Origin of the sequence: Chryseobacterium sp., from assembly GCF_008014695.1 — a bacterium.
Lineage (GTDB): Bacteria > Bacteroidota > Bacteroidia > Flavobacteriales > Weeksellaceae > Kaistella.
Genome location: NZ_VOXE01000003.1, coordinates 402,133 through 459,803, shown reverse-complemented (window position 1 = coordinate 459,803; position 57,671 = coordinate 402,133). Strand labels below are relative to the sequence as shown.

Here is a 57,671-nt window from a genome sequence, read left to right as displayed (position 1 = left end):
ACCTCACTTTAAACGACTGTGTTACCAGACAGACGGTAACTGTTTCTGCATCATCAAGTCCTATTGTTTCAGGAATTGAAATCACAAACAATACCATTACAATCAGCGTTACAGGAGGTACCCCACCGTACAAATACTCTATGGACAATATACTGTGGCAGGATTCAAACTCCTTCACAAATGTACCGAGAGGAATGAACACGATCTATGTCAAGGATTCTTACGACTGTGAGCCAATCGCGATCGAAGTTACCGTACCGAATCTTGTAAATGTGATTACCCCGAATAACGACGGAGTAAATGATGTGATTGATTATTCAGCTCTTGCTTACAAACAGAACCTGGTATTCAACATCTTTGACCGTTACGGAAATAAAGTTCACCAGGCAGACAAATCAAACGGATATAAATGGGACGGAAGATTTGGCGACAGAAAAATCTATACCGGCACCTATTGGTATTCGGTAACCTGGAATGAGTCGGATCCGGCAAAAACTCCGGTGAAATTCTCAGGATGGGTTCTTGTTAAAAACAGAGAATAAAATCCATAAATAATAAGAAAAGCCCGAAAATTATTTTTTCGGGCTTTTTTATTATATTTGTTAGTAAAATATAGTGACATTATGAAAAAACTTATTCTTACTTTAATGGTAATTGCCTTTGGCTTTTATTCTTCTGCTCAGTCAGTGCTTCAGACAGAAATCGATAAAAACATTCCGGCAATGATTAATGCACAAACTACTACAGATTTTGATATTATTTTTAATAATATTTCTAAACTGAGAGGAAACAACCGTGAAATTTACTACTATTCAGCTTTAGCATTGATGAAAAAAATACAGATTTTGCAAGCCGAAAATAAACTTTCTTTAGGTGAAGGAGATAATTATATTGCAGAAAAATACGCATTATCCAGTTACAATATTGGGAGTACTGCTATCGAAACTGAAATACTTCTGGGTTTTATTCACTTGGAAAGATTGCTCCTCAATCCTAAAAACGCTGCAGCTGAAAAAGCAATTATTGACAGCTATATTGAGAAAGCAAAAAAACTGGATCGAAACCATCCCAGATTGTTGCTGCTTCAGGGAGAAGTGGCCTATTTCATACCTGAAAATCTAGGCGGAGACAAACAAAAAGCTATAGAATTTTTTCAGGCTTCTGTAAAATCTTTTAAAGCCAACAAAAAACAGGCTTTAGGTTGGAACTGGGGACAAAGCGATGCTGAAAACTACCTCAACAGACATTTAAATGCAATTACCTCTAACCAAATCCATTAGTCATGAAAAAATTTCTATTCTTATTTTTGATATTGCTGACTCAATTTTCTTTTGCTCAGTCGGATTGTGCTGATGTTGGAGGAGCAGGAGGAGCACTTGCGGTTTGTGGAAACTCACCTGTTTCATATACTCCAATTAATGACGGTAATGTAGATGAAGATTTAGGAGGCTGCCTGAGTGGTGATGAACATTTTTCCGTTTGGTACAGTTTTACAATTGCTACCTCCGGAACCCTGACCTTCAGTATAAACCCGGTAAATTTTTCTGATGATTATGACTTTGGAGTCTACGGTCCCAATGTTACTTGTTCAACGTTAGGAGGCCCAATACGATGTAATTATTCTGCTGCTGATGGACCTACCGGTTTAAGTGCGACAGCTACAAACCCTTCAGAAGGAGCCGGGGGGCCGCCTTTCAGTTCGCAGCTGAATGTAACCGCTGGACAAACCTATTTTTTGGTGGTTGATAATTTTTCTTCCTCTGCCAATGGGTTCAGTCTTACCTGGGGAGGTACCGCTACTTTAGCATCGCCTTTCAATGATCCTGCGCTGACTCCTAACCCTTTTATTGCGCCAGGTCCTAATCACAATGGTGTTATTACCATCTGTACCAATCCTGCTACTTTTGATTTCTCTACACTCTCAACCGGAATCATCAATGGAAATCCAAACTTTTCGGTAAGTTATCATAATAACTCAAATGATGCGTTAACCAATAGTAATCCTATTACTACGCCGGTTACGGTTAATACAGCAAATACCTACTATTATGCGCTTCACTATACCGATCCGGCAAATCCCCTCAATCCAATAAATGAGTGTACCCAGACGGGTACCATTACATTTATACAGGGCGCCATAACCGTAAACAATGCAATAGTCCGGGCGTGTAACAATAACAATGCGGGAACTGGGATCTTTGATCTTACTTCCGTTTCAAATGCCATGTTCGCAGATCCAACGGCGACACGGGTATATTACCGTACAATAGCTGACATGAGTGCGGGTGTAAATCCAATTACAAACCCTGCAGCATTTGTTTCGGCAACTCCCGCAACGGTTTATATGAAAGTCACTACGACTCAAAACTGTACAAATTTCGGAGCCATTACCCTGCAGTTCTATCCGGTGGTGGTGATGAACGATGCATCACTTACGACCTGTTTTATTGAAGCGAATCCATCTACAGGATTGTTTAATCTAAATTTAGCCACTGTTGGCGGCGGAGCGGTAACTAAACTGTATTATCCTTCGTATACCGATGCGGTGAACGGAACCAATGCAATCCCTGATCCATCGATATTTATTTCACCAAACACGATCGTTTATGTGAAAGGCACGAATGCAAACGGCTGTACCGGGATTTCAAAAATAACCCTTAATGTAACTCCTCCTAAATACTCGACAGTTTTAAAGGATAAAATCATCTGTGCCGAAGACACCACCACGCTTGATGCCGGTGATGGATTTACCGCCTATGAATGGAGTACAGGCGCAACTACGCAGTCCATTTCAAATGTAAGCATAGGCACTTATTGGGTAGACCTCACTTTAAACGACTGTGTTACCAGACAGACGGTAACTGTTTCTGCATCATCAAGTCCTATTGTTTCAGGAATTGAAATCACAAACAATACCATTACAATCAGCGTTACAGGAGGTACCCCACCGTACAAATACTCTATGGACAATATACTGTGGCAGGATTCAAACTCCTTCACAAATGTACCGAGAGGAATGAACACGATCTATGTCAAGGATTCTTACGACTGTGAGCCAATCGCGATCGAAGTTACCGTACCGAATCTTGTAAATGTGATTACCCCGAATAACGACGGAGTAAATGATGTGATTGATTATTCAGCTCTTGCTTACAAACAGAACCTGGTATTCAACATCTTTGACCGTTACGGAAATAAAGTTCACCAGGCAGACAAATCAAACGGATATAAATGGGACGGAAGATTTGGCGACAGAAAAATCTATACCGGCACCTATTGGTATTCGGTAACCTGGAATGAGTCGGATCCGGCAAAAACTCCGGTGAAATTCTCAGGATGGGTTCTTGTTAAAAACAGAGAATAAAATCCATTTTCAATAATAATAAGCCCGAAATGAATTTTTCGGGCTTTTTTATTTACCAACAATGAATTCGAGTTTAAAACTTTTAAAATCAGTTCTTTAAAAAAAATTGACTGAATTTTGAACATTAAGCACTATTATTTTTTTTTAATTTTATCTTTGTTGAATGACACAGAAGGAAACTTTATCGTCCCTTATTCATGGTAATTTTGCGAAGGAACTATCCATTTCAGACGGCAAAATGCCGCCGAATGCCATAGATTTTGAGAAATTAGTGATTGGGACTTTTCTTATTGACAAAAAAGGACTTGATTATTCTATAGACCTTCTATCCCCCGAAGTATTTTACGATCCACGCCATCAGGTTATTTTCTCGGCAATTGTAAAACTTTTCGAAGGAAATCATCCTGTGGATTTAATGACGGTGATTCAGGAACTTAAAAAAGAGGAAAAACTCGGTTTTGCCGGCGGCGACCATTATATTATTGACCTTACGATGGGTGTTTCTTCAAGTGCCCATATCGAATACCATGTGCGCGTAATTCTTGAGAAATTTATTTTAAGAAGCTTAATCAACGTATCTGCAAACGTCATCGACAGTTCATACAAAGAATCAACCGATGTATTTGAGCTGCTCGACAAGGCTGAACAGTCCTTCTTCGAAATTACCAACGGAACGATCAAAAAAGGTTTTGATACAGCCAATACTTTGGTTAAACAGGCCATTGAAACCATAAAATCACTAAAGGACAAAGAAGGAATTTCCGGTATTCCTTCCGGTTTTAAGGACATCGACAAAGAAACCGGGGGCTGGCAGAATTCTGACCTCATCATTATTGCAGCAAGGCCTGCGATGGGTAAAACCGCTTTTCTACTTTCAATGGCCCGTAACATTGCCGTGGAACATCAGATTCCGCTCGCTTTATTTTCCCTCGAAATGGCATCGGTACAGCTCATCACCAGGATGATTGCTTCCGAAACAGGAATTTCTTCAGAAAAACTCAGAAAAGGACAGATGAGTGACGAAGAATGGCAAAGACTCTTCTCCAATGTTTCTTCACTCGAAAATGCTCCTTTATATATCGATGAAACGCCATCGCTTTCTGTATTTGATTTCCGGGCAAAATGCCGGAGACTCGTGATGCAGCACGGCGTAAAGATCATCATGGTGGATTATTTACAATTGATGACTGCTAACGCCGGAAAAGGAGGTGCCGGAAACCGTGAACAGGAAATCGCAATGATTTCCCGCTCCTTAAAAGCCATTGCGAAAGAACTGAATGTTCCGGTTATTGCACTTTCTCAGCTCTCCAGAAGTGTGGAAACCAGACCAGGCAAAAGACCGATGCTGTCGGATCTGCGGGAATCCGGAGCGATTGAGCAGGATGCCGACATTGTGTCCTTCATTTTCCGTCCCGAATATTATAAAATCACGACATGGGATAATGATGAAGACGGTGGCGAATCTTCTACAGAAAATCAGGCGGAACTCATCATTGCAAAACACCGGAACGGTGCAACTGCCGATGTAAGGATGTCTTTCCATAAAAATATTGCAAAATTTGCCGATCTGGATCTTTTCGGAAGCGGCCACGGTTATCAGCCTTCCAATTTCGGGCAGCAGGATGCACCGAGTGGTTTCGAAAAAATCAAAACGACCATTGATCCCGGTGCAGCTTTCGATTTGCCGAAAAACCAAAATCTTTCCGGCTCGTCTATGAATGATCTGGAGGATGATGACGAATTCCAGTACTAGAATGAGTCTTCGCATTGAGATTTTTACCGACGGGGCCTGCAGCGGAAACCCCGGAAAAGGCGGTTACGGAATCGTCATGAAAGTGCCCGAAAAAAATTACGAAAAACACTTTTCTAAGGGGTTCAGGCTTACTACGAATAACCGAATGGAGCTTCTGGCAGTAATTGTTGCGCTCGAAAAACTGAAATCTCCCGACAACGACATCCATATTTATACCGACAGTAAATATGTTTCTGATGCCATCAACCAGAAATGGATTTTTGGATGGATAAAAAAAGGATTTAAAAATGTGAAAAATCCCGATCTTTGGCGCAGGATGGTACCCTTACTGAAAACCCACCAAACCACTTTTCACTGGATTAAAGGTCACGCCGGACATCCCGAAAACGAAATCTGCGACCAACTTGCTGTGAAAGCAGCCCAGTCCGCTGATCTTGAAATAGATGAGTATTTTGAAAATCAAAAGGACGGCGGACTTTTTTAGAGAACCGGTGTTTTGGAATTTCAAAAATTCACTTGTAAAAATTACTCCACAACTTACCTTACTTCGCTCAATTTCCTCCAACTTCAGGATGTCGTTTTGCGACTTTTGCTATCTTTGTTCAATGGATTACTTAGAAGCGCTTCAAAAAAGATATTCGGTCAAAAAATTTGACAAAGGGAAAAAAGTTCCTCCTGAAATTCTTGAAAATATTTTGGAAGCGGGCAGACTTTCTGCCAGTTCAATGGGTTTACAGCCCTATGAAATTTATGTAGTGGAAAGTGACGAAGTGAAACAGCAGCTTATATCCTCATTCCACAATCCGTCCCAAATTTCAACCTGTTCCCACTTGTTGGTTATGGTTTCTAAAAACGGGCTTGGTGACGAGTATGTCGACAATTATTTCAAACACATTTCCGACACCAGAGAAATCCCGGTTGAAAATCTTGATCTTTTCCGTAAAAACATCAATCTTCAAATGGATGCTTTAACGAACGAACAGATCATGGACTGGGCCGAAAAACAGAGTTATATTGTCCTCGGAAATCTGATGTTTGCTGCAGCCCTAGAAAATGTTGATACCTGCCCCATGGAAGGCTTTAACGGAAAATCAATGGGTGAAATCCTGAATATTGACCCGGAAAAAGAAAAAGTCAGCGTTGCTTTGGCCCTGGGGTACCGCTCGGAAGAAGACCATTTCCAGAATCTTAAAAAAGTAAGAAAACCGGAAGGCAAGTTGTTTAAATTTATATAAAATCTATGATCAAAGCAGATGTACTCGTCATCGGTTCAGGAATTTCCGGCCTTTCTTACGCGATAAAAATTTCTGAAAAAATGCCCGATGCCAAAATCATCATCGTTACCAAAGCCGATGAAGACGAAAGCAACACCAAATATGCACAGGGCGGCCTTGCCGTGGTAACCGATTTCGACAAAGATAATTTCCAGAAACACATCGATGACACGATGAGAGCCGGCGACGGCGAAAACAAAAGAGATGTAGTGGAAATGGTCATTAAAGAAGGCCCTGCAAGATTCCAGGAACTGGTGGATTGGGGAACGCATTTTGACATGGAAAAAGACGGTGATTTCAAGCTGGGACGTGAAGGAGGACATACCGAAAACCGGATTGTGCACCATAAAGACATCACCGGAGCTGAAATCGAACGGGCCTTACTCGCTACCGTCAACAGATCCCCGAATATTGAAATTCTCGCGCATCATTATGTTATTGATCTCATTACACAGCACCATGTACCCGGAAAAGAACTCAATGCCGAAGATATTTCTTGTTATGGCGCCTACATTCTGGATGAAAAAAATAAAAAAATAAAAAAAATTACGGCAAAAATAACACTTGTTGCCACCGGTGGAGCCGGCCATGTCTATAAAAACACCACCAATCCTGTTATTGCAACAGGAGACGGTATTGCATTCGTGCACCGGGCACGCGGAAAAGTGTCGAATATGCAGTATTACCAGTTCCATCCCACTGCACTCTACTCCAAACGGGACGGCATGCTTTTTCTGATTTCTGAAGCCGTTCGTGGCGACGGCGCCAAACTCCGCACGAAAGACGGGGAGAAATTCATGCACAAATACGATGAGCGTGAGGAACTTGCCTCGCGAGATATAGTTGCCCGTGCTATCGACAACGAACTTAAAATATCGGGCGACGATTATGTTGGCCTGGACTGCCGTGCAATGGACAAGGATAAATTCACCGAACATTTCCCGAATATTTATCAGAAATGCATCAGCGAAGGCATTGATCCTTTTAAACAGCTTATTCCCGTTGTTCCGGCCTGTCATTATCTGATGGGTGGAATTGAAGTGGATATGGAAGGCCAAAGTTCCATTAAAAATCTGTTTGCAGTAGGTGAGTGCACCAATTCCGGACTTCACGGAGCAAACCGTTTGGCTTCAAATTCATTGCTCGAAGGACTTGTTTTCGGTCATGAAGCCGCCATGAAAACAGTGGAACTTCTGCGTCAGAACAGTTTCAATTTCAAGGACCTGAAAGCTGTTCCGGAGTGGAACGAAGAAGGCATGAGGATGATTGATGAAATGGTGATGGTCACTTACCTTCGGCGCCAACTTCAGGAAATGATGAGCGATCTCGTAAGTATTGTAAGGAGCAACGAAAGGCTTGAGCTCGCAAAGAGAAAGCAGCAGGAAATCTTTGATGCGGTTACAGCACTCTACAACTACTCTATTTTATCCCCGAAGCTTTTGGAACTGCGCAACCTGGTGAATATTTCTTATCTCATCATCAAGCATTCGCTTCAGATGAAGGAAAACAAAGGCTCATTTTACAATAAAGATCTGGCAAAAAACATCAATTAATCAACACAACATGAAAAAACCACCATATGTAACCAAAGATGCCCTGAAAACATTCATTAAAAATGCTTTGGAAGAGGACATTCAGGAAGGTGACCATTCTACCCTTTCCACCATTCCCAAAGACCTGCAGCAGAAGGCAAAGCTCCTTGTAAAGGAAAACTGCATTCTGGCCGGCGTGGAAATGGCGGAACTTATATTTAAACATTTCGACAAAAACCTGAAGGTTGAAGTGTTGATTAAAGACGGCGAATCTTCAAAAGCCGGTGATATTGCCTTTTTCGTAACAGGGAGCGCGCGTTCCATCCTTTCCACCGAAAGACTGGTGTTAAACTGCATGCAGCGAATGAGCGGCATTGCGACTTTAACCCACGACTGGGATTCCAGACTTTTGGGAACAAAAACCAAACTGCTCGACACCAGAAAAACGACTCCGAATTTCAGGATGTGCGAAAAATGGGCGGTCGCGATTGGCGGCGGAACCAATCACCGGTTTGGTCTCTACGATATGATTATGCTGAAAGACAATCATATTGATTACAACGGAAGCATTACAACCGCCGTACAAATGGCGAAAGAATATATTAAAAAAACAAAAAAACCTTTACTGATCGAGGTGGAAACCAGAAACCTTGAAGAGGTTGAGGAAGCCATAAATTCAGGTGCAGACCGAATTATGCTCGACAATATGGAAGTAGCAGTAATGAAAAAAGCGGTTAAACTCATCAGCGGAAAATGTGAAAGTGAAGCTTCCGGTGGGATCACCCGCGAGATGCTGAAAGAAATCGCAAATACAGGCGTCGACTTTATTTCTGCCGGCGCATTAACCCACTCCGCAAAAAACATCGATTTAAGCCTGAAAGCAGTGCGCTGATTATCAATAAATTGATTTTAATGCAATTTTTTAGCAATACCGTAATGAATTATTTCATCATATTACGAATTTTTGAGCTTTAAGTAACTGTAAACGCAATAATTAGCACGGAATTTAACAAAATTTTAAAATTTAACATATAATTAATAATAGTTTCGATTATTTTAGCGAAGTTTGCAAAAATTTTTAATACTTACTTCAAGTTCTAAAATCTATTTATGAAAAGCAATTCTATTAAAAAGTCGATGCTTACTGTTGTGGTAACGCTATCAACGGCAAGTTTTTATTTTGCGCAAACAACGCAGGACACCCTTCAGAAATCTTCGGATATTGAGCAGGTAGTTCTTAGCGGTGTTGCCGACATTGCCAAAGACCGGAAAACTCCGGTAGCTGTTTCTACCATAAAAGAGGCTCAGATTGTGGACAAATTAGGAAACCAGGAATTTCCTGAGATCCTTAACACCACTCCATCTGTATATGCTACCAAAAGTGGTGGTGGCTTCGGAGATTCCAGAATCAACGTTCGAGGCTTCGACCAAAGAAACACTGCGGTGATGATTAATGGAGTGCCGGTAAATGATATGGAAACCGGGGCAGTCTATTGGTCAAACTGGGCAGGATTATCGGATGTCACTTCTGCAATGCAGGTTCAAAGAGGTTTAGGTTCTTCTAAATTGGCAATAGCTTCTGTTGGAGGTACAATTAACGTTCTTACCAGAGCTGCGGATAAAAAAAGACAAGGTAACGTAACTGGTAGCATCGGTAACGATGGTTACAATAAAGCTTTATTTTCATACAATACAGGAAAAAGCGAATCAGGTTGGGCGACTTCATTTTTGATGAGCAGAACTGCAGGTTCTATGTATGCCGACGGAACTGAATTTGAAGGGTACAACTATTACATTGCATTAGGATTTAATCCATCTGCAAAACACGATTTTCAGTTTACCATGACAGGTGCTCCACAATGGCATAACCAAAGATCTTTTCAATCTACAATTTCTGATCATATAAAATATGGTGGATCTGAGGATGAACCGAATAGAAAATACAACCAAAACTGGGGGTTGTTAAATGGTGAGGAATATTCGATGACCAGAAATTATTACCACAAACCGGTAATGTCTTTGAACTGGGATTGGAAAATTAACGATGCTACCAAATTAAGCTCTGTAGTTTATGCTTCTTTCGGTAGAGGTGGTGGAACTGGTGATGCAGGAAAAATCAACGGTAAATACTACAACAATTTGCCAAGAACTGCTGACGGCCTTGTGAGATTTGATGATATTGTTACTTGGAATCAAGGTGGTGTTGTTGCAGATTTTGGAGCAGTGAACAAAACACCTTATCTTGCAAACAGCAATAATGGTATTATCAGAAGATCATCGATCAATTCACATAACTGGTTAGGTATTATTTCAAGCTTAAATCATAAATTCAGTGATAACTTAAATGCTACGATTGGTCTTGACGCAAGATCTTATAAAGGTATCCATTACAGAATTGCAAGTGATTTTCTAGGCAACAACTCTTATACAGACACCAGTAACATCAACAACACCCCAAATGTGATTACCAACACTTTTGCTTCTAATGCAGACTGGAATCCGTTTGGTGGTAAAACCAACGACATTAAAGACCAATTAGCGTACAGTAACGATGGATTAGTAAAATGGTTAGGAGGGTTCGGACAAGTGGAATATACGAAAGACGCCCTTTCTGCTTTCGTTCAGGGATCAATTTCAAACCAAAATTTCCAAAGAGTTGATTACATGTTGTATGCGCCTGATCAGCAGAAAAGTGAAAAAGTTGACTTAGTTGGTTTCAATGTAAAAGGTGGAGCGAATTATAACATCAATGCACATCACAATGTTTTTGTTAACGGTGGTTACTATGAGAGACAACCTTTCTTTGGTGCAGTTTACTTAAACAACAGAAACGATGTTAACCCATCTTTAACAAATGAAAAAATTGCTTCATTTGAATTAGGATATGGTTTTAGATCGGCAATATTCAACGCTAATCTAAACGTTTACCACACTTCATGGGATGATATTTACAAAAGACTTACCACAAGAGCTACAATCAACGGTGTTTCTGTAACTGGTGTTGCAAACGTTCTAGGAATCAATGAAATTCATAAAGGTATCGAACTAGACTTCAATGTGAAGCCAGTTCAAATGCTTACTATTAACGGTATGCTTTCCGTTGGTGATTGGTATTTCAAAGGAAGTCCAACCGCGTCTTTCGTTGAAGATCAAACAAATACGGTAATACAGGAAGGAACTTTAGCACTTGACGGCCTTAAAGTAGGCGATGCAGCCCAAATTACTGCTGCCTTAGGAGCTGATGTTAAAATAACAGACTGGTTAAACTTTGATGCACAATACCGATATGCTGACAAACTATACTCAGCTTTCGAACCATCATCACGTCTAGTAACTGTTGCACAACCGAAACCTGCGGATCCAGCTGTAGAACTTCCATCATTTGGATTACTTGATTTGGGTGCAGGCGCCAGATGGAATATTAACAGTACTCAGGCATTTAAGTTCAGAGTTAACGTTAATAACGTATTAGATAAAGTTTATATCGCTGAATCCAGAACAAATAAAGCTGCAGATGCAAATGAAGCTAATAACTGGAATGGCATCAATAAAAGTAATGAGGTGTTTTTCGGTTTCGGAAGAACATGGAATGCATCAGTAAGTTTTATCTTCTAAAGAGAACTTACTATTACACTCAAAATCCCGACTATAATGTTGGGATTTTTTTATCTTTGCACCTAACTTAAAACAATTAGAATGGATTTCAACATTATGCTTCAGGCACACCGTGGTTTTGCTTATTTAATCCTGCTTTCAGCCGCAGTCTTTGCCGTTGCACTGCTGGTAACCATGTTTGGCTATTCCGGTAAAATTTCAAAACTTTTACGGAAATCCACGCTTTTTACGATGATTTTCTTTCACACGCAGGCTCTTATCGGTCTGATCATGCTGTTCTTCTTTTCTCCCGGCTTCAAAGCCGCTAAAGAAGCAGGAACGCTGATGAGTGATTCCGTTTCCCGAAACACGTATGTGGAACATCCTTTCGCGATGATCGTGGCAGCAGTTCTCTTAACCATTCTGAATAAAAAATTCAAAACCAACGATAAACTTCAGATGAGCTGGGTGATCATCGGTTTCGTCGCACTCGCTTTAATGCTTTGGGCATTCCAGTGGACCAGACTTTTCGGCGCATAATTTTTCATCAGTTATAATTCCCATTTTAAAATGAAAGTAGCACTTGTTGGCGCAACCGGAATGGTGGGCCAGGTGATGTTAAAAATTCTGGAAGAAAGAAATTTTCCTGTTACCGAATTAATTCCTGTTGCCTCCGAAAAATCGGTTGGCAAAAAAATTTCCTATAAGGAGAAGGAATATTCCATTGTATCCATGCAGACGGCGATCGACATGCGGCCTGAGCTCGCACTTTTTTCAGCCGGAGGAGAAACTTCATTAGAATTTGCTCCCAAGTTTGCTGAAGTCGGAACTACCGTCATCGACAATTCCTCTGCATGGAGAATGAATCCCGAAAATAAACTCGTTGTTCCCGAGATCAACGCCAGTATTCTCACCAAAAACGATAAGATCATCGCCAATCCGAACTGTTCAACCATTCAGCTGGTCATGGTTCTGCACCCTTTAAATCTGAAATACGATTTGAAAAGGGTGATTGTTTCCACTTATCAGTCGGTGACCGGAACCGGAAAAAATGCTGTTGATCAGCTCAATGCGGAAATCGCGGGTGATAAAAGTGTTGCAAAAGTCTATCCGTATGAAATCTTTAAAAATGCGCTTCCGCAATGTGATGTTTTCAGCGACGATGATTACACGAAAGAGGAAATTAAACTGATGACCGAACCCAAAAAAATAATGGGCGACGACACCTTTAATTTAACCGCAACAGCCGTGCGTGTTCCCGTTCAGGGCGGCCATTCGGAAAGTGTGAATATTGAATTTGAAAATGACTTTGACCTGGAAGAAATCCGGAAAATACTGTCCGAAACTCCCGGAGTAGTTGTAATGGATGATGTAAAGAACAGCATTTATCCGATGCCTCTGTACTCTGAAGGAAAAGATGAGGTTTTTGTCGGAAGAATCCGTCAGGACCGCTCCCAACCCAAAACCCTTAATCTGTGGATTGTCGCAGACAACCTTCGGAAAGGCGCCGCAACCAATGCGGTGCAGATAGCAGAATATCTCCTCAAAAATAATTTACTCTAAAAAATGCTCAGAAATGAGCATTTTTTTGTTATTAGAAGCCTCGAACATTTTTAATTAATTTAATGAAACTTTAATGTCAGAAACGCAGCAATCATCCAAAACCAATTTTTCCTTCCAGAGGAAAGTCGCCGTCATCGGAATCGTGCTTTTCGTTGGGAAATTAGTGGCATGGCATCTTACAAACTCCGATGCGGTGTTTTCTGACGCCATGGAAAGCATCGTGAACATCATTGCCGCATTTATGGGGCTTTATTCACTCTATCTCGCAGCAAAACCTAAAGATCTCGATCATCCTTACGGCCACGGAAAAGTTGAATTTGTGACTTCGGGTGTCGAAGGTGCCCTCATTATTTTTGCCGGAATCATCATTATCGTGCAGTCCATAGATTCCCTGCTCCACGGAAATGTTCCCAAAAAACTGGATTGGGGAATCCTGATCGTGACCCTTACTGCCGCCATCAATTATTTCATGGGTCATATTTCCTATAAAAAAGGAGTCAAAGAAAACTCGCTCGTGCTTCAAAGCTCCGGAAAACACCTGCAAAGCGATACATGGACGACTTTGGGAGTAGTCATCAGTTTGGTCTTGGTTTATTTTACCAAAATATACTGGATTGACGGTGCTGTGGCGCTCATTTTTGGTGCTTATATAATGTTTGTCGGGTATAAGATCGTCCGTACGGCCTTAAGCGGAATTATGGATGAAGCTGATCTCGACATGTTGGGAAGACTTGCGAAATTCCTGAACGAAAACAGGGAACCGCAGTGGATCGATATTCACAATATGCGCATTCAGCAGCACGGCAGCGGACTCCATATCGATGCACACCTGACCCTTCCGTGGTATTTCGAACTTCGCGAAGCGCATGAGCAAATGGAAAGAATGCTGAAACTGATCGCTGAAAATACGGATCGTACGATTGAATTCAATTTCCATATGGACGATTGCAAAACATTTTCGTGCGAAATCTGTGATCTTTTCGAATGTCCGGTCCGCCAACGAACTTTTGTCAAAAAAGTGGAATGGAATGTGGAGACGATTTCGCAGCCTCAAAAACACAATTTTAAGAAGGATTTTTTACAGGAAGATGCTTCCGGTAATAAAACAGCGGAATAATTAAAAGCAATATCAGCGGCTGGATGACAAATCTTCGGATATAAAAGGAAAAAAGGTAGCCAATTTCAAATTTTGTATGGATACAATACAGGTAGATGGGAAATGTGAGCGCGAAAACAAGTGCCATTAAAACGACTGCCTGAAGGGTCCATTTTTTATTCAGAAAAATAAAATATACCACCACTGCAGAAAAAAGCACATTCAGAAAGAACCGGAAAAAATGGTTGAGAATCAGTTTTTCTGCTACGAATTCCGGGAAAACTGCATTTTTATTGGCTTCGTGAAAGTAAGGAAGAAACGGGTCGTAGAAGATTCCATCCTCAAAAACACGAACCGCAACAAGCCCACAAATTCCCAAAATCACAAAAAGCCATTTCAGATGTTTCATTTCTTGGGACTTTTTAGAGCGAAAAATTTAATCCATATCAGCCATAGTACGACAACACTCCCGTAAATAACCGCAGGAAAGATATAATCGTGTCCGGCTTTTGAATACTGCGGAGTTTCTACAAGTAAAATATTCAGTCCGGCAATCCGAAGGACATTCACCATGTGCAGAAAAACAACACCTGCGGCAACAAAAACAAATGTTTTCTTCCCTTTATAAAAAGCAAATATAAACGCCGAGAACAGAATCATCACAGAAATGGCATTACAACCTTCCACCATCCTTGAAATATACTGTCCGTTCAATGAGAACCACGAGGTTTCTCTTTCCGGCACTTCCTTCATCTCCGACGGATAACCCAATAAGTTCTGTACGGATGTACTTTGTCCCCCTACCCATTTTGAAAAAGAATCAAGTCCGCCTTTTTCCATGTTCAGGTAAAACTGGTAAGCAAAAAGCAGCACCAGATAAATGATCATGAAACGCAGAAGGATTTTCAGCACCGGTTTGAAATCGTTGAACATGTTGCAAATATAATCCTTTCAAAATTCTATTTTCCTATATTTGTAAAAGTATGGAGAACGGAAACCCACAACTTTTTTTTGAGAAATTTACTGCACAACCTTCCGGGGATTTTTTCCCTTTAGCGCAAAGCGGATCTGCAAGAAAGAATTTTGTCGGGAAAAGTTCAGGAAAAAAGTTCATCATCACTTCCAACGAAAATATTGCGGAAAACGAAAGCTTTTTTTATTTTTCTGATATTTTTTCGGGCCTAAATCTGAATACTCCAAAAATTTTATCCGTTTCCGAAGACCGTAAAATATATGTCCAGGAATTTTTGGGTGAAAACACTCTTTCGGACCTGCTTTCTAATGAAGGACTTAACGAACGGACCACTGCTTTGGTGAAACAGACGCTCGAAAAACTCCAGTACTTTCAGAAAGAGACCGAAAGCAAGATCGATTACTCGAAAACTTTCGAGTACGAAAGATACGACGAACTGCCCATCACCAACGATTTGTTCTATTTCAAAAGTTTCATCGCCGATGTTCTGGAACTGCCTTACCAAAAATCTGCGTTACTGAAAGAATTTAAAAAAATTACGGCCACCATTGAGGATCTACAACCTCAGGGACTGATGATCCGCGATTTTCAGGCCAGGAATATTATAGTAAATGAAAAGGATGAAGTTTTTTTTATTGATTACCAGTCGGCGATGAAAGGTCCGCTCATGTATGACGTAATTTCGTTTTTATTCCAGGCAAAGGCCAATTTTCCTGAAGATTTTAAGAATGAAATGCTTAGTTATTACCAGTCTTTATGGCATGATGAAGAGGTACGCTTACAATTGGAAAAATCAATAAAACCGCTGCAGCTAATTCGTTTTCTGCAGGTATTGGGCGCTTACGGTTTCAGAGGGTTGGTTCAGAAAAAACCACATTTTATTGCAAGCTTAGATAAAGGGATCGAAAACCTGTACCATTTATCCGCATCATGGGAAGAGATGAATGCATATCCTGAACTGAAAAAAATAATCACCTTCCTTCAAACCGCTTCGGCAAAAGAAAAAATTAAAAATATTTTACAGCACTCATGAGTTTAACGATAGAAATACACAGTTTTTCCTATAAAAAAGAAGGAATTCCCAAAGACAACACCGGAAACGGCGGCGGTTTCGCCTTCGACTGCCGCGGGATCCTGAATCCGGGCAGAGTTGAGGAATACAAACAGCAAACCGGCTGCGACACAGGAGTCATTGATTATCTCGAAAACAAAACGGAAATGCCGAAATTTCTGGAACTTGTTAAAAATATCGTCTCCATTAATATCGACAATTATCTGGCAAGAAATTTTGAGCATTTGCAGATCAATTTTGGTTGCACCGGCGGGCAGCACCGCTCTGTGTATTGCGCAGAAAAAACGGCCGCATTTCTCAGGGAAAAATATCCTCAAACTACAGTTACCGTTTCTCACGACGAACAGCCACAACTTCATCATAACAACTAAAAATATAAAGTTTTAGTAAAATCACTTCCAATTGCATTATTCCTAAGATCAAATGAAAGCACTGATATTCGCCGCCGGCAAAGGAACACGCCTGAAACCTTTTACAGACCATCATCCGAAAGCCTTGGCTGTGGTAAACGGCATTCCGCTGCTAGAGAGGAATATTAAATATCTGCAGGGATTCGGAATCAATGATTTTGTGATCAATGTCTATCATTTTGCGGAGCAGATTATCAATTTCCTCAAAAAGAATGATAATTTCGGGGCTCAAATCCAAATTTCCGATGAAAAGGAAGAGCTTCTGGAAACCGGTGGCGGCCTGATTTTTGCAAAAAAGTTTCTTCAGGACGGAAATGATTTTTTAATCATGAATGCGGATATCTTAACCGACCTCAACATCAGTGACCTGGTAAAATACCATCAGAAAAATGAAGATTTTGCTACGCTGGCGGTTTCGGACAGAACCAGTTCAAGAAAACTTTTTTTTAATCCCGACATGATTTTAAGGGGCTGGCTGAATGTTCAGACTGGCGAGCAAAGATTGGCTGAATTCAATAAAGGCTTCAAAGCTTTGGCATTTAGTGGTGTACATTGCATTAATCCTGCTATCTTCGGCAAAATAAAAAGAACAGGTAAATTTTCGATAATGGAAGAATATCTGGATCTGATGCTGACTGAAAGAATTCATGGTTTTGAACACAACGCCCGTCTGATTGATGTAGGAAGACCGGAATCGGTGCTGGAGGCCGAAAAATATTTTAAATAAATTCAATGAGCAAGATAAAACGGGGAAAAGGACTTACAAAGGAAGTTGCGGGAAACGAATTTGAGATCGATCAGAAAATACAACATTCCTTCAAGGAAAAAACCTGGGATGAAACGGTTACGAAAGACAGCTGGATGGTTTTTAAAGTCATGGCCGAATTTGTAGACGGTTACGAAAAAATGGCGAAAATCGGACCCTGTGTATCTGTATTCGGCTCGGCACGACTAAAAGAAGGCGACCCGTATTACGAAATGGCCGTGGAAATTGCCCGGAAAATTACCGAAATCGGTTTTGGAATCATTACAGGCGGCGGTCCGGGAATTATGGAAGCCGGGAACAAAGGCGCAAGAATAGCAAAAGGAAAATCTATCGGGCTGAATATTGACCTGCCGTTTGAGCAGCACTTCAATCCGTATATCGATAAAAGTTATTCACTGGATTTCAATTACTTTTTTGTCCGAAAAGTGATGTTTATTAAATATTCTCAGGGTTTCGTCGTGATGCCAGGCGGTTTCGGGACCTTAGACGAACTTTCTGAGGCCATTACGTTGATTCAGACTTCAAAAATAGCACGTTTTCCGATCGTTCTGGTCGGTACAAAATTCTGGAGCGGACTTCTGGACTGGTTTAAAAATACTTTGCTCGAAAGCGGAATGATTGCAGAGGAAGACCTCAACCTTTACCGTGTTGTGGATACCGCCGAAGAAGCCGTTGCCCATATTAAGGCGTTTTACGATAAGTACTCCATCAACGTCAACTTTTAGTTGGCACATTATTTGAGCAATTACGGGCAAATGATTATTATCATTTAAAAAAATAAAAATGAATAAATTTTTAGGAATATTTGGAATTTTAACTTTATTTGTGATGATGAGCTTCGGAATTTCCGATTTTTATTCATCAATGACTAAAGTTGATTATGTGGAGGGCAGCAGAACACTGAAGTTCACCACAAAAATGAACACCGAGCATATCTCGGATGCCATAAAGATCAATCCCAGTACAGCGAGTTTTGAAGCAGAGGTTAAAAAATATGTGAACAATAATTTTGATGTTTATATTAACGGATCAGCAAAAACGCTCACCTTTACGGGAAGCCAGGTCAACGGCGAATCGGTATGGGTATATTTTGAAACCGGCGGAGTTTCTGAAATCAACACAATTAAAATCAAGAATACGATTCTTTTAAGTACTTTTCCCAAACAGTTTAATCTGGTTAACATTGCATATAAAGGCAACCAGAAGACAATGAATTTTCAGCGGGGAAAGGAAGTGAACGAAGTAAGTTTTTAAGGTTAAGCAATTAGGTAAATAATCCGGACCCATTGGTCCGGATTATTTTTGTTTGGTATTAAAAAAAATACCGCCTTTAAAAGGCGGTATTTTTTTAGTGGTGAAAATAGGAGGGCTACTGTCCTAATATTTTAACATTGTCGAGTTCCCACGTTGTTGAAGCAGTAGTGGTATTCGTATATTTAAACGCGACTCTTACATTTTTATTGGCAAAAGCATTTAAGCTGACCAAACCAGAATTCACAAATCCAAATGCGCCCAGCACAGTGTCTAAAGGAGCATTTAAAGTAGTCCAGGTAGTTGTAGTTGGATTACCTGTATAACTATCGGTAATCAACACCTGCAAAGGATTTCCTGGAGTAGTTGCTCTTCCGTCAGAATCAAAAGCTAGAGAATATGATGTAAAGCCGCTCAGGGAGATTTCTTTCGAAATGAGCCAGTCTTCATTTGCTGTACTGGCGCCGTTCATTACCGCATAATAATTAGATCCTGTGCCCTGGTTTGAAGTTGCCCAAGCCTGAGTTCCCGCAATACTTTGCTGGGTAAAGGTTCCCAAACCATTCTGGAAATCTTCCATAAAGAGTTTTGTTGGCGGAACCGTTCCGTCGCAACGTGGATTATCCAGATCCGCATGAATCTGTTTTGGAATCCATAACTGGTAAGTTCCGTTGAAAATACTCAGAATAGCATATACATCACCACGTCCGCCATCAATTTCTGTAGAGGCAAAAGAAGCAAAGTTGCTTGTTCTTAACAGAATGGTGTTTCCGGAACAGTCTTTTAGCGTCCGGTTTGTCGGTGACCCCGAAGCATAATTGCTCCCCAGATCAGTATTGATGAATTCAAGGTTTTTAATTTTGATCCATTTACCTACATCCGCAGTTGTTAACTGGGTAATTGTTTTTTCAGTTGGAACGACAGCAGATATTGGGAGGTTACTGTCGAAGAAGGTTTTATATACATCGGTCTCAGCGATCTGACCGACGTTCCCATTAAAAGGCTGACCCAACTGCAGTTCGCCGCTGACATTACCAATATAAAGATTTTTCAGTTTAATGTAAATTTCTTTACCTACTCTGAATCTTGCATCCTGATAAAGATTTGTCTTGTTGATATTCACACGGATTCCGCCGGTAGCATCTTCAATGTACACATATTTAAATAGGTTTCCAGTTTCATCATTGGCAGTAACTTTTGCCTTTACCACAAAATCTCCTGTAATCTGGGTTAAAGCGCCTGTAAACAATTGCTTCACTTCCGCTATTGTTTTTGGAGTAACCGTTGTAAGATCAAGAGCACAAGGATTTGTAGCGATTCCATCAGTTCTTGGGAAGCTATTCATCTCAATATCCGTAACCCTGTTAATATAAAACTGATACGTAGAACTGAATTTACTGAAAATTCCTATGAAAGTTCCTTTTCCGGCTGGCAAAATCTGGTTGGCAAAAGAAGCAAAACCGCTGTTTCTTACCACTACATTTAAAGTACTGCCTTGCTGGTTCAGCTTTTTATCAACACTTGTTCCATCTGGTGCAAAGGTAGTACAGAGAACCCTGCTGTCGAATTCTACATTATCCAGTTGAACTAAAGCTCCCAAAAGGTTTTGATTTGAGGCAAGCTGAGCGTATGTTAATACTTTAGGAACAATTTTCTCTCTGATCGTACATGATCTGAAGACATGCGCAGGAATTGCACTTTCAGGAATTCTCGAAACCGCATCTGCACCAGTGCTGATGGCATCCGCATCACGGATTCCAAGTTGAACCAATCCACCATAAGTTCCCAATGCAAGATCATTTAATTTGATGTAAATTTTAGATCCCTGCGGAAATTTAGTGTAGGTACTTACTGCATCAACACTGATGGTAAATCCCTGAGTAGGATTTGTAGGACTGTCCTGAATATAAATTGTTTTATAGATGTTTCCTGTTTCGTCAGAAGAAGAAACATAACCTTCCATTACTGCGGTTGAATTGGCCGGGAAAACATAAGCTGTACTTCCATGAAGCGCCTTAACCTGAGCAATCGTTAGGGTGGCCGTAAGATCCTGACACTGGTAACCTTCCAGATTCGGATCATTGTATTTGTCATCATGAACACACCCTGTAATAAAAAAGGAGGCGAAAATGACAAATAAAAATTTTAAGAATGAACTGTATTTTTTCATTGGATGTATTTTATTATTAAAATCTTAAATAAACATTGGCAAAGAATGTAGTCCCACGGTCATACCATAATTTAGGTGCAAAATAAGGATACTTGCGGTTCGAATCCAGCAATGCTTCAGGGAAATTCACATTACGTCCCTGTTCGAAACCACCGGTCACATAATCGCGGTTGTTCAGGATGTTGTTCACACTTAAACTTACGCCCATTCTGTATTTTCCGAAGAGGAATGATTTACCAATATTGGCATTTAACATGAACTGATCTTCAAATTTCTGCTGAGCAGTAAGTTTTTCAATTAATTCAGGAGTAACGCCGTTATAATTATCTCCTGTTATAGGATCTGTGAACAGAGAAGTTGTTTTGTTAAGGGCTGAAAAATCCAGGAACTGATCCTGCAGGTAGTTTGCCGAAGCACCCACCCACCAGAATTTGGTGGAATTATACCGCAATCCTAGTGAATAAGCTTTCTGTGGGGTGCCCGCAATTTTATAGTCTTTCAGTTTGGCATTTCCCCATCGAGATTCAGACGAAATATATCCTGAATCATCGTCGAAAGTCGAAACTTTCGGATTGTTGGTGATTCTGTAGTCCCCGTAACTTACTACACCCGTTGCGCTTAAAGTTGGAGTAATCTTCAACTCAGCTCCAAGTTCAAGACCTTTATAGGTTTTATTTACCCCGCTCAGGATTTCAGCCACGAGTGCGTTGCCCTGATCAACCGTAGCGCTCGAAACGTCAGCATAATATCTGGATATTTCAGTAGCATTGTTGATGGTGGTGTAATAAGCCCCAACTCTCAGTTTAAGGATCTGGCTTCTTAAAATATAGCTCAGATCATTGGAGTTGATAATCTGATTATCAACACTCGGGGTAATCATATTGGTAACCCTTGGGCTGATGAAAATTTCATTTAATGTGGGTGCGAGGCTAAAGAAAGCTCCGTTATATACGATAAAGTTCTTCCCGTTGATTTTATAGGTAATTTTTCCTTTGATTCCCGCATCAAAAGCATCGAACAATTCACTTTTTCCTTTGCTGTTGAATCTTGCATGTCTGTAATCACCGTCTCTCTGAGATTCAGAATAAGAAGAGAAAACTGATGCAACAAAATTCCATTTAGGGAAATCAACTTCAGTAGAGGCATTTAAAGCATACTGATTTCTCATTAACTCATAAGAATACTGGGTTCTGTCGCCCACCATAATTTTTCTGTCCGGGTTATCCAGATCATTGGGAGCGTCATAATTAAAGGCATTGAGATCATTAGAATAAAGAGCGCCCAAAAGATCCTTCATTTCCCGGAAATTATCAGATTTTAAGTTCTGATAGTTAAAATTGATGTTCAGTTTCCAGTTAGAAGCCAAACGGGTATCAAAATGTGATACGAAATTAATCGTTTTGTCTTTATTTACATCATCAACAATGGTATAAACCGCACCTCTCGGCTTGCCGTTCATATCATATCGGTTAAGATAGTTGGCGTTGTAAAGCGAGTTCCAGTCGATTTGACTCACATTCGGATCGGTTTGCCATTTCAGCACTTCCGCATCATATAGTGGCTGTTCTGCAGCAGTGATTTGCACACCACCATCGGAATCGACATCCTGGAATAAATATCCCGGAAGTTTTCTGTAATAAGTAGGATTTGGGTCTGCAGCGTGAAACCAGTCGAGTCTGCTTCGTCCGTCTCTACCGAACTGGTAAGAAAGGGTATTGTTCCAGTTGCTTGTTTTCCCTAATTTTAAATAATCAGAAATCATAAACATTGGCTCAAATACTTTTCTGATCCTGGAGTTTCTTTTCTCCCCGTCCTGCCATCCCCAGTAGGCATTATAGTTTTTACCCATGATGTCATAGGTTTCCTGAGTGTTTGGAGAATTGGAGGCTCTGTAAGTAGGAGATCCGAATGCAGTAAAGTTAATGGCGTGGCGGCTGCTAAACTGTTTTTCGATAGCGGCGAAATAGGCGTACGAATCCTGGTAAGTTCCGTCAAGCACACCATCGTCTGCCCATCTTCTGCTTCCGGAAAAGGTAAAAGCCCATCCGTTTTTGCTCAGCCCGCTTGAATAGGTGGCCATTGCTCTGTGGAAATAGCTTCTGTTCGTGAAGGAATATGCCAAAGAAGTCTGTTTTCTGTAGCTTGAAGCTCTTGTATTGTAATACACAACACCACCCAAATTACCGAATGCATATTCTGATGGTGTAATATTGTCTACATTTTCGTACGGATAACGGGTCACATCGTTGAGGCCGCCCCAATTGCTGAAATCTACTTTACCGTCATCATTCTTAGACATGGAGACCCCGTTGAACAGAACGTCTTCAAAACGGTTTTCAATTCCTCTCGGTCGGAACCAGTACGCGCCCAGTTCAAAAGCAGTTACATTCTGGAAGGCATCACGCCCGGAACTCAAAAGCCCAACGGTTGGCTGCATAGAAGAGCCTCCTTCATCAGTATCGTTTGCGGAATCGTCTACCAGCATTACGCCGGCTTCTGCAGCTCCAGATACAGTAAGATTTATAACTCCCAGATCTTTTCGTTTTTCATCTGCATTTACATCAAATTCAATAATTTTTGAATCGAAGTTCTGCTTGGACACCGTAATTACGTAATGTCCCGGCTGCATATCAACAAACTGGAAATATCCGATTTTATCTGCGGTAACGTCGTTGGCAGACTGAGCAAGATCAATCTCTGCGTTTTCAACTGCCTTTCCCTGTGCATCTTTAATATATGCATAGACCGTAGTCTGTGCAAAATAATAAGATGCGGGAAGCAAAGTAAACAATGAGATTAAGGATAATTTTTTTATCATAGCCAATGTTTTTATTTTCCTTTTTATACTAGTTTTTAAAGGGGCAACAAATTTAATCTTAATTTTTATTAAGTTAAACATTTTTAACACTTTATTCAGTATATCAGTATTAAAAATTGTTAATGCTTCTAAATATATATTAAAACAGGGAAAAAGTTAATTGAAACTTCCTTTTTATAGATTTAAGTGTAAGCCTCGGAAATAATTACTAATTTTACACCCTTAAAAATATGTAAATTTCCTATGAAAAAATATTTGACTTTATTCATTCTGTTTGTTTTCGGGTTCAGTTTTTCTCAGCAAAAGCAGGTACAGAGAGCAACTATCGCATTTCTGAATGTTGAAAATTTATGGGACACGGTTCCTTCCGCTGATTATATTGACGGTACTAAAGACGTTAATAATCCGGCCTTCCACAGAAGTGTCCCCCTTGATTCCATTAAATATCTCGAAACTACAGAGGAATATAAGGGTCCTTGGAGCGATGAGCTTTTAAAAGGTAAAAAAGTTATCCGGTACCAGATACTGGCTGATGATTTCACCGCAAACAGTGCTAAAAACTGGAATACCGAAAAGTACAACCAAAAACTGGCGAACGAAGCCAAAGTGATTTCAGAACTCGGGAGACAGTACACCAATGACAATCCTGCCATTGTAGGCTTAATTGAAGTTGAAAACAGAAAGGTTATCGAAGATCTTATCAGTCATCCTTTACTGGCAAAAAGCAATTACGGAATCATCCATTATAACTCTTATGATGCGAGAGGGATTGATATTGCCATCATTTACCAGAAAAAAAGATTCACCGTATCTGAATTTTACAAAAAGGAACTCAAAATTTTTGATGATGAAGGAAAACGGAGTTACACGCGGGATATCCTCGTTGTAAAAGGCCTTCTTGACGGCGAAAAAATTGCAGTTTTCATGAATCACTGGCCTTCAAGAAGTGGTGGTGAAGCTCGTTCGCTGCCAAGACGTATCGCTGCAGCAACGGCTTTGAAAGAAGAAATGGATAAACTGCGCGCGGAAGATCCTAATATTAAACTGTTTGCCATGGGAGATTTCAATGATGATCCGGTGAGTCCGAGTCTTAAGAAATATCTCGGTGCAGTGGGTGACCCTTCCGAATTGTCAGATAAATCTCCTTATTATAATCTGATGATGAAACTTTATAAAGGCGGTGTTGCTTCTTTGGCATACCGCGATGCACCGAATCTTTTTGACCAGATCATCGTTTCAAAAAACCTTTATTCTCCTGAAAAACTCACCAAAACCTATTCTGTTTTTAAAGCTGAAATTTTCGCTCCTTCGTACCTTGTGAATTCACAGGGTCAGTGGAAAGGCTACCCGTTCAGATCATGGGATGGCGACCGCTACACGGGAGGATACAGTGACCACTTTCCGGCTGTATCTGTTGTGCAGAAAGAACATGTAACTAACAAATAAAAATCAAATATTTATTAAACCGAAGATGCTGTCTTCGGTTTTTTTATTTTACTAACTTTACATAAAAAAGAATGAAAAATATTATCCTGACGCTGCTTTTCGTTTTATTTGCCGCAGCATGCTCGTCACAGACCACACCCGAAAAAAATAAAAACAATACCTCAATGAAACCCTCCAAATCTGAGGATGGCGAATGGGATTTACAGGTTATTGACACGCAGTACGACTACTTTTTAAATGCGATAGCCAAACCGGCAAATCAGTACACCGAAAGTTATCTGAAAACGAAGAACAGGTTTCTGGTAAGCGAATGGAATTCGTATTATTATTCCGGTCGCTATCCAAACATCATTGAATCTTCCATCGATTATGACCCGAATGAAAACTACGGCCTGAATTTCGAATACAAACTGTATCAGGTTTTTGCTTATGTTAAATGGAAATATGGCCTGAAGATGAACAATTTAAGTGGTGCCGATGCACATTAAAACAAAAGGTTCAGCGATGCTGAACCTTTTGTTTTAATAGATATTATTTGTTTCTTATTTATTGAACTTCTCTTCTACTTTATCCCAATTGATCAGGTCGAAAAATGCAGCAACATAATCGGGTCTTTTATTCTGGTAATTTAAATAATAAGCATGTTCCCAAACATCGAGTCCTAATACAGGAACTCCTTTGCATTCTGAAACAGGCATCAATGGATTGTCCTGATTCGGAGTAGAACAAACGGAAACTGAGCCGTCGTCTTTCTTACACAGCCAGGCCCAGCCAGAACCGAATCTGGTTTTAGCCGCTTCAGAAAAATCAGTTTTAAATTTCTCGAAACCTCCAAAAGCCTCAATAGCAGTTTTTACATTTCCTACCGGTTCTTTGCTTCCGCCAGGAGTTAGGATTTCCCAGAAAAGAGTGTGGTTAAAATGGCCGCCGCCGTTGTTGCGGACTGCCGGTTTATCGGTTCCCGTTTTGCAGATTTCTTCGATGGTTTTCCCTTCCAGATCTGTCCCTGCAATGGCTTTGTTTAAGTTATCAATATATGCTTGATGGTGTTTTGTATGGTGAATTTCCATTGTTCTTGCATCAATGGCTGGTTCCAATGCGTCATAAGCATAGTTTAATTGTGGTAATTCAAATGACATAATTTATTGATTTTAAATGTTATGATTCAAATTTACTCAATTTTAATGGTAGATACAAACTGTATGAATCACTTTAATATATCTTTAACACTGCTTTTTTCTATATTACATTGAAAACAAAGTTGCAAGTACACAATTTCTTCATTTACCGTTTAATCAGATTTCAAACAGATGTATTATCTTTGCCAAAAGATAATCTATGGTAAATTCAAGGGCCAGAGAAACCACCGAAGCCATCGAAAGGCTGTATGTTTCCATGCGTCATCTCTTCTATCGCGGTTTTTTTAAACCGTCGGGTATCTCCGGAGAAAGTTTAAGAACACTGCTTACGACCATTAATCCTGAAATTTACGGAACAATGGGTGTCGCCAATAAAATTGAACTGGACGGGCTCCTTTATGTCCTCGACAGGCTTCCGGAAGGCATTGAAGAATGCTCTTTCATCCATCTCACATCCGATGAAGGTTTCGAAAAAGGAAGTTTTGAAGTAATTGTGCCGAAAAAAAGACGGAGAAACTGCTACAGAATCGATGAGCACCAGATGAACATTGAAGTGCTGCTTGGCCGTTCGGAAATCTATGATATCCTGACCCACCTCACCTTTCTTTACATTGAAGCTGACAAAATCCGCAATCTGGCGTTCATCACCGATGAAAACGACCGACCTACACGCGCCTGGAAAATCATTGAAGAAGTGGCAAAAGGGGAAAAACAGTTCAGCCGTAAGGAAAAAGAAGTAGCCTTGATTCACCTTTCATCCCTTTTAGGAAGGACTTTCGATGAAACCCTAAATGCATATAACTCTTTTGGTGACGATGGAAATCCGGACCGGCTTTTCAAGATTATTTACTATCTCGGAAACGAAAGTTTTAACGATTTTAAAAAGATCCGCGAACGCGAAGTTCATTTCTCCGCCATCCTTCGCGAAAGGGTTGGACATCACTTTTTCGGAGAAAAATGGGCAAATAAAGTAAAAGAGGTACTTGCAGAGAACAATCTCCACATGCGGCCTTTGCATATTATTTCAGCCAACATGCATTCGGTGAAAAACATGCTGTATGCCAACGACGCGCTCGGCAAGAAAACCACGAAAACTGTAGATTACAAACTGTATCAGGATATTTCAAATAAAAAGGCCCTTCAGGAAAAAGTACTCGAACATTCCCAAAATGCCGGTCTGATTTACATTGACGACCAAAGCGGCAGCAATATTGATGTGCAGATCATCGATTTATCCAAAACCGATTTGAAAAATACGCCATTTGCGGGTATAAAGTACTCCGGAGATGATGTGATCATGGTTTTCGACTATGCTTTTGGCGAACAGGCTTATGAAGTGATGGATGAACTGCTGCGACCGTATGATTTCAACGGTGAAATTTATACCATGAAGGTGAAATCGGTTTCCATTATGGGAAAAGCCGGTATTTTAACAGGCGGAAAAGGTGACATCATGATCCCAACCTCCCACATTTTTGAAGGAACTGCTGATAATTACTCCTTTGAAAATGCACTGAAACTGTCTGATTTTGAAGATGAAGAACTGAAATCCTACGAAGGCGCCATGATTACGGTGCTCGGAACTTCACTCCAGAACAAGGACATCCTCAAATATTTCATGGATACCTCATGGAAAGCAATAGGGCTGGAAATGGAAGGCGCTCATTATCAGAAAGCGATTCAGGTGGCTTCTAAAATCCGCCATCATATTTCCCAGGACCTGTTTGTGTGTTATGCGTATTACGCGTCTGATAACCCCCTGGAAACAGGCTCAACCCTATCATCGGGCGGACTTGGACTGACAGGAGTAAAACCAACCTACCTCATCACCCTTAAAATTCTGGAAAAGATTTTAGGAAGCGCGAAAGTTGCCGCTGAAAAATAGAGAGAAAAATCTGGAATAGGATTCGGACCAAAATAGAAAAGTTTATTGAATCGCTTCAATAAACTTTTTTTATATCTGAATTTCTGATCTTTAGAACTGATATCCAGCTCCAACAATAAATAAACTCGGGCGACTGTCGTATCGGATCGTCTGATTTGTGTTTTTGTTGATGAAATCACGCTGGTCATTGCTGAACGCGCCTTCATATCTTCCGTTTACGATAAAATCCTTGATCTGAAGCTGCGCACCGAACTGAAAACCTACAGTAAATTCTTTCAGGGCATTTTCCTTGAAATCATTGAACTGGTCATCTCCTGCAAGATTGTAAGAGGCAACCGGGCCGATAAAGAGACCCAGATTATCGCCAAGCACTTTGTATCCTACCAATACCGGAACATCAACTCTGTTGCTTTTTGCTTCGAATTTTGTGTTACTCACCGGATCTGTAAATTCATTCTTGAAAGTCGTGTAGTAAATTTCGGGCATGATGAAAAGAGAACTGAGGATATTCATCTTCACAGACAACCCTGCGTTGAAACCTACATTATTCTTTCCGTCCTTATCATAAGCTTCAACTGCTGAAGCGGAAATGTTTTTCCATGAAGAAGAACTGGTTGGGAACAGTAAATTTGCCTTTGCGGCCACCGAAATCTGCGCAGTTGAAAAGACGGAGAGTCCTATGAAAAGCGCGCTAAAAAGTTTTATCATTTTCTGGGGGTTTAGTTATAATATTATCAATAGATGTTTTGTTGGTCTCGAGAAAATATTCTCTTAATTCCTTAAACAATTCCGAAGAATAAACGAAATCGATAAGGTTTTTATTGCCGGCATTAATCAGGATATCCTTATTTCCTTCCCATTCCTTGATTCCCATCCGCAAATAGACAATTTTTTCGCCAATGGTCATTACTGAATTCATATCATGAGTATTGATGATCGTGGTGGTGTTGTATTCCTGGGTTATTTCCAGCAGCAGATCATCAATAATATTGGCCGTATAAGGATCCAGACCCGAATTGGGTTCATCACAGAACAGGTATTTTGGATTGTTTACGATGGCACGCGCGATTGCGACCCTCTTCTGCATCCCACCCGAAAGTTCTGACGGGAATTTTCGGTTCGCTTTATCCAGGTGAACTCTTCCTACAACATCGAAAACCCTTCTCTTTTTCTCCCGAAACGTGAGGTTGGTAAACATATCCAGTGGAAACATAATGTTTTCTTCCACCGTCATTGAATCAAAAAGCGCACTTCCCTGAAAAACCATCCCAATTTCTGCACGGAGTGTCTGCTTTTCGTCACGCCCCATTTTATTAATGTCGCGGCCGTCAAAAAGAATTTCTCCTGAAGTGGGTTGGTAAACATTTAGGAGACTTTTAACGAAAACGGTTTTTCCCGAACCACTTTGTCCGATAATCAGATTGACTTTCCCCGATTCCAAAGTAGTTGTGATGCCTTTTAATACCTCAACCTCATCAAAGCTTTTTCTTAAATCTTTTACCTCAATCATCAGCTTAAAATTAGTTGGGTTAATATTAGTTCAGACAGAATAATGAAAACCATCGTCCAAACCACGGCCTGAGTAGAAGCCCTACCCACTTCCAGTGATCCGCCTTTAACGTTATAACCGAAATATGCGGGTATCGAAGCAATCAGAAATGCAAAAACAATGGTTTTGGCAAAGGCATAAATCACGAAAAGATTCGGCATAAACATTTGGATACCGTTGATGTAATCGGCCTTCGACCAGCTTCCGGTAAGCATTCCGGCCAGATAACCTCCTCCGATTCCGAAAACAATACTGATGGCGATAAGCAAAGGATTGAAAATTAAACAGGCAATGATTTTTGGCAAGATTAAAAAATTCGGCGAATTTACGCCCATTATATCCAGTGCATCAATTTGTTCGGTAACCCTCATCGTTCCAATGCTCGAAGCAATGTAGGAACCCACTTTTCCGGCCAGAATCAGACTGATGATGGTGGGTGAGAATTCCAAGACAAGCACTGCTTTTGTCGCATAACCCACAAACGAAGTGGGAATCGGAAAGGACGATGCCTTGAAGTTGTTAAACATTTGAATGGCCACTACAGCGCCTACGAAAATTGAGGTAAATATTACCAATCCGAAGGAATTTACGCCCAAATCATTGATTTCCCGCATCAGCATTTTTAAAAACACTGAAACTTTCTGGGGTCTTTTTATGATCTTACCCAGGAGAATAATATACTCCCCTATTCGGGTAAAAAGTTCTTTTAACATTCTGCTAAATTAGTCTTTTTTTTAATTATTGTTTTCTATTTATTTTGCGTTATTGTCTCCGCCGATTAACAGAAAAAAGGTTTTCATGATAATGACAAAATCCAGCACGAAAGTCCAGTTTCTCACATAAAATGTATCGGCCAGAATCCGTTTGTGCATCTGAATTTTCATGTCTCCATGATCGCCCCGCAAACCGTTTACCTGAGCCAATCCGGTAATGCCCGGTTTTACAAAACTCCGTAAGGTGTAACGTCCGATTTTTGGTTTGTAAAATTCATCCACAAGAAGCATGTGCGGCCTTGGTCCTACAACTGACATTTCTCCCATTAAAACATTGATGAACTGAGGCATTTCATCAAGACTCGTTTTCCTTAAGATTTTTCCTATTTTGGTAATCCTCACGTCATTTTCCAAAGTGGTTTGGGTTGATGAGTGGTCATTCACAACCATGGTTCTGAATTTAAAGCACCTGAAAATCTCATCGTGATAGCCATATCTATTCTGCACAAACAACACAGGCCCTTTGCTGTCCATTTTAATGAGCAATGCTATAAGCGGAAAAAGCCAGCTGCAAACTCCGATCAAAATCAGCGCCGAAAAAAACATATCGAATCCTCTTTTTAAAATATAATTCGTGAAAAAATCAAGTGGATATTTGGTTTGGGTCAGGACCGGCTGTGTTTCGATATAACCCAGATCAAATGAAAAAAAATTATTCTGGATGAAGTTGGGAATCAAAGAGAGTCTTACTTTATGAATCTCTGCCGCCTGAAAAATCTCATTTTCGAAAGTCGCATCCAAACTTGTTTCGGTGGGTAAAAAAAGCGTGTGAATCCCATTATCTTTCCAGAAAGCAATTAGTTCGTTAATGGTGAACTCTTTATTTGGATAATTAAAAATCCGGAAACCGTAATCTTTCCTTTCTGTCAATATATTCTTCAGAATTTCGGCAGACTGGTTTTCCTGCAAAAACATCACGTTCCGGTAATTTAAACCACGACTTCTGATGTACTTTAAAGAAAAGAAAATAAAGGATTTCAGTAAACTCAAGACCAGAAAAAGTGAAAGGGCTATAATATAGCGATCCTGCTTCAGAAATTCATTATCACTAACCTTTGCGAAAAGAATCAGACCAAAAATAAAAATCAGAATATGGGTAAGTAGCCTTTCAACATACAATGTATAAGTCAGGTTCCGCGGAATGCTGTAGAGTTTGGTGCGACCGCTTAAAAGAATCCAGAAAAAAATAAGTAAAATAAGTGAAATCGCATTTTGCTCCCACTGTTCTTGCTCCAGTTTCAGTCCGTGATTCCGGGAAAAATAAAACACCAGAACTCCCGCAACAATCAAGACATCAAGAAGAATGAAAAGTGATTTGAAATACCGGGAATAGCGGATTCTTTGCATAAAAAAATTTATGAAAGCTAATGTAGCACAATTTAAGGAATATTCAAATATTTATGGGTCTGCACAGAGGCCTGCCATTTTGGATTTGCCAATATAAAATCGGTGATTTTCGGATAAATTTCGTCTCTTTTACTCCACTCGCTCTGCAGATAAAGCTTACAGTTTTCTGAAACCTTCGCTGCCTGTTCCTCAGCAAATTTTAAATCATTGTTATTGAAGACAATGACCTTCAGTTCGCTGGCTTTTGAATAAATAGATTCTTTCGGCAGACCGGTTTTCTTTGGAGAAAGGGTGATCCAGTCCAGAATTCCGCTCATTTCGTATGCTCCTGAAGTCTCAATGTGAATCTGGCAACCGAGTTCCTTCAGTTTCGAGGTTAAAATGTTGAGGTTCCACATCAGCGGTTCTCCACCGGTCAATACCACTGTTTTACAGGATTTTGCGGCAGTTTCAGCGATTTCCACAGCATCCATCAGCGGATGAAGATTGGGATCCCAGCTTTCCTTCACATCGCACCAATGACAGCCGACATCACAGCCGCCAAGACGGATGAAGTACGCGGCTCTTCCGGTGTGTGCACCTTCGCCCTGCAAAGTGTAAAAATGCTCCATCACCGGGAGCATTTTACCTTGTTGCAATAAAATATTTTCTTCTTCTTTAGTCATTATATACTGAAGTTTTATAGGCTAAAATTGTGTTTTTCATAAGCATTGCCCGAGTCATCGGACCCACTCCGCCCGGAACCGGGGTAATGGCTTCCGCTTTTTCGCTGCAGCTTTCAAAATCTACATCGCCTACCAATTTATATCCTTTTTCGGACTGGTCCTCAATTCTCGTAATTCCCACATCAATCACAATGGCGCCCTTTTTAATCATATCGCCTTTCAGGAAATTCGGATCGCCCAAAGCCGTGATCACAATGTCGGCATTTTTTGTAAATTCTTCAATATGCGGAGTGTAGGAATGCGTGAGCGTCACTGTAGAATTGCCGGGAAAATCTTTTCTTCCCATCAGAATGCTCATCGGTTTTCCTACGATGCGGCTTCTGCCGATGATCACACAGTGTTTTCCTTTCGTATCGATCTGGTATCTTTCCAAAAGAGTCAGGATTCCGAAAGGGGTTGCCGGAAGGAACGTGTCCATTTCCAGCGCCATTTTTCCGAAATTTTCGGGGTGAAAACCATCTACATCCTTTCTGGGGTCAATGGCCATGATGATTTTTTCCTGATCGATCTGTTTAGGCAAAGGCAGCTGAACAATAAACCCATCTACCTCTTTCGACCTGTTCAGTTCATCAATTTTTTCCAGAAGCTCAGACTCAGAAACGGTGTTCGGAAATTTCACCAAAGAAGATCTGAAACCTACTTCTTTACAGTCGCGGATTTTGTTGTTGACATACGACATACTTGCGCCGTTGCTGCCCACTAAAATCGCTACCAAATGAGGCGGCCTCCTGTTTCCTTCCAGAATTTTATCTACGTCTGCCCTGATTTCTTTTTTGATTTCTTTTGAAACTTTCAGCCCGTCCAGAATTCTTGCCATTTTATTTTTACTTTAGATTATTTGCAAATTTACTGATTCTCTTTAAAATAGTTCATCAAACCGTTGGTGGAAGAATCATGTGACTTTACTTTTCCGCTTGTTTCAAGTTCCGGCAGAATTTTACCTGCCAAAACTTTACCGAGTTCAACCCCAAACTGGTCAAAGCTGAAAACATTCCAGATGATGCCCTGCACAAAAATTTTATGTTCATAAAGTGCAATCAGCTGCCCCAACGTAAATGGAGTCAATTCATTGATTAAAAGAGAATTTGTAGGGGTATTTCCGTGAAAAACCTTGAAGTTGCAGAGGCGTTTTACTTCTTCTTCCGATTTCCCGGACTGTACCAGTTCTTCGCGTGCTTCCACAGGGGTTTTGCCGAATGCCAGAGCTTCGGTCTGCGCAAAGAAATTGGCCAGTAATTTTTCCTGATGATCCGAAATCTGATTCGGCGACTTCACAAAAGCGATAAAATCCGCGGGAATGAGTTCTGTCCCCTGATGGATCAACTGATAAAATGCGTGCTGACCATTGGTTCCGGGTTCTCCCCAAATTACAGGACCGGTTTCATATTCTACAAAATTTCCGTTTCGGTCTGCACATTTTCCGTTGCTTTCCATATCACCCTGCTGCAGATAGGCGGGAAAACGGTCGAGGTATTGTGAGTAGGGTAAAACTGCATACGTTCCGGCTTCATAGAAATTTCGGTACCAGATTCCCAGAAGTGCCATTAAAACGGGAACATTTTCCGTGAAATCCGCAGTTCGGAAATGTATATCGGTCTCATGTGCCCCTTTCAGCAGCTGTTCGAAATTATCGTAGCCAACGGACAGAACAATGCTCAGCCCTATTGCGCTCCAAAGCGAATATCTTCCGCCAACCCAGTCCCAGAATTCAAAAATATTCTCTTCAGCAATTCCGAATTTCTTCACCGCTTCGGTATTCGTCGAAAGTGCTACGAAATGTTTCGCCACCTCTTCCTGTTTGCCGTTTTTCAGGAACCAGGATTTTGCAGATTCTGCATTGGTCATGGTTTCCTGAGTCGTGAATGTTTTTGAAGCGATGATGAAAAGCGTCGTTTCAGGGTTCAGATTTTTCAACGTTTCAGCGATATGGTTTCCGTCGACATTCGAAACGAAATGGACATTCAGTCGGGTTTTGAAATGTTTCAACGCAGAACAGACCATGACAGGTCCCAGATCAGATCCGCCGATGCCGATGTTCACAACATCGGTAATTTCTTGGCCCGAAAACCCTTTATGCTGTCCCGAAATCACTTTTTCGGAGAAGGCTTTCATCTGACCCAGCACTTTTTTGATGGCTGGTTTGATGTTTTCTTCGTCCACAAGAATTTCACGGTCCGAAAAATCCCGTAAAGCCGTGTGAAGCACCGCCCTGTCTTCCGTTTCATTGATCTTTTCTCCTGAAAACATGGCTTCGATGGCAGGTCGCACGCCGCATTCAACCGCTAAATTCTGGAGTAATCCAAACGTTTTATCATCAATCAGATTTTTAGAAAAATCAAAAAGATAATCTTTTCTTTTCACAGAAAACTGACTGAATCGGTCGGAATTGTATTGAAAAAGGGAACGCAGCTCAAAATCATTCTGCGAAAAATGGGCCTTCAGGGCCTTCCAGGCGTTGGTTTGGGTAGGGTTTATTTTTGGCAGCATAACATTCTTTTAATTCAGCCAGGAAAAGACTGTTTTGAGGTTGCAAATTTACGCAAAAATAAAACCTCCGGAAAATTCCGGAGGCTGAAGTCATATGAAGTTTTCTAAATATGCAGAATCAACGTGTAGATATTGAAACTTGCAGAAAACTACTTCTGCTTACTTATTTCATGAAATTTTACAGCCTGTTTTCTCTTTCTTAAAAAATAGAAAAGAAATCCGGCAATCAGCAAAAGCGGCCAAATGGAAGCCAGGCCGATGATTATTTTCTGGATCAGATTAAAACCTTCAACCGTTGCATTTTTCAAGTCATACAGAAAATTGAATTTGTATTTATTGTCCATATTCACAGTGTTCGTAACAGCGATTTCAGCGGTTCTTAATGCGGGCTCCTTCAAATGAATGTCAACCGTGCTGTATTTTAACTGGTCTGTCATCTCCAAACCTGCCACTTTTTGGTAGTTTCCTTCGCTCATGTTTTGGTCGCTCAATTCAACCTTTTGCGCGTTGGTTTTAATTTTAGAGATGTTTTCCTGCGTTTTTGCGGTCCTTTGGCTTTCCAGTTCAGCCAGTTTGATGTTGGAAGTCACATCTTCAGCCAGGATCACCCTCGAATTCAGAAATATCTTCCTATCATTGATGAACTGTAGCAGTGCTCCGAGTTTTTCAGTCGGAACCCGAACCTGCATCGAATTTTCGGTCTGGAATTTCCGAACCAGCACCGCATTTTCGTCGGAAGTGCTAAAGGTTTCTTCAGACATGATCTGCGAATTCAGCCGGCTAGAGGTCACAAATCCTCCCAGTTCCTGAAGCGATTTTTCAATGGCTACAGTGGCATCATACACATCCTTCACTTCCATACTCACATCGGCTGTTTTAATGAACTGTTTGTCTTTCACCTGCATCGTTGCAACTGAAGAGATACTGTCTGAAACGGAGACGGCACTATCGGCAGCCAAAAAATTTTCCGAAGCGGTCCCCGCATACTCCCCTTTTTTACAGGAAAAAACTGTAGTAAGGATCAGGAAGCCCAATACTGCTTTTGAATTTAAATTTTTCATAACGTAAATTTTTATGGATTTGTTGAATCAAATTTCCGCATGAATCTTCTGTAACTTTTGTAAAGGACTTTTAAGTTTTCTGTAAAGTGAATTTGCAATGCAACCTGTTGAATTTCAAAATTTTGTAAAAAAATATTCCTGAAAAAATTTCAGGAATACTGGCAAAAACAACATCAAAAATCTTTTTCAGCTAAAAATTGCATTGAGTTTTTGCTTGTTATCGAACAAAATCCAAAGGTCGATGATAAAAAGCACCATTGCTATACCGATCCCGGCGCCTGAGGGAGCTACTGTGAAATTTTGAGCTAAAATCCCCACCATAATTGGCAGAAGGACAATTGCACCTAAAGTTCTGGTCTTCGGATAAATAGCAAGCAGGCCGCCTGTGAGTTCCATTGCCCCGACAAGAGGCATGAGCCACGGAATCTCCATAAAGGCAGCTCCAACTTTTTTCATTTCTTCAGGCATATCCGCCGGCATAGGCATGTAGTGGAAAAATTTGTCTAATCCGGCGTTCACAAACATCAGCCCAAAGAGGGTAAATAAAATGAGTTTTACAATTTTCATGAGTTTTGTTTTTTAAAATTAGTAACCTAAAGATAAAAAAAGTCCTTCAAAAAAATGAAGGACTTGTATAAAAAAATATTAATTTTTATTTTTCAATGGCCAGTTCAACCACTTCTTCCATTCTTTCTACATAACTGATTTTTAAATTTTTAAGGTAATCTTTCTTGATTTCATCGACATCTTTGCGGTTGGCTTCGCAGAGGATAATGTGTGTGATTCCGGCGCGGGCGGCGGCGAGCAGTTTTTCTTTAATTCCGCCAACCGGAAGCACTTTTCCGCGCAGGGTAATTTCGCCGGTCATCGCGAGATGCGATTTCACTTTTTTATTTTTGAAGCTCGAAACAATTGACGTGAGCATCGCGATTCCTGCAGATGGGCCGTCTTTCGGTGTTGCTCCTTCCGGAACGTGAACATGGATGTTTTTTTTCTGGATATCCTCAGCTGAAATTCCAAGTTCATCGTGTTTCGCTTTGATGTATTCCAAAGCGATTGTGGCCGATTCCTTCATCACCGTTCCGAGATTTCCGGTCATCGTGAGATTTCCTTTTCCCTCACTCAGAATACTTTCGATAAAAAGAATATCGCCGCCCACCTGAGTCCACGCCAAGCCTGTTACCACTCCGGGAACGCCTGTAATTTCAGATAAACCTTTCGGCCGCGGAACCCCAAGGATTTCATCCACTTTATTAATGGTGATCTTTGGATCATATTCTTTTTCCATTGCGGTTTGAAGCGCCACCCATCTTGCAATGGCCGCAATCTGTTTTTCCAAACCTCGAACGCCGCTTTCGGAGGTATGCGCATCAATGATATGTTTAAGTTCAGGATTTCCGAGTCTGAAAGATTTTGAATCCAGACCGTTTTCTTCCTGCTGCTTCTTTATTAAATGTCTTTTGGCAATCTCCACTTTTTCTTCGAGAGTGTATCCTGCTATTTCAATGATTTCCATACGGTCCAGAAGTGGTCTCTGAACATTGGTAAGAGAATTTGCGGTTGCGATGAACATGACTTTCGAAAGATCGTAGCCCATTTCCAAAAAGTTGTCGTAAAATGCGCTGTTCTGTTCAGGATCCAAAACTTCCAATAATGCAGAACTCGGGTCGCCATTTACGCCCTGCCCGATTTTATCGATTTCATCCAGAACGATGACCGGATTAGAGGTCCCGGATTTTTTTACCGATTGCAAAATCCTTCCAGCCATTGCTCCGATATAGGTTTTCCGGTGTCCGCGGATCTCAGATTCGTCGTGAAGACCACCCAACGAAACGCGCACATATTTCCGTCCGAGTGCATCCGCAACTGATTTTCCCAAAGAAGTTTTTCCAACTCCGGGAGGGCCTACCAGACATAAAATTGGAGATTTCATATTGTTCTTAAGTTTCAGAACCGCCATGTGTTCTAGAATTCTTTTCTTGATGTCTTCCAGACCAAAGTGGGCTTTATCCAGAACTTTTTCGGCTTTACTGATGTCGAAAACATCTCTGGAATATGTTTCCCAGGGCAGATCGGTGAAAAAATCTAGGTAATTGCGCTGAACATTATAATCGGGAGAATTGGGATTCTGTCTCTGAAGCCTTCCGACCTCCTTCTGGAAGTGGATTTCCACTTCTTCATTCCATTTAATGGTTTTTGCTTTCAAAAGAAGTTCCTCCACATCCGATTCGGGGCCGCCGCCCAGTTCTTCCTGAATTGTTCTGATCTGCTGATTCAGAAAATATTCCCGCTGGCTTTTATCAAGTTCGCGGTTGGTTTTCTGATGAATCTGATTCCGCAGATCCAGTTTGCGGTAATCTTCATGCATCAGTTCATAACACTTCTCCGCACGCACCAAGAGGCTTTTTTCCTCCAGAAGCATCTGTTTGTCCAACGAGGTGAAATTTGCATTGGTGCAGATGAAATTCAGAAGATCCTCATTATCATTCATGTTTTTAACCGCGAAGTTGGCGGCATTCGGAATATTCGGATCCAGCTCAATGATTTTCAGCGCCATATCTTTGATGTTCTCCAGAAGCGCAATATATTCTTCCTTCTTTTTGGTCGAAGTGTCTTTAAGCTTTGTAATTTCTGCTTTAAAATAAGGTTTCGAGGCAGTAAAATTCTTGATTTTAAAACGCTGATAACCTTTTGTAATAGCGGTCACATTCCCCTCGGGAAGTTTAATAATCTTGATAATTTTCGCTAAAGTACCCACCTGATAAAGGTCCTTTTCAGTAGGATTCTCAATTTCTGAATTATTCTGGCTTAGAATACCGATAAGCTCATTGTTGTTCTGAGCATCTTCAAGAAGTTTAATGGACATTGTTCTGCCTGCTGTAATCGGAATTACAACTTTTGGAAACATGACCATATTTCTTACGGGTAAAATAGGGAACACAGTCTGCTCATCATTCAAGGACTGATGCATATCATCAAGATTGATTTCTTCGGCAACAATGCTGAAACCGTCATTAATAATTTCATCAAAACTGATGTCTTCAAATTCTGTCATAATATTTTGGAATGACAATTTGTCATTTTAATTAAAGGGTTAACCGGCAATTCTCAGAAAACGATTTGAAAATTGCTTTAAAATAAAGGCATTACTAATTTCGCAAGCTTTATGCCACGGAAAAAATTAGACAAAATTTCCATTTTAAACAATAATTTTAGATAAATCTTTAAAATTTTTCTTAATCTGTTAAAAATGTGTATTTTCGCAAACTGATAAAATTATATACAAATGGCAATTTTAGGAGAAATTAGAAAGCGTCCTTGGCTTTTGATGGGAGCAATTGCAATTGCGCTTTTGGCGTTTTTGGTAAATCCGGCAAGTATTGACAAGGTATTTGGAAAGAATCCAGATGTTCTTGGAAAAGTAAACGGAGAAAAAATTACAAGAGAAGAATATAACGATCAACTCTTCATCATGCAGCAGCAGGCTCAGCAACAGGGTCAACCATCAACAGGTCTTGAAGAACAGGCTTGGCAAATGTTGGTACAGTCGAAACTCATCCAGCAGCAGTTTGAAAAAATGGGTATGGAGATGAATGATGATCTGTTCTGGAATCAGCTTCAGTATGATCCTATGTTTGCCCAAAACAAGCAGAATTTTGACGAGAAAGGCAATTTCAAACTTCAGGAAATCAAAAAACAGGTAGAGGAACTTCAGAAAAGCGGAAACGCAGAATCCTATAACCAGTGGATGAAGACCAGGAAAGCCATTGAATACAGAATGATGGCAAGACAGGTTTTTGCCAATATCTCCACCGGAATTACTACCGGAAAAAAAGAAGCAGAAGAAATGATGAAGCAGAGAGATCAGCTTGCAGACATCGATTTTGTGAAAGTGGATTACACCACTTATCTTCAGAAAAATCCAATTAAGGTTACTACCGAAGATCTGAAAAATTATATCGACCTGCATCCGGTAATGTATAAAACAGAGCCAAGCAGAAATCTAGGTCTTGTTTATTTTCCGGCACAGCCAAGTGCGGCAGATGATGCTGCAGCGCTGAAAGAAATTAACAAACTGTTTGCTGAAGGAACTGAAGCAAGCGAAGGAAAAGAAAACTTTCAGAATACCGCGAACGACTCGATGTTCGTTACTTTGAATTCTGACATGCCTTTCAACAACCAGTATTACAGCCCAAATCAATTGCCACAAGCCATTCAGGCGCAGGTTCCAACTGCAGCTGTTGGGCAGGTTTTCGGACCATATAAAGAACAAAATTTCTATGTGGTTTCTAAACTTTTAGATAAGAAAACTTCAGACTCTACTTTGTCGAGACATATTTTAGTTTCTTACAAAGGAAACCAGGCCGGTGCCAGTGAAACCAGAAGTAAGGAAGAAGCAAAAAAACTTGCAGATTCTATTGGAGCAATTGTTAAAGCTGATCCAAGCAGATTTACAGAATTTTTAAAATATTCATCGGATCCGGGTTCTGCGCAGCAGGGCGGAAGCGTAGGCTGGACAACTCCTGAAACTCCTTTCGTGCCGGAATTTCTTGCCTTCCTGAAAAACAATGGCAAAGGGGCAACTGATGTTGTGGAGACCCAATTTGGTTACCACATCATCAATATTGAAGATAAAAAAGCAGGTGCAATGACTTATAAAGTTGCCAACCTTGTAAAAACCATTAAGCCTTCAGACCAGACAGAAGCTACCGTTGACAGAAACGCGAGAAGATTCATTCAGCAGGTTCAGGGAAAATCGTTCAATGATTTTGTAAATATTGCCAAAAAAGGGAACTATGCATTCTCAAACCCTAAATCAGTAAAACGTTTCGACGGAAAACTGCAAGGCTTAGGAACCGATAAAGATGAAGAAATCATTTCATGGGCTTTCGATAAAAAAAGAGAGAAAAATGATACTGAGTTCTTTACTGTTGAAGGTACGGGAGACAAAATTGTTGCTTTCCTTAACGGAAAACAGGAAAGAGGCCTTGCTGACCCGGAATCGGTAAGAGACCAGATAGAGCCAATTGTGAAAAACCAGCTGGCTGCCAAAAAGATTTCAGAAAAAATAGCTGCTGCAAAAGCGACGAGTCTTGATCAAATCGCAAAATTATTCGCAACAGTTAAACAGTCTGCGCAGGTTAATCTTCTGAATCCTTCTTTAGCAGGAGCTATGGAGCCGAAAGTTGCCGGAGCTGCTTTTGGAGTTGCTAAAGGCAAATTGTCAAATCCTGTAGAAGGAATGACGGGCGTATACGTTGTTTTGAAAAAATCTGAAACCGTAAACAAACAGCCGGGAGACATCAAGCAGATTGCACAGGGCATCACGCAGCAGAATTCGCAGATGTTCGGTCAGCAGTTTATGAAAAGTCTTCAGGACAATTCAAAAATCGAAGATTACCGAATTGAAGTGTGGAATGTTGGTCCGACCCAGCAGTAACACAGGAAACATATAAATTATTAAAAGCGGCAGTTATCTGTCGCTTTTATTTTTTAACTCCATTCCGCAGAGAAAGTATTGAATTAAAAAGTATTATATTTGCTCATTAAAATAAAAAGCAAAGTGAAATTCAGTAAAGAAATAAAAGCGGGCGGTATTGCCCTTATAGCCATCATAGGATTTGTCGTATTATTTCAGTTTATGAAAGGCAAGAGCCTTTTTACAACCGATAATATTTTCTTTGCAAAATATGAAAATGTTGAAGGTCTGGAACCTTCCAGCAAAGTATCGATCAATGGTTTAAGGGTTGGTCAGGTTGATAAAATCATCCCGATCACTCAAAAGGACGGAAGGATTCATTTTGTAGTTCAGATTTCTGTTGACAATGATTTTGAATTTGCCAAAAAATCGACGGTTGAGATTTTCGAGCCCGGAATTATGTCTGCCAAAGAAATAAGAATCAATCTGGCTTATGGCGGCGCTGAAGCAAAAGACGGCGATACTTTGTCCGGAAATTATAAACTTTCCATGCTCAGCAACATTTCGAAACAGGTAGAGCCTGTCAAGGATCAGCTTCAGGGCGTTTTGTTGAAAGTAGATTCGGTAATGACAAGCACCAACCAGATTCTTGACGAAAAAAACAGAGCAGAAATCCGCGCATTGCTGACGAATTTAAACCGCACTGTTGCAGCTTTTGAAGGAACTTCACGCCAAACCAACGCTTTAATCGCCAACAACGATCCCCGGATTCAGAAAATGCTCGACAATGCCAATTTAGCCACAATCAGCGCTAAAACAGCCATTGATAAATATGGAAGAGTTGCCGATGAGGTGGATGTAAAAAAACTAAATAATACCATTGATAAGTTAAGCACCACTGCTGACAAACTGAACGGCGTTATTTCAGGAATTCAAAACGGGGAAGGTTCTCTCGGGAAGCTTGCGAAAGATGAGGAACTGTACCGGAATCTTAATGAATCCTCTTCAAACCTCAACAGCCTGATCCTGGATCTAAAAGCCAACCCGAAACGCTATCTTAACTTCTCGGTATTCGGGAAAAACAGCACGCCTAAAGACTAAAAACCTCTTTCAATATGCAATATATTGACAATATTATTTTCTTCATTGCCCTTATTGTGGGTTTCGGACTTTTTTTTAAAAGTTTAAAAGAAATTTACAGGAACATCCGTCTTGGAAAAAAAATCGACCGGACCGACCAGCCCGCAGAACGATGGAAGACGATGGGCAAAGTCGCTCTGGGACAGAGCAAAATGACAAAACGCCCTATTGCAGGCATTTTACACATTTTTGTATATGTAGGTTTTGTCATCATCAATATTGAACTGCTCGAAATCATTGTTGACGGAATCTTCGGAACGCACCGTTTTCTTGCCGGAATCTTCGGAAATGCTTTTTACGGGTTTTTTACCGCTACTTTAGAAATTCTGGCTGCTTTGGTAATCATTGCAGTGGTTCTTTTCTTTATCCGTAGAAATTTTTATGGCGTAAAGAGGCTCAATATGAAGGAACTTTTCGGTTGGCCAAAAAACGATGCCAACTGGATCCTAATTATAGAATTTGCTCTGATGGTTGCTTTTTTCACCATGAATGCGTCCGACTGGGCACTTCAGCAAAAAGGTGTTTTAGCGGCACACGGAAGTTTTCCGGTGTCATCAAACCTTTTTTCCCCTTTGTTTCAAAACTTCAGTGAAGGGACACTCGAATTTATGGAAAGAGGCGCCTGGTGGTTTCACTTTATCGGGATTCTCTTCTTCATGAATTACCTGTATTATTCAAAACACCTTCACATTATACTCGCTTTCCCGAATACCTGGTTTGCGAATCTCCAGCCGAAGGGAAAATTCAACAATCTGGCTTCTGTAACCGCTGAAATAAAACTCATGATGGATCCCAATGCCGATCCTTATGCTGCGCCGCCGGAAGCTGATCCTAACGCGGTCCCTGATAAATTCGGGGCAAATGATATTTTTGATCTGAATCAGGTTCAGCTGCTCAACGCCTATTCATGCACAGAATGCGGAAGATGTACCGCTGTTTGTCCGGCCAATATTACCGGCAAAAAGCTTTCTCCTCGTAAAATCATGATGGACACACGTGACCGGATTGAAGAAGTGGCGCAAAACATCAATAAAAACGGAAAATTTGTAGACGACGGCAAAAAACTTCTTGATGACCATATCCAGAGAGAGGAACTTTGGGCCTGCACCACGTGCAACGCATGCGTAGAAGCCTGTCCGGTTCTGATTGATCCGCTGTCAATCATTGTTGAAATGCGGAGATTCTTGGTCATGGAGCAATCCGCAGCGCCGCAGGAACTCAATCTGATGATGACGAACGTTGAAAACAATGCCGCACCGTGGCAGTATAACCAGGCCGACCGGCTCAAGTGGGCAACGGAAAATTAATGTAATATCTGCCAATGTAGCATTTGCCAAACCTTTGATAAACTGTTACATTGATAATGAGGTAAATTATAAAAATGGATTTCACTATAAAAACAATGGCAGATTATGCTGCCGAAGGAAAATCTCCCGAAGTCCTGTTTTGGGTAGGCTGCGCCGGCAGTTTCGACGACCGCGCAAAAAAAATTACACGCGCTTTCTGCAAAATACTGAATAAGATTAATGTGGAATTTGCGGTTTTAGGACCTGAAGAAAGCTGCACCGGAGATCCCGCTAAACGCGCAGGAAACGAATTCGTCTTCCAGATGATGGCTTTAACCAACATCGAAATTCTGAATGCCTACGAAGTAAAAAAAATCGTTACGGCCTGTCCGCACTGTTTTAATACTTTGAAAAACGAATATCCGAACTTGGGCGGAAATTACGAAGTCATTCACCACACGCAGTTCTTGAAACAGCTCATGGAAGAAGGGCGTCTGAAAATTGAAGGCGGAAGTTTCAAGGGAAAAAAAATAACCTTCCACGACCCTTGTTATCTTGGTAGAGGGAACGACGAATACGAAGCTCCGAGAATGCTCCTGGAAAAACTTGATGCCGAACTTGTAGAAATGAAACGCTGCAAAACCAACGGTTTATGTTGCGGAGCCGGAGGCGCACAGATGTTCAAGGAACCGGAAAAAGGCAATAAAGACATCAATGTGGAAAGAACCGAGGAGGCTTTGGCTGAATCACCCAATATCATTGCTACCGGCTGCCCGTTCTGCAATACCATGATGACCGACGGTGTGAAGCATTTCAATAAAAATACCGAAGTTGCCGTTAAGGATATTGTTGAGCTTCTAGCGGAAGCAGACGATTTATAAAAGACACCAGATATCAGATCCGAGACAATAGATTAAATGTTCGGTCTTGAATCTTGGGTCTAGTATCTAAAATCTAATTAAAATGAAAATTGAAGAATCCTCTATAGTTGAAACAAGCGATTACCGCGTAATTATTTACCCGGCTTCTCGCCCGTTCACTCCAAAAGAAAGCCGGAAAATAACCGAAAAACTCTACGATTTTCTCGCCACCTGGGCTGCACATGGCAAACCCCTCTCCTCTTCATTCAAAATTGAAAAGAATCAGTTCATCGTAGTCTGCGTAGATGAGGAAAAAGAAGCCGCGTCAGGCTGTTCTATTGATGCTTTAGGCGGCGTGATGAGAGCAATTGATCAGGAATTCGAACTGGGACTTTTCGACCGTATGAAAGCCAGCTTCGTGGAAAATGGTGAAATAAAAACGATGAAGCTTCAGGATTTCAGAAAAAGCCTGAAAGAGGGTCTGATTTCTACTGATATCGAAGTGTTTGACTTTTCAAAAAACACGTATGTCGCTTTTTTAAGTGATTTTATGCTGCCCCTGAAAAAAAGCTGGGCCGGAATTTACGTTGATTAAAAGGATTTCTCTTCCACAGAAATTTCAAATATTTTAGTGGGCATTTCCATTTCATCAAAAACAGAAGACGGTATATCTCCTTTATAGAAAACTGCGCATATCGTATTTTTTGGATGGTAAAGGAATGATAGGTTTTGTTTCCCAACGCCGTCCAAAATAGCTTTAAACACTTCATAACGCACTTTTTGCGGATTATACGCATAATCGTGCCATACCACCACGGAATTTTCGTGTACGAGATCTGTAAAGACTTTTCTGGTATCATTTAGGACCATTTCATACGAATGGTCGCCGTCGATAAAGATCAGGTCATATTTTTTCTGCAGTGAACTGAAATCAAACTCTTTTGTATTGGCCTCCAAATGTTGAATTCCCGGATTTTTTCCGGAGAGGATTCCGTGCTGTTCTGCATATTTCGGATTCCAGCCCATTTCCTTCATTTCCTGAGCCGAAAGATTTACGGTAACACATTCATCAAGGATTTTAGCAACATTGTAGGCACTTTCGCCCCTCCATGTGCCGATTTCAAGATAACTTCTGCAGTTTTCTCTGTTGGCTAGTGTCATGAGTAAATGCAGATCTGTGATCAGGGAACTGCCGTCGAGTAAAAAACTCTCTATCTTTTCCGTTAGCGGCTTATCAGCTAAATCTTTTATTTCTATTTGGGGCAAAAATAAAATATTAGGGTATTTTTGTAAAAAGTTCCTCTTCAATACCTCATTGCTGTTGGTCACCAAATTGATTAAGCTGGGGCGACGAGAAATACCGGAAATAAATGACAGGAATTTTTTAAATTTAGACTGCATATTGATATGGGAATGTAAGTTCCAACAAAGATAATATTACAAATAGATTTTGAGAAAAAAAATACTTTTCATCTCGTCATGGTTTCCCAATAAACTGGAGCCTACAAACGGCAATTTTGTGCAGCGCCATGCCGAAGCGGTCTCAAAACTTCAGGATGTGGAAATCCTTCATGCCATGGGCGACTTCAACCAGCAGGAAATTTATCTTTTTGACGATCAGAGTATTAATGACATCCGTACTTTAATTGTTTACTATAAAAACACCGGAAATCCGATCCTGAATTTCTTTCGAAGAATGAATGCATATAAAAAAGGATTTTCAAAAATGCAGAGACCGGAACTTGTTCATGCAAATGTTTTGCACAATTCGATGCTTTTTGCTGTTTATCTCAAAAAAAGATACAAGATTCCTTTCGTTATCACGGAACACTGGACATCACTTCAGACCGAAAACCATCCTAAAACTTCGGCCATCATAAAAAAAACCGCGGCATTTATCGCCAACCAGGCCTCATATGTCCTGCCGGTCAGCGAAAATCTAAAATCTGGATTGAAAAAACTAGGAATTATTTCCCCTATGAAAGTAATTTCAAATGTGGTTGATACAGAGGTTTTTACGATCGCCAACAAAGAAAGGGAGTCCGAAATTAATTTTCTTCATTTGTCGAGTTTAATTCCCCGAAAAAAGCCTGACAAAATTATAGAAACCGTTATAAAATTACACGAAAACGGATACGCGGTCAAACTGGAAATAGGTGGCGATGGCGATACGGAAACTCTTCGGAAGCTTGTTCACAGACGAAAAGCCGACCACTATATTAACGTGTTTGATGCCATTTCTTACCAGGAGGTGGCTGAAAAAATGCAACAGTCTGACTGTTTCATTCTTTTCAGTGAGAATGAAACGCAGGGATGCGTTATTCTGGAATCCTATGCATGCGGAAAACCTGTAATTGCGACGAATGTAGGCGGAGTTCCTGAATTCGTAAAACCCGGTTTCGGTATTTTAATTGAGAAAAACAATGAATCTGAACTGTATACCAGTATGGAATCTTTCATTAAAGACCAGGCGATGTTTCAGAATCCCACTAATTTAAGGGATTTTGTTCTTGAAAATTTTTCGAAACAGAGTATCGGGAAAGCTTTCACCGCTGTTTATGATGAGGTTTTGAAGAATCCTGTAAATCAAAATCTGTCATGAGAAATATTATAGCGAATTTTTGGCGGAACATTTTTAAAATCGGTTATTTCAGGAAGAAGTATTTTGGGTTTCACCAGCATCTTTTCAGTCCGTATCACCTTTTTAAGAATGTTCGGAAGCAGATACTCTACAGGAATTCCATAAAGTTAAATCTGGATCTGGAAGACTGGATTCAGCAGCAGATTTATTTCCTAGGCGATTATGAAAAGCCGGAAATTGATTTTCTTTATCAGACTCTCAGGAAAGGCGATGTTTTTATTGATATAGGTGCGAATATAGGATTGTTCTCCCTGAATGCATCAGTGGTTTTAGGTGAACGCGGAAAAATTTATGCGTTCGAGGCCTATTTACCAAACTATAAGATTCTCGAGAAGCATGTGAAGACGAATAATTTCCGTAATATTATTACCGAAAATCTGGCCATTTCAGACCGGAAATCAACGTTAGAAATTAAGTACAATGAAAATGAAAGGAATTTGGGCATGGCTTCAGCTTATCTAAAAAATTTCACTTCAACATTAAAAGTTTCTGCGCTGAGTCTTGATGACTACGCCACTGAAAATGAGATAACACGCATAGATTTCATTAAAATGGATATTGAAGGAGGGGAATTTAAAGCACTCCAAGGCATGACGAATATTCTCAGGATGTTTTCTCCAAAGTTATTAATTGAGATTAACAGCGAAGCTTTAGAGTCCACAGGTCATTCAGAGTCTGATATTCTGGATATTCTTGACAATTTCAATTACGGGAAAACTCTGGTTCTCAGCCAGAATGAAAATTCTTACAATGCCTTATTTGAATGCACAGTATGCTAAATGACAACCAAATGAATTCAGGATTTTCTTTAAAAATAAAAGATAAAAAAGTAAAGACCTTATTTTCAGCTGAAAATTATGATTCATTCTTGGTGGAAAATGACGGAGTTGAAATGGCTGTTGAAGGCGTCATCCTCAACAAAAAAAAATTACTCGAAGAGTACTATTTCAACGATTTTAGTTTATTGTTTCTAAAATTTTATACTGAAAAAAAGGAAAAGTGCATCAATGAACTGGAAGGCGAATTTCGCGGATATATCTGGGATAAAGTAAGAAAAAGGATTTTTGTATTTACCAACCCAACCGCTACCCAAAGGGTATTTTATGCCAAAACAAATAATGTAATTTTCATTGACAGCAATCTCGTACGGCTGAGTACTAGTCTGAAAACTACTGGGATAAATCCCACTCCTGACATTCAGAATATTTATCAGTTGCTTAGTTTTGGTAGCATGCTCGAAAACGCTACCCCAATCCGCGATGTATTCAAAGTTCTGGATGGACATTATATAGAAATAGACCTCGAAAATCACTCTATAAAAGAAAAAGGATATTTTTCTCTTGAAAACATATCATATTGGGCTCTTTCCAAGGAAAAAGCTATCCAAGAAATCCATGAACTGTTTGCTGAAAATATCAAGGCTGAATATCGTAAAGATGACGAGTACAGATCAAAACATTTTGCATTGATCAGTGGCGGTTTGGACAGCAGAACGGCAATGCTGTACGCCGTTAAAATGAATAAAAAACCTGACACCGCTTTCTGTTTTTCACAGTCCTCCTATCTTGATGAAAAAATATCCAGAAAAATTGCCAAAGATTTCCAAATAAAATATGAATTTCAGCCATTAGATGGAGGCAGCTACCTGAAAGAAATCGATAAACTAACCGAAATATCTGAAGGATGTGGTCTTTACACAGGTGGAATACACGTGAATTATGCTTTTGAAAGGCTGGCTGAGACCGATTTTAAAATCGTTCATGGCGGAGCAATAGGCGACGGAATATTGGGCGGATTCAATTTAGTTCCTTACCGGCGCAAACCTGAGGGAGAAAAACTAATAATCAACAGGAGTTTTTTATCGAAAGTCGGAACTTCATTTGACGATGCCAAAAATTTATACGAATCGGAAGAATTATTTTATCTCAGGAATGTTGCGTGCAATAAAACGGTCTTAGGAGCGCAAGTAATTCAGCAATACGCATATCAAACATCACCTTTCATGACGAAGGAAATGTTGAAAATGGCCATTTCGATCCCCGAAAAATGGAAATTTAAGCAACGTTTTTATTTAGACTGGATTGCAAAGCATTGTCCTGAAGCTACAAAATACCGGTGGGAACGCACGCTAATGAAACCGGATGCTAAATGGAAAACAGCATTTGGTGATCAGGTGGTGAAAAGAGGTTTTAAAATCGTACACGATAAAATCCTTAAGACCCCTCAAAAATCGAGCATGTATCCTTATCAGTACTATTTTGATCAGGATAACGAAATTCAGAAATATTATCAGAAATATTTTGAGGAAAATCTTCATCGCGTGCAGGCCTATCCTGAATTATCAGCAGACCTTCTGGTACTTTTCGATTCTCCTGATTTTTATTCAAAATCCCAGGCTGTAAATATTTTATCGGTATTTAAACTCTATTTTTAAGTGAAAAACCTGCAGGAATTTTTGCGAAGCTTTATACAGAACAAGGGTCAACACGTCTTCCTTTCGCTTCTGATTGCAAAACTCTGTGCGTTTCTGGGGTCATTATTTATTATCCGCCTTCTGCCGGAAAATGAATTTGGCGTGGTGAGCATTGTGGCATCTGTGTTTGCCATTTTTGCTCCGTTCAGCGGCTTCGGAAGCCAGCAAAGTTTGCTGCGTTTCGGTTCGCTGGCCGAGGAGTCTTCCGGCAAAAAAGCACTCTCCAAATACCTGCTGGTTACGGGATTCCGTTATCAGATGTTACTGAGTATTGTTTTTCTGGCTGTGAGTTTTTTCTTCATAAAAAAGTATGAAGATATTCTGCTGATGTTTCTTTTTTTTGGAGTGCGGCTCGCTGGCTTCTTCTTTCTCAACCACATTCAGTCGGATCTCAGAATTAACGGCAACAACAGAGGCTTTGCACGCGTCAGCAATTTTGTGAATATTTCAGGACTCATCCTTCTTCTTACGCTTTCTTATTTTTGCGGACTGCACGGATACCTTATCGCGATGGCAGCAACCCCTTTTCTCTGCTTCTTTTGGTACAGAAAAGACTTATTCGATTATTCAAACGAAATTTTTAGTTTTAAGAAAAAGGAAATCTGGAATTACGGGCTTCACGCCTCTGCAACCGCGTTGCTATCGGATATGCTTTTTTCTGCTGATGTTCTTTTTCTGAGTTTCCTCACCAATGAAAATGCGGTGGCAAATTACAAAGTGGCCATTCTGATTCCGGCCAATATCACTTTTCTCGCCTTGACTTTTATGCAAAGCGATTTCCCTTCTTTGGCACGGAACTATAAGGACAAAAACTTCCTGAAGCGGTATATTTCCAATTATTACAGGATTTTTATTCCGCTCACGATTATCATTTTCGCCGTTGGTTTTCTCTGGAGGGAAGATATTCTGCATCTTTTTTTCAGTGCAAAATATACGGATAATTCACTGATTTTCGCCTTGTTATTGGCCGGTTTCTGTTTCAACATGCTTTTGCGGAATCTTTATGGAAATATGCTTTCCGCCGTTGGAAAAATGAAGATCAATACTGCGGTTTCGGCTTTCACGCTGTTTTGTTTATTGCTCTTTTCCTGGTTTTTGGTTCCGGAAGCAGGAATCAGGGGAATGGCTTTAAGTTTGACGGTAAGCATGTTAATTTCCGGGGTACTGTTGCTTTTCGCGTTCCTGCAGTATCTGAAATCTTTAAAATAAATTATCTTTGTTTTTATGAAAAATGCTTTTTTTGGTTTCTGCACCGTCCTTTTTTTGCTGCTTTCCTGCCGAGGAAATGATGATGATATTCAGCGGATCGATCAGACGCTTCAACTGTACATTGACTCTGCAGGAACTGATATGCTTGATGCGACTCTCCCCGGGGCATACATCAATGTGGCGATGAACGATATCAACGGGCTTACCGACAACGCACCGGCCCCTTTCAGCATTAAAAAAGATGCCGACCTCCACAGTTATCTGGAATATATTGCAGGAGCGAGAAGAATAAGAATTGACTCCACCGCCGATTCCAAAACCTACGAATCAAAAATCGCCCTGAATCTTACCAAAAAAATCAATGATTCCACTCAGGTCATCACGAATGATACCCTCACTCTTCAATATCATTTCTCATCAACACTTTTTCAGATTTCAAAAGTCTGGTATAACGGTGTTCTGTCTTTCACGAAAGTAGAGGGAGCACCCAATATCATTAAAATCCAGAAATAAATTTCGGTTCGGGAAATTTTAAAATTGTAAATTTGCCACACTTTACTGGCCGACAGAGCGTTCGGACTTCATATATCAATTATCAATTATTTTACGATGTTACAGGTTAATTTTTTGCGCGAAAACAAAGACCGCGTTCTGCAGGGTCTAAACAAGAGGAATTTCAAGCAGCTGGATTTGGTGGATAACGCCATCGAAGTTGATGATGAAAGAAAAAAATACCAGTTCGCCCTTGACCAGAATCTGGCGGAGATGAATAAAATTTCGAAAGAAATCGGTATTCTGATGAAGGAAGGTAAAAAAGAGGAAGCCGAAGCTGCTAAATCAAAGACAGCAGAATTCAAGGAAAATGCCCAGGAACTTCAGCAAAAATTAAAGGATGCTGAAGCAAAACTGCTGGAAATCCTTTACCTTATTCCGAATATCCCTCATGAAAAGGTAGTGGCAGGAACTGCAGCAGAAGATAATGAAATCATCTTTCAGTCTCACGATGTGGAAGGTTTGGGCGAAGGCGCCATTCCGCACTGGGACCTCGCAAAAAAATACAGTTTAATTGATTTTGAACTCGGCGTTAAAATTGCCGGAGCAGGTTTTCCGGTTTATTTCGGAAAAGGAGCGCGGCTGCAGCGGTCTTTGGTTCAGTATTTTTTGGATAAAAACACCGATGCAGGTTATCTGGAAGTCAATCCGCCGCATGTGGTAAATGAAGCTTCAGGGTACGGAACCGGGCAGCTTCCGGACAAAGAAGGACAGATGTATTTTGCAAATGAAGACAATCTGTATCTGATTCCGACGGCGGAAGTTCCCGTAACGAATTTATACCGCGATGTTTTGCTCGACGAAAAAGACCTCCCTATAAAAAATACCGCATTTTCCCAATGTTACCGACGGGAAGCCGGAAGCTACGGCGCTCACGTTCGTGGTTTGAACAGACTCCACCAATTCGAAAAAGTGGAAATTGTAAGGCTGGAAAAGCCCGAAAACTCTTATGCCGCCCTCGAAGAGATGGTTGAGCACGTTAAATCACTTTTAACAGACCTTGAACTGCCTTTCCGGGTTTTAAGGCTTTGTGGAGGAGATATGGGCTTCACTTCATCCATGACTTACGATTTTGAGGTTTGGAGCGCTGCTCAGGAAAAATGGCTGGAAGTTTCTTCTGTTTCCAATTTCGAAACATTTCAGGCAAACCGTTTGAAATGCAGATTTAAAAGCGACGGAAAAACACAGCTCGTTCATACCCTGAACGGCTCTGCTTTGGCTTTACCGAGAATTATGGCCGCACTTTTGGAAAATAATCAAACCGAAAATGGGATTAAAATTCCTGCAAAAATTGCAGCCTACACAAAATTTGACGTGATTAATTAAAGCGAAGTTATCATTTATCAGCAGTTGTGAATTCTTTCCCATTACGGTTTGTGCATTTCATACTTCTTTTTCATATTGAGAAAATATCTCTCATACGTAACGAATGATAACCAGGAGATTATAACCGTAATTGAAATTGCGGAAAAGTATAAGATCAAATTATACAGCGCGACATTATCTGTTCTTGGAATATATTTCACTAAAAATACAATAATAATCCAATGGTAAAGATAGATACCGTAAGAAATTCTGCCCAGAAATTTCGTTACAGGATTATCAATTTTTATTTTTGAATTGCCGACGATCTGAAAGACAGAAAATGAAAATAGTAAGGAATAAAAATCATCATTTAAATGGTTTAATCTGAACTGAAAAAACCACAGCACAAATGGGAGGAAGGTAATTGCTATTTTGAGCCAATTATATTTCTGAAAGCCAGTTCTGTATCTATTCTTAAAGTAGATGAAGCCAGAAAGAGCGCCCATAATAAGACTGTTAAACTTTGTTCCATAGAAAAACCTCGTAATTACGTTATAAACCTCATTGCTGTTAATAAATATCAGGTTTACAAATTTGAGAAAATAGGGTAAAATTGTGAGACCTATGATCAAGAGAAGAAAATATTGTACTGTCTTTTTTTTAATGATGAAAAGAAAAATGACAGGCCAGAAAATATAAAACTGCTCCTCTGCTCCAATAGACCATATTTGAGGGCTCACGTCCCAAACTTCATTAAAGGCGTAAGCAATATTTGGCAAAATAAGAGTAGGTAAAATAATTCTCAATAAGGAATAATCGGGCTGAAAAATAACATAGGAAAGGAACAGGACCATGTAATATAGAGGCCATATTCTTAAAATTCTTCTTATATAAAAATTTTTAATACTAACTGTGCCGTATTTTTCTTTCTCAACCAATAAAAGATAGGTAATTAAAAAACCACTTATCACAAAAAAAAGCATAACCGATAAATGACCATCAGGATAAATTACTGTCGGGTGATCTACAAGATTGTACAATTTATTGGATTGTTTAATTAATTCCAAATGGTCAAATACAACAATAAAAGCCGCCAATGCTCTTAAGGTATCCAGTCCTTTTAAATACTTCATTAATTAATTTACAGCTTGGTTGTAAAAATTGATTTGTTCCGGTATTTATTTACCGCATTTTCAAATATACAGAAAACGCCAATAAATTTCTGCAAAAATCGCAGTTTACGAACAATATGACTTTATTAATTAAGCTTTAACAGCGCATAAAAAACCACTGAAATTCAGTGGTTTTCTATTAATGACAGGTGGCATGATTTCCCTGATGATGCTCCGCGGAATCGTTATGGATGACCTGTAAAACTTCTTTTTGTGGAGAAATGTAAGGAATACCGATCTGCAGGCCCCGAAGAATAATAAGTCCGCCTAGAATAATCATCATTACCGGAACGAATTTCAGCACCTTGATCCTGAAAGCCTGAGTCACAAGACTTCCGGCCAGAACCACCGCAAACATAAAAGGTAAAGTTCCGAGGCCGAAAAGAGCCATGAAAACGGCACCTTCCCAAATTCCTCCGGAAGCCAGACTCGCAGTTAAGGCCATATACACCATTCCGCAGGGCAGAAATCCGTTTAAAATTCCGGTCGCAAAACGAGACTGGTAATCTGCTTTGCGGAGCAGTTTACCCAGATTCATCTTTACTTTGAATAAAAATGTAGATAGAAAAGGGATTTTTGAGGCAAAATCTTTTCCTCCAAAAGAGAAAAGAGCCATTACAATCAGGAGAACTCCAACAGCTATTGTTAAATACTGCTGAAAGCCAGCTAAGGCAAACCCTTTACCAACGACTCCTAACAAAGCTCCCAAAAAGGAATACGTTGCAATTCTGCCGAACTGGTAGGTAAGATTCTGAAGATAAAAATTGGCCGCCTGCTTTTTGGTAAGACCCAATGAAAGAGCGATAGGACCACACATTCCGATGCAGTGGAAACCGGAAGCAAATCCCAAAACCAATGCTGAAAGAATGAGTGTTATTTCCATAGAACGTCGTAATCGAGTTGATAAGGTTTCTTATTTTCGTACCACCGGACTTTCAGGGTATAAGAACCTGAAAAAATTACCTTTTTGGGAATCAGGAATGATTTCTGCGCATTCAGGGTTACCTCCTTTTTCAGATCAAGGTTGGAATCATCTGTTCTGAAAAGGGTAAAACTTACTTTTTGGCCATCTACTTTGATGCTTTCCGGGAAAGTAATCCTGATTCCTTCAGGAAGCTGGCTGTAAGCAGGCTTTACTGATATTTTCTCCGCATTGTGTTTGGCATCAATCACTTCCTGATACGCGAGTTCATCCTGATAATAATTATCGGAGACCAGTTCAGAATTCTTCATCCCATTGGCAAAGAAAAAAATCAGGAATAAAATAAACGCTATAAATAAGCCGAGTGCGAGGATAATACCATGACCCCAGCTGAATTTTTTAAACATATTTCTAAAATTGCAGTTTAAACGGACCTTCGAAATATGTTTCAAAGGTATCTAAAAGTTCTCCCTTCTGGTCATACACCCCGATTTTCACATTTTGTTTAGAGAGCTTCATTTCTTTTTCAGGAAAACTTACATTAACGGTTCCTTTCGTCATTTCATCTTTTTTCAAAATAATCTTACCGCTGCCACTCAGGGAGATTTCACCATGAGCAGGTTCTATGATCTTAATGGAGACCACCTGATCGCTGTTGGATTTGTTTAGAAAGGTATAATTATAAGTATTGCTGATCTTACCGTCTCTCACAAAAAATGAAGATCCTGCGGGTTTTATGAATTTGGCTTCCATAGAACCTCTGTTATTAAGCAAAAATCCTAAAAAACCAACCATAAGCACCAATACCACCGTGTAGGCTTTCATCCTTCCAGTAAATTTAAACGGCGTTTCCTCTTCAATTTCCTGTTCGGTTGCGTAGCGAATCAATCCAGGCGGCAAGCCTGTTTTGATCATTACTTCGTCGCACGCGTCAATACACGCCGTACAGTTTACACACTCGAGCTGCTGACCGTCTCGGATGTCAATTCCGGTTGGGCACACGACCACGCACTGGTGACAATCGATACAGTCGCCTTTTCCATTCGCTTTTCTGTCTTCTCCTTTTCTCCATTTTGAGCGGTTCTCGCCTCTTTTGAAATCATAATAAACGTTGATGGTCTGTTTATCGATGAGAACTCCCTGTAATCTTCCGTACGGACACACCATTGTGCAGACCTGCTCCCGGAACCAGGCGAAAGTGAAGTAAAAAGCAGCCGAAAAGAGGATCATCGCCAGAAAACTCTTGAAGTTGTTGAAAGGTCCCTCATGAACCATTTTAAAGACTTCTTCATGCCCCACGATGTACATAAACATCCAGTGCGTAATAACCAGGGAAATAATCACGAAAACAGACCATTTAAGACTGCGTTTCCAGATCTTCTCGGTATTCCATTCCTGCCTGTCAAGTCTCATCTGCTTATTCCGGTCTCCTTCAATCAGATATTCGATTTTACGGAAGACCATTTCAAGAAAAATAGTCTGGGGACAGACCCACCCACAAAATATCCTTCCGAAAACAACAGTGAAAAGAATGATGAATATGATGGAAGTTATGGCTCCCAGAGCCAGAATAAAGAAATCCTGAGGGTAAAAAGGCTGCCCGAATATAAAAAAGTGCCGGTCGAGCACGTTGATGAGAAGTGCAGGATTGCCATTGATCTTTAAAAAAGGTAAACCAAAAAATAAAGCCAGCAACACCACCGCAACAATTGTTCTGTAGTCGGTATATCTTCCGCTCGGTTTTCTTGGGAATACCCACTTCCGTTTACCGGACTGCTCCATGGTGCCAACGGAATCCCGGAACGTTTCTGCTTCTATAACCTGTCCTTGCCCTCCTCTGAAAACATTTTCTTCTTCAGTCATCGATATGTATTTTACCAAAAAAACATAACCTGTTATCTTAATTTCTAAAATAACACATTATGTTTTCAAGTTTATTTGTTTTTAAATTTTTATTTCTCCCATTTGGCTTCGGTTCCCTGAGGAGCCGCACCACCCTGAGCTGGTGTAATAGGAGGCTGTTCCTGATTGATGTGGTAAACATAGGCTGCAACCTGCTGAATCTCGTTACCTGAAACCACTCCGTTTTTTCCCCAAGGCTGCATCGCAGGATTATTTGGGGAACCGTTCTCAACCATATAGAATACATTTTTGAAAAGGGTCTTTTCTGGCTGGTTGATCCAGAATTTATCTGTAAGATTCGGTCCAATGCCTCCTTTACCACCTTCTCCGTGACAGGAGATACAGTTGGTCTGGAACACGATTTTCCCTGCTTCCACTTCGTCTTCCTTAAATTCTGCAGTTTCAATAGTAGCCTGCGGAACATTTTTCATGTATTCAGCAACGGAAGCTGTCTGCGCAACATATTCTTCATCATATTCCTGTTTCTGATGGGCAAAATCCGTCAGGAAATAGGAGGTCATATAAATCACACAATATGCCACTCCGAACCAAAATAAGCCAAGCCACCACTTCGGCAACTGATTGTCCAGTTCCATAATCCCGTCGAAACCATGATCGATAAGGATATCTTTTTCTTCTGTAGCCGTTTGTTTCTTGAAAGCACTTTCGTACAGTCTTTTAAAATAAGGCGTGTTTTTCTCTTTAATATATTCCGCTTTCTCAAGATCCGTTAGTTTTTTGA

At 40.3% G+C, this 57,671-nt stretch carries 52 protein-coding genes (2 of these 52 only partly in view); 31 read left to right on the top strand and 21 right to left on the bottom strand.

Annotated elements, in window-relative coordinates; all coding sequences use genetic code 11:
- The 12 genes from FUA25_RS09975 to FUA25_RS09920 all read left to right on the top strand — a co-directional run.
- Nucleotides 1-542 carry part of the coding region annotated (locus FUA25_RS09975; protein WP_147756764.1) for a T9SS type B sorting domain-containing protein on the top strand (this coding region is incomplete at its 5' end). 413 nt of the annotated region lie to the left of the window's left edge, so 542 of the 955 annotated nt are shown.
- Between the two features lie 81 nt (nucleotides 543-623).
- Nucleotides 624-1,280, top strand: coding sequence for a hypothetical protein (locus FUA25_RS09970; RefSeq protein WP_147756763.1), 657 nt, complete (start codon nucleotides 624-626; stop codon nucleotides 1,278-1,280).
- Between the two features lie 2 nt (nucleotides 1,281-1,282).
- The gene (locus FUA25_RS09965) at nucleotides 1,283-3,364 is read left to right on the top strand and encodes a T9SS type B sorting domain-containing protein (RefSeq protein ID WP_147756762.1); all 2,082 of its coding nucleotides are present in this window, start codon (nucleotides 1,283-1,285) and stop codon (nucleotides 3,362-3,364) included.
- Nucleotides 3,365-3,527: 163 nt separating this feature from the next.
- Nucleotides 3,528-5,117, top strand: coding sequence for a replicative DNA helicase (gene dnaB / locus FUA25_RS09960; protein ID WP_147756761.1), 1,590 nt, complete (start codon nucleotides 3,528-3,530; stop codon nucleotides 5,115-5,117).
- A gap of 1 nt (nucleotide 5,118) precedes the next feature.
- Nucleotides 5,119-5,601 carry a ribonuclease HI gene (rnhA, locus tag FUA25_RS09955; protein ID WP_147756760.1) on the top strand — a complete coding sequence of 161 codons (483 nt, stop codon included), beginning with the start codon at nucleotides 5,119-5,121 and terminating at the stop codon, nucleotides 5,599-5,601.
- Between the two features lie 121 nt (nucleotides 5,602-5,722).
- Nucleotides 5,723-6,352, top strand: coding sequence for an NAD(P)H-dependent oxidoreductase (locus FUA25_RS09950; RefSeq protein ID WP_147756759.1), 630 nt, complete (start codon nucleotides 5,723-5,725; stop codon nucleotides 6,350-6,352).
- A gap of 5 nt (nucleotides 6,353-6,357) precedes the next feature.
- Entirely contained in the window at nucleotides 6,358-7,944 is a 1,587-nt protein-coding gene (gene nadB, locus FUA25_RS09945; protein ID WP_147756758.1) for an L-aspartate oxidase, read from the top strand.
- A 10-nt stretch (nucleotides 7,945-7,954) separates the two neighbouring features.
- Complete coding sequence (gene nadC, locus FUA25_RS09940; RefSeq protein ID WP_147756757.1) at nucleotides 7,955-8,815, top strand: carboxylating nicotinate-nucleotide diphosphorylase; 861 nt, start codon at nucleotides 7,955-7,957, stop codon at nucleotides 8,813-8,815.
- Nucleotides 8,816-9,033: 218 nt separating this feature from the next.
- Nucleotides 9,034-11,538: a TonB-dependent receptor gene (locus FUA25_RS09935; RefSeq protein WP_147756756.1), complete on the top strand. Its 2,505-nt coding sequence runs from the start codon at nucleotides 9,034-9,036 to the stop codon at nucleotides 11,536-11,538.
- 81 nt (nucleotides 11,539-11,619) lie between these two features.
- The gene (locus FUA25_RS09930; RefSeq protein WP_147756755.1) at nucleotides 11,620-12,057 is read left to right on the top strand and encodes a hypothetical protein; all 438 of its coding nucleotides are present in this window, start codon (nucleotides 11,620-11,622) and stop codon (nucleotides 12,055-12,057) included.
- A gap of 30 nt (nucleotides 12,058-12,087) precedes the next feature.
- On the top strand, nucleotides 12,088-13,080 hold the full coding sequence (locus tag FUA25_RS09925) for an aspartate-semialdehyde dehydrogenase (RefSeq protein ID WP_147756754.1): 993 nt from the start codon (nucleotides 12,088-12,090) through the stop codon (nucleotides 13,078-13,080).
- 73 nt (nucleotides 13,081-13,153) lie between these two features.
- Nucleotides 13,154-14,197 carry a cation diffusion facilitator family transporter gene (locus FUA25_RS09920; RefSeq protein WP_147756753.1) on the top strand — a complete coding sequence of 348 codons (1,044 nt, stop codon included), beginning with the start codon at nucleotides 13,154-13,156 and terminating at the stop codon, nucleotides 14,195-14,197.
- On the opposite strand, the gene FUA25_RS09915 is transcribed toward FUA25_RS09920, so the two are convergent.
- Together FUA25_RS09915 and xrtF are read right to left on the bottom strand one after the other, a co-directional pair.
- Nucleotides 14,145-14,585, bottom strand: a complete 441-nt coding sequence (locus tag FUA25_RS09915; protein ID WP_147756752.1) for an exosortase F system-associated membrane protein — start codon at nucleotides 14,583-14,585, stop codon at nucleotides 14,145-14,147. The two genes, FUA25_RS09920 and FUA25_RS09915, sit on opposite strands and share 53 nt — an antisense overlap.
- A complete protein-coding gene (gene xrtF, locus FUA25_RS09910) occupies nucleotides 14,582-15,109 on the bottom strand; it encodes an exosortase family protein XrtF (RefSeq protein WP_147756751.1) in 528 nt (175 codons plus the stop codon). Before xrtF ends, FUA25_RS09915 begins: the two co-directional genes overlap by 4 nt.
- Before the next feature lie 50 nt (nucleotides 15,110-15,159).
- Between xrtF and FUA25_RS09905 the strand changes: the two genes are divergently transcribed.
- The 5 genes from FUA25_RS09905 to FUA25_RS09885 are packed head-to-tail and all read left to right on the top strand — an operon-like array spanning nucleotide 15,160 to nucleotide 18,651.
- A complete protein-coding gene (locus FUA25_RS09905) occupies nucleotides 15,160-16,182 on the top strand; it encodes an aminoglycoside phosphotransferase family protein (RefSeq protein ID WP_147756750.1) in 1,023 nt (340 codons plus the stop codon).
- Nucleotides 16,179-16,592 (top strand): RNase adapter RapZ, encoded by a 414-nt coding sequence (locus FUA25_RS09900; RefSeq protein WP_147756749.1) that lies wholly within the window; start codon nucleotides 16,179-16,181, stop codon nucleotides 16,590-16,592. Before FUA25_RS09905 ends, FUA25_RS09900 begins: the two co-directional genes overlap by 4 nt.
- Nucleotides 16,593-16,644: 52 nt before the next feature.
- Entirely contained in the window at nucleotides 16,645-17,358 is a 714-nt protein-coding gene (locus tag FUA25_RS09895) for an NDP-sugar synthase (RefSeq protein WP_147756748.1), read from the top strand.
- 5 nt (nucleotides 17,359-17,363) lie between these two features.
- Nucleotides 17,364-18,122, top strand: coding sequence for a TIGR00730 family Rossman fold protein (locus tag FUA25_RS09890; protein WP_147756747.1), 759 nt, complete (start codon nucleotides 17,364-17,366; stop codon nucleotides 18,120-18,122).
- A 58-nt stretch (nucleotides 18,123-18,180) separates the two neighbouring features.
- Nucleotides 18,181-18,651 carry a DUF6702 family protein gene (locus FUA25_RS09885; protein ID WP_147756746.1) on the top strand — a complete coding sequence of 157 codons (471 nt, stop codon included), beginning with the start codon at nucleotides 18,181-18,183 and terminating at the stop codon, nucleotides 18,649-18,651.
- A 115-nt stretch (nucleotides 18,652-18,766) separates the two neighbouring features.
- Here FUA25_RS09885 and FUA25_RS09880 read toward each other — a convergent pair whose 3' ends face one another.
- Together FUA25_RS09880 and FUA25_RS09875 are read right to left on the bottom strand one after the other, a co-directional pair.
- Nucleotides 18,767-20,818, bottom strand: coding sequence for a DUF5689 domain-containing protein (locus FUA25_RS09880; RefSeq protein WP_147756745.1), 2,052 nt, complete (start codon nucleotides 20,816-20,818; stop codon nucleotides 18,767-18,769).
- 16 nt (nucleotides 20,819-20,834) lie between these two features.
- A complete protein-coding gene (locus FUA25_RS09875; RefSeq protein WP_147756744.1) occupies nucleotides 20,835-23,636 on the bottom strand; it encodes a TonB-dependent receptor in 2,802 nt (933 codons plus the stop codon).
- Between the two features lie 243 nt (nucleotides 23,637-23,879).
- On the opposite strand from FUA25_RS09875, the gene FUA25_RS09870 reads away from it, so the two are divergent.
- On the top strand, nucleotides 23,880-25,082 hold the full coding sequence (locus FUA25_RS09870) for an endonuclease (RefSeq protein ID WP_147756743.1): 1,203 nt from the start codon (nucleotides 23,880-23,882) through the stop codon (nucleotides 25,080-25,082).
- Nucleotides 25,083-25,153: 71 nt separating this feature from the next.
- Nucleotides 25,154-25,570 (top strand): DUF6146 family protein, encoded by a 417-nt coding sequence (locus tag FUA25_RS09865; protein WP_147756742.1) that lies wholly within the window; start codon nucleotides 25,154-25,156, stop codon nucleotides 25,568-25,570.
- A 54-nt stretch (nucleotides 25,571-25,624) separates the two neighbouring features.
- On the opposite strand, the gene FUA25_RS09860 is transcribed toward FUA25_RS09865, so the two are convergent.
- Nucleotides 25,625-26,221, bottom strand: coding sequence for a superoxide dismutase (locus tag FUA25_RS09860; protein ID WP_147756741.1), 597 nt, complete (start codon nucleotides 26,219-26,221; stop codon nucleotides 25,625-25,627).
- Between the two features lie 199 nt (nucleotides 26,222-26,420).
- Here FUA25_RS09860 and FUA25_RS09855 point away from each other — a divergent pair, with 199 nt between their 5' ends.
- The gene (locus tag FUA25_RS09855) at nucleotides 26,421-28,106 is read left to right on the top strand and encodes a DUF6909 family protein (RefSeq protein ID WP_147756740.1); all 1,686 of its coding nucleotides are present in this window, start codon (nucleotides 26,421-26,423) and stop codon (nucleotides 28,104-28,106) included.
- 90 nt (nucleotides 28,107-28,196) lie between these two features.
- On the opposite strand, the gene FUA25_RS09850 is transcribed toward FUA25_RS09855, so the two are convergent.
- From FUA25_RS09850 to lon, 10 genes are all read right to left on the bottom strand, one after another.
- Nucleotides 28,197-28,814, bottom strand: a complete 618-nt coding sequence (locus tag FUA25_RS09850; RefSeq protein ID WP_147756739.1) for an outer membrane beta-barrel protein — start codon at nucleotides 28,812-28,814, stop codon at nucleotides 28,197-28,199.
- Entirely contained in the window at nucleotides 28,798-29,616 is an 819-nt protein-coding gene (locus FUA25_RS09845; RefSeq protein WP_147756738.1) for an ABC transporter ATP-binding protein, read from the bottom strand. Before FUA25_RS09845 ends, FUA25_RS09850 begins: the two co-directional genes overlap by 17 nt.
- Entirely contained in the window at nucleotides 29,616-30,368 is a 753-nt protein-coding gene (locus FUA25_RS09840) for an MlaE family ABC transporter permease (RefSeq protein WP_147756737.1), read from the bottom strand. The genes FUA25_RS09845 and FUA25_RS09840 overlap by 1 nt, the downstream gene beginning before the upstream one ends.
- Before the next feature lie 39 nt (nucleotides 30,369-30,407).
- On the bottom strand, nucleotides 30,408-31,775 hold the full coding sequence (locus tag FUA25_RS09835) for an exopolysaccharide biosynthesis polyprenyl glycosylphosphotransferase (protein WP_147756736.1): 1,368 nt from the start codon (nucleotides 31,773-31,775) through the stop codon (nucleotides 30,408-30,410).
- A gap of 32 nt (nucleotides 31,776-31,807) precedes the next feature.
- Nucleotides 31,808-32,440, bottom strand: coding sequence for a 7-carboxy-7-deazaguanine synthase QueE (locus FUA25_RS09830; protein ID WP_147756735.1), 633 nt, complete (start codon nucleotides 32,438-32,440; stop codon nucleotides 31,808-31,810).
- On the bottom strand, nucleotides 32,433-33,317 hold the full coding sequence (locus tag FUA25_RS09825; protein ID WP_147756734.1) for a bifunctional 5,10-methylenetetrahydrofolate dehydrogenase/5,10-methenyltetrahydrofolate cyclohydrolase: 885 nt from the start codon (nucleotides 33,315-33,317) through the stop codon (nucleotides 32,433-32,435). The genes FUA25_RS09830 and FUA25_RS09825 overlap by 8 nt, the downstream gene beginning before the upstream one ends.
- A gap of 29 nt (nucleotides 33,318-33,346) precedes the next feature.
- On the bottom strand, nucleotides 33,347-34,987 hold the full coding sequence (gene pgi / locus FUA25_RS09820; protein ID WP_147756733.1) for a glucose-6-phosphate isomerase: 1,641 nt from the start codon (nucleotides 34,985-34,987) through the stop codon (nucleotides 33,347-33,349).
- A gap of 149 nt (nucleotides 34,988-35,136) precedes the next feature.
- Entirely contained in the window at nucleotides 35,137-36,048 is a 912-nt protein-coding gene (locus FUA25_RS09815) for a DUF4349 domain-containing protein (protein ID WP_147756732.1), read from the bottom strand.
- A 186-nt stretch (nucleotides 36,049-36,234) separates the two neighbouring features.
- A complete protein-coding gene (locus FUA25_RS09810; protein ID WP_147756731.1) occupies nucleotides 36,235-36,615 on the bottom strand; it encodes a DoxX family membrane protein in 381 nt (126 codons plus the stop codon).
- Nucleotides 36,616-36,700: 85 nt separating this feature from the next.
- Nucleotides 36,701-39,103, bottom strand: coding sequence for an endopeptidase La (gene lon, locus FUA25_RS09805; protein WP_185146689.1), 2,403 nt, complete (start codon nucleotides 39,101-39,103; stop codon nucleotides 36,701-36,703).
- A 231-nt stretch (nucleotides 39,104-39,334) separates the two neighbouring features.
- On the opposite strand from lon, the gene FUA25_RS09800 reads away from it, so the two are divergent.
- From FUA25_RS09800 to FUA25_RS09780, 5 genes are all read left to right on the top strand, one after another.
- Entirely contained in the window at nucleotides 39,335-41,488 is a 2,154-nt protein-coding gene (locus FUA25_RS09800) for a peptidylprolyl isomerase (protein ID WP_147756730.1), read from the top strand.
- 123 nt (nucleotides 41,489-41,611) lie between these two features.
- On the top strand, nucleotides 41,612-42,568 hold the full coding sequence (locus tag FUA25_RS09795; RefSeq protein ID WP_147756729.1) for an MlaD family protein: 957 nt from the start codon (nucleotides 41,612-41,614) through the stop codon (nucleotides 42,566-42,568).
- A 14-nt stretch (nucleotides 42,569-42,582) separates the two neighbouring features.
- The gene (locus tag FUA25_RS09790) at nucleotides 42,583-43,914 is read left to right on the top strand and encodes a (Fe-S)-binding protein (RefSeq protein ID WP_147756728.1); all 1,332 of its coding nucleotides are present in this window, start codon (nucleotides 42,583-42,585) and stop codon (nucleotides 43,912-43,914) included.
- Nucleotides 43,915-43,988: 74 nt separating this feature from the next.
- The gene (locus FUA25_RS09785; RefSeq protein WP_147756727.1) at nucleotides 43,989-44,774 is read left to right on the top strand and encodes a (Fe-S)-binding protein; all 786 of its coding nucleotides are present in this window, start codon (nucleotides 43,989-43,991) and stop codon (nucleotides 44,772-44,774) included.
- An 82-nt stretch (nucleotides 44,775-44,856) separates the two neighbouring features.
- Nucleotides 44,857-45,348 carry a hypothetical protein gene (locus FUA25_RS09780; RefSeq protein WP_147756726.1) on the top strand — a complete coding sequence of 164 codons (492 nt, stop codon included), beginning with the start codon at nucleotides 44,857-44,859 and terminating at the stop codon, nucleotides 45,346-45,348.
- On the opposite strand, the gene FUA25_RS09775 is transcribed toward FUA25_RS09780, so the two are convergent.
- Nucleotides 45,345-46,019, bottom strand: coding sequence for a class I SAM-dependent methyltransferase (locus FUA25_RS09775; RefSeq protein WP_185146688.1), 675 nt, complete (start codon nucleotides 46,017-46,019; stop codon nucleotides 45,345-45,347). The genes FUA25_RS09780 and FUA25_RS09775 overlap by 4 nt on opposite strands.
- 184 nt (nucleotides 46,020-46,203) lie before the next feature.
- Between FUA25_RS09775 and FUA25_RS09770 the strand changes: the two genes are divergently transcribed.
- The 6 genes from FUA25_RS09770 (at nucleotide 46,204) to serS (ending at nucleotide 52,954) form a co-directional block, all read left to right on the top strand.
- On the top strand, nucleotides 46,204-47,355 hold the full coding sequence (locus FUA25_RS09770) for a glycosyltransferase (RefSeq protein ID WP_147756724.1): 1,152 nt from the start codon (nucleotides 46,204-46,206) through the stop codon (nucleotides 47,353-47,355).
- Nucleotides 47,352-48,173, top strand: a complete 822-nt coding sequence (locus tag FUA25_RS09765) for an FkbM family methyltransferase (protein ID WP_147756723.1) — start codon at nucleotides 47,352-47,354, stop codon at nucleotides 48,171-48,173. Before FUA25_RS09770 ends, FUA25_RS09765 begins: the two co-directional genes overlap by 4 nt.
- An 11-nt stretch (nucleotides 48,174-48,184) precedes the next feature.
- Complete coding sequence (locus FUA25_RS09760) at nucleotides 48,185-49,828, top strand: asparagine synthase-related protein (protein WP_185146687.1); 1,644 nt, start codon at nucleotides 48,185-48,187, stop codon at nucleotides 49,826-49,828.
- Complete coding sequence (locus FUA25_RS09755) at nucleotides 49,829-51,076, top strand: oligosaccharide flippase family protein (RefSeq protein ID WP_147756721.1); 1,248 nt, start codon at nucleotides 49,829-49,831, stop codon at nucleotides 51,074-51,076.
- A 15-nt stretch (nucleotides 51,077-51,091) separates the two neighbouring features.
- Complete coding sequence (locus FUA25_RS09750) at nucleotides 51,092-51,589, top strand: hypothetical protein (protein ID WP_147756720.1); 498 nt, start codon at nucleotides 51,092-51,094, stop codon at nucleotides 51,587-51,589.
- A gap of 96 nt (nucleotides 51,590-51,685) precedes the next feature.
- On the top strand, nucleotides 51,686-52,954 hold the full coding sequence (gene serS, locus FUA25_RS09745) for a serine--tRNA ligase (protein ID WP_147756719.1): 1,269 nt from the start codon (nucleotides 51,686-51,688) through the stop codon (nucleotides 52,952-52,954).
- Between the two features lie 41 nt (nucleotides 52,955-52,995).
- Here the strand turns inward: serS and FUA25_RS09740 are convergent, their stop codons facing one another.
- From FUA25_RS09740 to FUA25_RS09720, 5 genes are all read right to left on the bottom strand, one after another.
- Nucleotides 52,996-54,066 (bottom strand): acyltransferase family protein, encoded by a 1,071-nt coding sequence (locus FUA25_RS09740; protein ID WP_147756718.1) that lies wholly within the window; start codon nucleotides 54,064-54,066, stop codon nucleotides 52,996-52,998.
- A 178-nt stretch (nucleotides 54,067-54,244) separates the two neighbouring features.
- The gene (locus FUA25_RS09735) at nucleotides 54,245-54,988 is read right to left on the bottom strand and encodes a sulfite exporter TauE/SafE family protein (RefSeq protein WP_147756717.1); all 744 of its coding nucleotides are present in this window, start codon (nucleotides 54,986-54,988) and stop codon (nucleotides 54,245-54,247) included.
- On the bottom strand, nucleotides 54,979-55,434 hold the full coding sequence (locus FUA25_RS09730; protein ID WP_147756716.1) for a FixH family protein: 456 nt from the start codon (nucleotides 55,432-55,434) through the stop codon (nucleotides 54,979-54,981). Before FUA25_RS09730 ends, FUA25_RS09735 begins: the two co-directional genes overlap by 10 nt.
- 4 nt (nucleotides 55,435-55,438) lie before the next feature.
- Nucleotides 55,439-56,890, bottom strand: coding sequence for a cytochrome c oxidase accessory protein CcoG (gene ccoG / locus FUA25_RS09725; protein WP_147756715.1), 1,452 nt, complete (start codon nucleotides 56,888-56,890; stop codon nucleotides 55,439-55,441).
- An 89-nt stretch (nucleotides 56,891-56,979) separates the two neighbouring features.
- Nucleotides 56,980-57,671: the 3' portion of a cbb3-type cytochrome c oxidase N-terminal domain-containing protein gene (locus FUA25_RS09720; protein WP_147756714.1), read on the bottom strand. 187 nt of this gene lie beyond the right edge of the window; 692 of the gene's 879 nt are visible here — the last part of the coding sequence; its start codon lies beyond the right edge, outside the window; its stop codon occupies nucleotides 56,980-56,982.

Bases quoted from the DNA above. Each gene is read 5' to 3' on its own strand.
- FUA25_RS09970 (WP_147756763.1), top strand. From the start codon at position 624: ATGAAAAAACTTATTCTTACTTTAATGGTAATTGCCTTTGGCTTTTAT.
- FUA25_RS09965 (WP_147756762.1), top strand. From the start codon at position 1,283: ATGAAAAAATTTCTATTCTTATTTTTGATATTGCTGACTCAATTTTCT.
- dnaB (WP_147756761.1), top strand. From the start codon at position 3,528: ATGACACAGAAGGAAACTTTATCGTCCCTTATTCATGGTAATTTTGCG.
- rnhA (WP_147756760.1), top strand. From the start codon at position 5,119: ATGAGTCTTCGCATTGAGATTTTTACCGACGGGGCCTGCAGCGGAAAC.
- FUA25_RS09950 (WP_147756759.1), top strand. From the start codon at position 5,723: ATGGATTACTTAGAAGCGCTTCAAAAAAGATATTCGGTCAAAAAATTT.
- nadB (WP_147756758.1), top strand. From the start codon at position 6,358: ATGATCAAAGCAGATGTACTCGTCATCGGTTCAGGAATTTCCGGCCTT.
- nadC (WP_147756757.1), top strand. From the start codon at position 7,955: ATGAAAAAACCACCATATGTAACCAAAGATGCCCTGAAAACATTCATT.
- FUA25_RS09935 (WP_147756756.1), top strand. From the start codon at position 9,034: ATGAAAAGCAATTCTATTAAAAAGTCGATGCTTACTGTTGTGGTAACG.
- FUA25_RS09930 (WP_147756755.1), top strand. From the start codon at position 11,620: ATGGATTTCAACATTATGCTTCAGGCACACCGTGGTTTTGCTTATTTA.
- FUA25_RS09925 (WP_147756754.1), top strand. From the start codon at position 12,088: ATGAAAGTAGCACTTGTTGGCGCAACCGGAATGGTGGGCCAGGTGATG.
- FUA25_RS09920 (WP_147756753.1), top strand. From the start codon at position 13,154: ATGTCAGAAACGCAGCAATCATCCAAAACCAATTTTTCCTTCCAGAGG.
- FUA25_RS09915 (WP_147756752.1), bottom strand. From the start codon at position 14,585: ATGAAACATCTGAAATGGCTTTTTGTGATTTTGGGAATTTGTGGGCTT.
- xrtF (WP_147756751.1), bottom strand. From the start codon at position 15,109: ATGTTCAACGATTTCAAACCGGTGCTGAAAATCCTTCTGCGTTTCATG.
- FUA25_RS09905 (WP_147756750.1), top strand. From the start codon at position 15,160: ATGGAGAACGGAAACCCACAACTTTTTTTTGAGAAATTTACTGCACAA.
- FUA25_RS09900 (WP_147756749.1), top strand. From the start codon at position 16,179: ATGAGTTTAACGATAGAAATACACAGTTTTTCCTATAAAAAAGAAGGA.
- FUA25_RS09895 (WP_147756748.1), top strand. From the start codon at position 16,645: ATGAAAGCACTGATATTCGCCGCCGGCAAAGGAACACGCCTGAAACCT.
- FUA25_RS09890 (WP_147756747.1), top strand. From the start codon at position 17,364: ATGAGCAAGATAAAACGGGGAAAAGGACTTACAAAGGAAGTTGCGGGA.
- FUA25_RS09885 (WP_147756746.1), top strand. From the start codon at position 18,181: ATGAATAAATTTTTAGGAATATTTGGAATTTTAACTTTATTTGTGATG.
- FUA25_RS09880 (WP_147756745.1), bottom strand. From the start codon at position 20,818: ATGAAAAAATACAGTTCATTCTTAAAATTTTTATTTGTCATTTTCGCC.
- FUA25_RS09875 (WP_147756744.1), bottom strand. From the start codon at position 23,636: ATGATAAAAAAATTATCCTTAATCTCATTGTTTACTTTGCTTCCCGCA.
- FUA25_RS09870 (WP_147756743.1), top strand. From the start codon at position 23,880: ATGAAAAAATATTTGACTTTATTCATTCTGTTTGTTTTCGGGTTCAGT.
- FUA25_RS09865 (WP_147756742.1), top strand. From the start codon at position 25,154: ATGAAAAATATTATCCTGACGCTGCTTTTCGTTTTATTTGCCGCAGCA.
- FUA25_RS09860 (WP_147756741.1), bottom strand. From the start codon at position 26,221: ATGTCATTTGAATTACCACAATTAAACTATGCTTATGACGCATTGGAA.
- FUA25_RS09855 (WP_147756740.1), top strand. From the start codon at position 26,421: ATGGTAAATTCAAGGGCCAGAGAAACCACCGAAGCCATCGAAAGGCTG.
- FUA25_RS09850 (WP_147756739.1), bottom strand. From the start codon at position 28,814: ATGATAAAACTTTTTAGCGCGCTTTTCATAGGACTCTCCGTCTTTTCA.
- FUA25_RS09845 (WP_147756738.1), bottom strand. From the start codon at position 29,616: ATGATTGAGGTAAAAGATTTAAGAAAAAGCTTTGATGAGGTTGAGGTA.
- FUA25_RS09840 (WP_147756737.1), bottom strand. From the start codon at position 30,368: ATGTTAAAAGAACTTTTTACCCGAATAGGGGAGTATATTATTCTCCTG.
- FUA25_RS09835 (WP_147756736.1), bottom strand. From the start codon at position 31,775: ATGCAAAGAATCCGCTATTCCCGGTATTTCAAATCACTTTTCATTCTT.
- FUA25_RS09830 (WP_147756735.1), bottom strand. From the start codon at position 32,440: ATGACTAAAGAAGAAGAAAATATTTTATTGCAACAAGGTAAAATGCTC.
- FUA25_RS09825 (WP_147756734.1), bottom strand. From the start codon at position 33,317: ATGGCAAGAATTCTGGACGGGCTGAAAGTTTCAAAAGAAATCAAAAAA.
- pgi (WP_147756733.1), bottom strand. From the start codon at position 34,987: ATGCTGCCAAAAATAAACCCTACCCAAACCAACGCCTGGAAGGCCCTG.
- FUA25_RS09815 (WP_147756732.1), bottom strand. From the start codon at position 36,048: ATGAAAAATTTAAATTCAAAAGCAGTATTGGGCTTCCTGATCCTTACT.
- FUA25_RS09810 (WP_147756731.1), bottom strand. From the start codon at position 36,615: ATGAAAATTGTAAAACTCATTTTATTTACCCTCTTTGGGCTGATGTTT.
- lon (WP_185146689.1), bottom strand. From the start codon at position 39,103: ATGACAGAATTTGAAGACATCAGTTTTGATGAAATTATTAATGACGGT.
- FUA25_RS09800 (WP_147756730.1), top strand. From the start codon at position 39,335: ATGGCAATTTTAGGAGAAATTAGAAAGCGTCCTTGGCTTTTGATGGGA.
- FUA25_RS09790 (WP_147756728.1), top strand. From the start codon at position 42,583: ATGCAATATATTGACAATATTATTTTCTTCATTGCCCTTATTGTGGGT.
- FUA25_RS09785 (WP_147756727.1), top strand. From the start codon at position 43,989: ATGGATTTCACTATAAAAACAATGGCAGATTATGCTGCCGAAGGAAAA.
- FUA25_RS09780 (WP_147756726.1), top strand. From the start codon at position 44,857: ATGAAAATTGAAGAATCCTCTATAGTTGAAACAAGCGATTACCGCGTA.
- FUA25_RS09765 (WP_147756723.1), top strand. From the start codon at position 47,352: ATGAGAAATATTATAGCGAATTTTTGGCGGAACATTTTTAAAATCGGT.
- FUA25_RS09760 (WP_185146687.1), top strand. From the start codon at position 48,185: ATGAATTCAGGATTTTCTTTAAAAATAAAAGATAAAAAAGTAAAGACC.
- FUA25_RS09750 (WP_147756720.1), top strand. From the start codon at position 51,092: ATGAAAAATGCTTTTTTTGGTTTCTGCACCGTCCTTTTTTTGCTGCTT.
- serS (WP_147756719.1), top strand. From the start codon at position 51,686: ATGTTACAGGTTAATTTTTTGCGCGAAAACAAAGACCGCGTTCTGCAG.
- FUA25_RS09740 (WP_147756718.1), bottom strand. From the start codon at position 54,066: ATGAAGTATTTAAAAGGACTGGATACCTTAAGAGCATTGGCGGCTTTT.
- FUA25_RS09735 (WP_147756717.1), bottom strand. From the start codon at position 54,988: ATGGAAATAACACTCATTCTTTCAGCATTGGTTTTGGGATTTGCTTCC.
- FUA25_RS09730 (WP_147756716.1), bottom strand. From the start codon at position 55,434: ATGTTTAAAAAATTCAGCTGGGGTCATGGTATTATCCTCGCACTCGGC.
- ccoG (WP_147756715.1), bottom strand. From the start codon at position 56,890: ATGACTGAAGAAGAAAATGTTTTCAGAGGAGGGCAAGGACAGGTTATA.